Below are 57671 nucleotides of genomic sequence, written 5' to 3'. Positions count from 1 at the left end.
AGTGGAAGGCTTCCTTTCCACCACGCAAAATCACGGCATTTCCTGATTTGAAACACAGACTAGCTGCGTCAGTGGTGACATTAGGGCGGGCTTCGTAGATGATGCCGATGACCCCTAAAGGCACTCGTTGTTGACCAATCAAAAGATCGTCAGCATTGCGCCACATTTTATCCACGGCACCGATTGGGTCGGGCAATTGGGCGACTTCTCGGATGCCGTTAGCCATCTCGGTGATCCGTTGTTCTGTCAGCAACAGACGATCTAGCATCGTCTGGCTGGTTCCTTTGGCTTTTGCGGCGGCTAGATCTTGTTGATTAGCAGCTAAAATCGTCTCGGCAGCTTTTTCTAAAGCATCGGCCATCGCTGCCAGTAGGTGGTTTTTTTCGCTGGCACTCAGCAAGCTTAATGTCTGGGCGCTTGCTTGAGCTTGTTGACCGATCGTTTGCAAGTTGCTCATTGCTCATCCTCCGTTCGTTGATAAAAGTGGGTGCCGACAGGTTCCCCTGCGAGCAAGTCAAAAATAATTTTCGGCTGCTTGCCGTTAGCCAGCAGCATGTGACTGTTCAAGTCTAAGATACGTTGGGCGGCTTTTAGTTTACTGGTCATACCGCCGGTTCCATAAGGACTGCCTTTTCCCGTAGCTTGTTCTAAAAGTTCTGGGGTGATTTCATTGATCTCGGAATACAAGACGGCATCAGGATCATTCAGCGGATTGGCGGAATAAAAGCCGTCGATATCAGAAAGCATGATCAAAAGCTCGGCTTTCGTCAACTGAGCGACGATCGCTGACAGTTGGTCATTGTCGCCGAATTTGGTGAGATGATCCAATTCATCCACTGCTACCGTGTCGTTTTCATTAATGATCGGGATGATCCCCATCGTAAGTAATTGCTCTAAGGTGTTGCTAACGTTTTGACGGCTTTGGGGAAATTCGATGATGTCTCTGGTCAGTAGGATCTGTGCAGTCTGCTGGCTATAGCTTTGAAAACGCTGGTTGTAGATCGTCATCAGTTCCGATTGGCCAACGGCGGCCACGGCTTGCTGCTGCGGGATCTCCACGGGTCGTTCTTTCAAATTCAACTTGTTCATGCCAACACCGATCGCACCAGAAGAAACTAAGATGATTTCTTTGCCTTGGTTTTGCAAAGCTGCTAAGACAAAGGCTAATTCATCGATGCCAGCTAGATTGATGGCACCATTGGGATAAATCAACGAGCTGGTGCCGATTTTTACAACGATTCGGTTTTTGTTTGAAAGATCTGCGCGCATATGCCACCGCCTATTTTTTGATATTTTTTCTATTGTACTCGCAAACGGGCGTTTCGTCATGTCCTTTTTTCTTTTTGGTCTATTTTTAAACGAAGAAATTGTAAAGACTTTTCGATAATTGTGTTTTCCATGAAGAAAATAGTTCTTCCTATGCTAAAATAGCTATATGTTTTATTATTGGAGGAACCCATGAAATTACGAGGATTTGAAATTATTACAGCATATAAAGAAAAAAGCATCACCTTGCCTCAACGTGCCACCCATCATGCGGCTGGTTACGACTTTGAAGCAGCGGAAGAAATCGTGGTGCCAAGCATTTGGAAAGCGGGCGTGATCGACGGGGTCAAAGCGCTTTTTGCGAAAGAGACCGCAAAACAGTTGAAGCCAACCTTGATTCCCACGGGGATCAAAGCCTATATGGGGGAAGACGAGTATTTGCAGCTGACAAATCGTTCCAGCAATCCTTTGAAACGTTTCTTAGTCTTGACGAATGGTGTCGGCGTCATCGACAGCGATTACTATGACAATCCAGATAATGAAGGGCATATCATGTTTCAGTTTACCAATTTCGGCCCCACAGATGTCGTCATTAAAAAAGGCGAACGGATCGGCCAAGGAATTTTCTTGCCGTTCTTAAAAGCTGATCAAGATACAACCACTGCCAGCCGAACCGGCGGCTTTGGCTCCTCGAATCAGTAAATCCTGCCTGGGGGTCTGTTTGATAGAAGTAGTGGAGGAGATCAATGGCAAAAAAAGCAAAAAGTCAATTTGTCTGTCAAAATTGTGGGTATAGTTCCCCTAAATATTTAGGGAAATGCCCCAATTGCGGCAGCTGGAATTCAATGGTGGAAGAAGTGATCCAAGAAACCGCCGATCGTCGAGTACGTACGACATTGACGGGGCAAAAGATGCAGCCGACGAAAATCGCCGATGTCGTACCGAAAAAAGAACCGCGGGTCCAAACGAAACTCGCTGAGTTGAATCGCGTCTTAGGCGGCGGCGTGGTCCCAGGCTCCTTGATTTTGATCGGTGGGGATCCAGGGATCGGAAAATCGACGCTGCTCTTGCAAGTTTCTCAGCAATTAGCAGCGATCGGCGGGACGGTTTTGTATGTGTCAGGAGAAGAAAGTGCCGAGCAGATCAAAATGCGGGCGCAGCGCTTAGGCGCCATCGACACAGAATTTTATCTCTATGGGGAAACGGACATGTCAGAGATCAGTAAAGCGATCGAAAACATCCGCCCAGATTATGTGATCATCGATTCGATCCAAACCATGACCCAACCGGATATCACCAGCGTGGCAGGCAGTGTCAGCCAAGTGCGAGAAACGACCGCAGAATTGCTGAAAATCGCCAAGACCAATGGCATCGCCATCTTTATCGTTGGCCATGTGACGAAGGAAGGCTCGATCGCAGGACCACGGATGTTGGAGCATATGGTGGATACCGTCTTGTATTTCGAAGGCGAAAAGCACCACAGCTTTCGAATTTTGCGGGCCGTAAAAAACCGCTTTGGGTCCACCAATGAGATCGGGATTTTTGAAATGGAAGAAGGCGGGTTGAAAGAAGTCGCCAATCCGTCACAAGTCTTTTTGGAAGAACGCTTAGAAGGCGCAACTGGATCGGCGATCGTAGTGGCAATGGAAGGCAGTCGGCCAATCTTGGTGGAGATCCAAGCACTGGTCACGCCAACGATGTTCGGCAATGCCAAACGCACGACGACGGGGCTAGACTTCAACCGCGTCTCGCTAATCATGGCGGTTTTAGAAAAACGGGCAGGCTTGCTGCTGCAAAATCAAGATGCCTACTTAAAAGCAGCCGGCGGGGTCAAATTAAATGAACCCGCGATCGATCTAGCGATCGCTGTTAGTATCGCGTCTAGCTACAAAGAAAAAGGCACCAGCCCGACGGAGTGTTTTATCGGTGAAATTGGCTTGACGGGTGAGATTCGCCGAGTCAACGCGATCGAGCAACGGGTCAAAGAGGTGCAAAAACTAGGTTTTACGAAAGTTTATTTGCCTAAAAATAATCTGACTGGCTGGCAGCCGCCCAAAGGCATCGAAGTCGAAGGCGTGTCTACCTTAGCCGAAACCTTGCGGAAAGTCTTCCGTTAAAGTGGAGTCAATGCAAGAGCAAGGGGCAATCGCCTCTCCTCTTGCCCTGACGCTGCTGGTTCATTTGGTTGAACCAACCGACCGACAGCCGCTGACTGGCGGAAGGAGCCTGTCTGGCAGCACGGATTTTTGAACAAAAGAAACTTACTGGAGTATGGAGGAACATGTATGCAGAAACGAGTCATTACCGCACTAATGGTACTTGCCGGAGCAAGTCTGGGGATCTCACTGATGCCTATCGCATGGCAAGCCATTGGGCAAACCCAAAATGAATGGCTGAATAATAACATCACTAATAGTTTGCTTGGAGCCCTTATTTTCTTTTTATTATCTTTACTATTAGCGAAATATATTGCAGCCGGTATTCGCAAAATTGAAGAAAAACTAAGTGAATTGAGCTTAACGTATCTCTTGTTTGGCGCAATTGGTTCGATCATCGGTCTGATGATCGGTGTGATCGTGTCGATTCCTTTTTACAATTGGGATATTCCTTTTATCAACGGGATCGCCCCAATCTTAGTGATGGTCCTGTTAGGGTATCTCGGTTTTCAGATCGGGACGACACGGATCGATGAATGGAAAAAAGTCTTTGCCCCGAAAAACAAAAAGGCAGAGCCCCAAGAGCAAGATGAACAGCAGATGCTGGAAAGAAAGATCGCGGACCACTTCCACAAATACAAAATTTTGGATACCAGCGTGATCATTGATGGTCGGATCTATGACATTGCTAAAACAGGCTTTTTAGAAGGCGTCTTGCTGATCCCGAATTTTGTCTTGTACGAATTGCAATACATCGCAGATTCTGGCGATAGTTTGAAACGGGTTCGGGGCCGCCGCGGCTTGGATATTTTGAATGCTTTGCAAAAAGAAGAAGGCATCGCAGTTGAGATGTATGAAGGCGATTTTGAAGACATTTCCGAAGTTGATAGCAAGCTGATCAAGTTAGCGAAGATGCTGGATGGTGTCGTCGTGACCAATGATTACAATCTAAACAAAGTTTCTGAATTTCAAAATGTGCCTGTCTTGAATATCAATGCGTTAGCCAATGCGGTCAAACCAGTGGTGATTCCAGGAGAAAGCATGCACGTCTTAGTGGTGAAAGCTGGCACGGAGCGCCAGCAAGGGGTCGCTTATCTAGATGACGGGACGATGGTCGTGGTGGAAGATGGCCAGCATTACATGAATGAACACATCGAAGTGATCGTCACCAGCGCCTTGCAAACGGCAGCTGGGCGGATGATTTTTGCCAAACCAGCCCATTCTGGTCGCGGCATCGACAACAAAGAAGGATCGAAATCAGAGAAATAATCCTAGGCAGCTGGCGTAAAATATGCCAGCTGCCTTTACTAATTGGGTTATTGATTGTACAATTCAACTTGAGGGTTCTGTTTTTTACGCGGGTCTTTCCCACTAAACTGAACAATAAGCCCCAAGCAGCTTGGCTGGCTTGGAAATCAGATGAAGGAAGAGGAAAACAATGACAAAAGTACGTGTACGTTACGCGCCAAGTCCAACAGGACATTTACACATCGGGAATGCTCGGACGGCTTTATTCAATTATTTGTTTGCTCGTCACAATGACGGTGAATTTATTATCCGAATCGAAGACACCGATCAAAAAAGAAACATTGAAGATGGTGAAAAAAGCCAGCTTGAAAACTTGCAATGGTTAGGAATGGATTGGGACGAATCACCTGAAAATCCAGGAGAATACGGTCCGTATCGTCAATCAGAACGCGGCGATATCTACCAACCACTGATCGATCAATTGCTTGCAAGCAATCGTGCGTATAAGTGTTATTGTACGGAAGAAGAACTGGAAGCCGAACGTGAAGGCCAAAGAGCTCGTGGCGAAATGCCCCATTATGCAGGGAAATGTGCCAACTTAACACCAGAAGAGCAAGCCGAAAAAGAAGCACAAGGCTTGAAACCAGTGATTCGTTTCCGTGTCTCTCGCAATACTGAATACAAATTCCACGACATGGTCAAAGGCGAGATCGTTTTTGAATCAGATAATGTCGGTGGCGATTTTGTCATCCAAAAACGTGACGGTATGCCGACTTACAACTTTGCAGTAGCAGTCGATGACCATCATATGAAAATCACCCATGTGCTGCGTGGAGATGACCACATCGCCAACACACCAAAACAGTTGATGATCTATGAAGCATTTGGCTGGCAAGCACCAGAATTCGGGCATATGACGTTGATCATCAATAGCGAAACCGGGAAAAAATTAAGCAAACGGGACGAATCGATTCTCCAATTCATCGAGCAATACCGTGAGTTGGGTTATCTACCAGACGCTATGTTCAACTTCATTGCACTTTTAGGCTGGTCACCAGTAGGGGAAGAAGAAATCTTCTCTCAAGAAGAATTGATCAAAATCTTTGATCCTGAACGGTTGAGCAAATCACCAGCTGCCTTCGATGCCAAGAAGTTGGAATGGGTCAATAACCAATACATGAAACAAATGGATCTGGATGAATTGACGGCAATGTGCGTCCCTTACTTGGTAAAAGCCGGTCGCATCGAAGAAACATTGACCGAAGAAAAAGCTGCCTGGTTGAAAAAAATCGTTTCCCTGTATCAACCGCAAATGAGTTTTGCGGCACAAATCGTCGACCTTTCGGAATTGTTCTTCGAAGAACACCCTGAATTAGATGATGCAGCCAAAGAAGTCTTAGCAGGAGAAACTGTACCGACGGTTTTGACAGCCTTTAAAGAAAAATTACAGGCGATGCCAGTCGTTGAGGCTGCGGCAGTCAAAGCAGCCATCAAAGAGATCCAAAAAGAAACAGGCATCAAAGGCAAGAATTTATTCATGCCGATCCGCGTGGCGGTCTCAGGCCAAACCCACGGACCAGAACTACCAGATACCGTTGAATTATTAGGGAAAGAAAAAGCCCTTGATCATTTGAATAACGTGTTATAAACACAGCGAATAGACGAAGTACTAGCCGATTTTTTTCAGAGAGACCACGGAAGGTGAGAGTGGTCAAAAAAGGCTAGGAAATGCACCTAGGAGTGGCTTTGGCGCAAGTCAAAGACGAAGCAGCGGACGTTACCCGCTTGAAGGCAGTGCCGAACTGCGAACAAAAGTGGGACCACGCAAAAAAGCGTCTTTTGAATAAGGAAACTTATTTGAAAGACGCTTTTTTCGTATCAAGAAGTTTGGATAAAGTAGGTGAGAAGATGACTTGGTTCAAAAAAGCAATTGCGGCAACAAAAAAACATGATCCATCGGTACGATCAACGTTGGAGATCATCATCACATACCCAGGATTTCATGCCTTGTTTTGGCATCGTTGGTCGCATTTTTTGTTTCAGCATCGCTGGTATTTTTTGGCAAAACTGACGGCCCAGTTTTGGCGTTTCTTGACTGGGATCGAGATTCATCCTGGTGCGCAGATCGGCCAAGGGGTCTTTATCGATCATGGGATGGGCGTCGTGATCGGGGAAACGGCGATCATTGAAGATGATGTCGTCTTGTTTCACGGGGTCACCTTAGGGGGAACCGGTAAAGAGCGGGGCAAGCGTCATCCCACGGTCAAAACCGGTGCGTTTCTCTCAGCCCATGCGCAGATCTTAGGCCCTGTCACGATCGGTGAGCGTGCAAAGATCGGCGCCAATGCAGTGGTTTTGAAGGATATCCCCGCAGAAGCAACTGCTGTCGGAATCCCAGCAAAGATCGTTCGAATCAAAGGAAAGAAGGTTACCCACGATGATTAAAATCTATAATACGCTGACACGAGAAAAAGAAGTGTTTCAGCCATTAGAAGAAAAAAAAGTAAAAATGTATGTTTGCGGACCCACCGTCTATAACTACATCCATATCGGGAATGGCCGCAGTACTGTGTCGTTTGATACCGTGCGCCGTTATTTTGAATACCGCGGCTATACAGTGGACTATTTGATGAATTTTACCGATGTCGATGATAAAATCATTCGTGCGGCAAAAGAATTAGGCACGACGGCCCCAGAAGTGGCAGAGCGTTTTATCAACGCCTTCAATGAAGATACCGCAGCGCTGAACGTCAAACCTGCTACGATGAATCCTCGTGTGATGGATCATATCGAAGACATCATTGCCTTTATTGCTGCTCTTGTAGAAAAAGGCTATGCCTATCCAGTCAATGGCGATGTTTATTACCGTACCCGTAAATTTGCTCACTATGGGCAATTAAGCGACCAATCCATCGATGAGCTGGAAGTCGGCGCAAGCCAGCGGACCGGTGAAGAACAAAAAATCAAGGAAGATCCGTTGGATTTTGCTTTGTGGAAAGCGGCAAAAGGCGATGAGATCGCTTGGGAATCTCCTTGGGGAGCCGGTCGTCCTGGCTGGCATATCGAATGCTCGGTGATGGCGACCAAACACCTAGGCGAGACCATCGATATTCATGGAGGCGGACAAGACTTGACCTTCCCGCATCATGAAAATGAGATCGCCCAAAGCGAGGCGAAAACTGGCAAGACCTTTGCCAACTATTGGATGCATAACGGCTATGTGACGATCGGTGAAGACGAAGAAAAAATGAGTAAGTCACTGGGCAACTTCGTCACGGTGCATGAGATGGTCAAAAAAGTTGATCCGCAGGTGCTGCGTTTCTTTTTGGCAACGACCCAATATCGCCGACCAATCAAATACAGTGAGACTACCTTGCATGAAGCACAAACCAACCTGCAAAAATTGCGGACGACCTATGAAAATGCCAAATTCCGCTTGAATAGCAGTCATTATCAAGCCAGCGATGAGGAAATCCATGCAGCGGTTCTGGAAGAATTTGAAGAACGTTTCGTCAAAGAAATGGACGACGATTTCAATGCGGCTAACGGGATCACTGTGGTCTATGAATTGGCGAAGTGGCTGAACTTAGCTAGCGAAGACCCAGAAACAGATTTGGCTTTATTAGCGGCTGGATTAGCCAAATTCAGCGAATGGCTGACGATTTTCGGGATTTATTTTGTATCCGAAGAATTGCTGGATGAAGAAATCGAACAGCTGATCAATGAACGGATCGCCGCCCGCAAAGCCAAAGATTTTGCCCGCAGCGACCAAATCCGTGATGAGTTGAAAGAACAAGGGATCATCTTAGAAGATACCCCGCAAGGAACCCGATGGAGACGAGAAGCATGAGAGATTATAAACAATTGAATGGTTTGGCATTGGCCTATGTGGGGGATGCGGTCTATGAAGTCTATATTCGCGATTATTTAGTCGCCCAAGGCCAAACCCGCCCGAACCAACTGCACCATATGGCGACCCACTATGTGTCGGCCAAAGCCCAAGCGGCATTGATCCAAAAGATGTTGGATGAAGAGATCCTGACCGAAGAAGAACATGATTTTTACCGCCGCGGCCGTAATAGTAAAAGCCATACGGGTGCCAAAAATGCCGATGTCACGACGTATCGTATCGCTACTGGCTTTGAATCGCTGATCGGGTATTTGCACCTCACGCAGCAAAAAGAACGCTTAAACGAGCTAATAGACTGGTGTATAAAGAAAGTAGGAGAAGAAGATGCGAGAAAAACCGCAAAGAAAGCGTCCAAATAAAAAAACAGCTGGCCGATCAGAAGCCAGACAAGAAAATAGACCGGATCGCCGCAAAGAAGCCGCTGGAGAAGCCATCGAAGATAATTTTGTCTTCGGCTATCATGCGGTTGCTGAAGCCTTGAAAGAAGGGCGAGGCAACAAGCTGTTTCTTTCCGAAGAAGCACGGGGAGAAAAAATTGATCGTTTGAAAGAAATGGCGCGGGAACAGGCAGTTCCGGTCAAATGGGTGCCAAAACAAAAGCTGGATACGATGAGTGACCAAGGGGTCCATCAAGGCATGATCTTGGCGATCACCCCTTATCAGTATTTGACCTTGGATGAATTGTTGGCCCAAACGAAAGAACAGCCGCTGTATCTGATTTTAGATAATCTAGAAGATCCCCATAATTTCGGCTCCATCATGCGAACCGCTGATGCCAGCGGCGTAGACGGGATCATCATTCCAAAACACCGTGCGGTGGGGATCACGCCGATCGTGGTGAAAACGTCGACCGGCGCAGTGGAACATATCCCTGTGGCCCGCGTGACCAACTTGACCCAAGCAGTCCAGCAGCTGAAAAAAGCTGGTTTTTGGATCTTCGGTACTGATATGAGTGGCAGTGATTACCGCACATGGAATGCCAAAGGGGCGGTCGGTTTGATCATCGGCAACGAAGGTCGCGGCATGGGGGAAGGTTTGAAAAAAGAAGTGGATCAAATGCTGACGATCCCAATGACCGGGCACGTGCAGAGCTTAAATGCCAGTGTGGCGGCAGGTTTGTTGATGTATCAGGCCTTTACTAGCCGAAATGGGGCGTCCCAATGAAAACCCCTTTGCTGATCGTTGATGGCTACAATATGATTGGCGCTTGGCCGGAGCTGGTTCTTTTGAAAAATCAGGACCGTTTAGAAGATGCCCGAGAAGCCTTACTGAATCGGCTGTCGAATTATGCAAAATATGAAGGGTTGAAAATCATCGTTGTTTTTGATGCTCAACTGGTGCCTGGTGTGACCCAAAGTTACACCAAATATCAGCTGGAAGTTATTTTTACCGAAGAAGGAGAGACCGCCGACAGCTACATCGAACGAATCGCTGGTGAATTAAACAATCGATTGACGCAAGTCACCGTCGCTACCAGCGATTTAGCCGAACAGTGGGTGATCTTCTCTCAAGGTGCTTTGCGAACTTCGGCACGGGAATTGTACAAAAGCGTGGAAAAAACGGAAAAAGACATCCACGAGCATCAAACCGACTTGCGATTTGAAAATTTCCGACGCAATTCCCCTTGGTCACCTGAACAATTAGCCGAACTTGAAAAGAAATTGCAAGACCTTAGTTAGGGACAAAGTTGGTCTGGTAAATTAGAAGATGTCCCAGCCATTTATGATACGCTCCTTTTGTAGCAAATGAAGCAAAAACAAAAGGAGTGATCTCGATGCGCACAAAGGAAAGACAAGTATCGCACCGTTCAGATAGATTTGAAGAGTTGTTCAGAAAATATCGACCGATCGTTGAGATTTTGCATAAAAAATATTATCTGCGGGATTATGACTTAGACGATTGGCTGCAAGAAGGCAGGATCGTTTTTAATAAGTGTCTAAAGACTTACGATAAGGACAAAGGAACGACCATCGGTATCTTGTTTAAGCGTTCCTTTGAGAACCGTATCTGCAGCCTGTTGCGGGCGCAGCATGCCCAAAAACGCAAAGCCCAAGTCGATGCCTGCTCGCTGGAAGAAAAGCTTTTACAAGAAGGCAATCGGTTTTTGACCGATCATAATCGCTGTGCGGAAACTGCAGAGACCTACTTGTTCGTTAATGAATCGTTGGCAGAGTATCCGAAAAGTTTATCGTCTTTAGAACGAATGGTTATAATGAATTATTTAAAAGGATTAGAACTTGATCAGATTGCCGCTCAAGAAAAGCTGCCTTATGAAAAAATAAAAAGCGCTTTCAGTCGCGGTCGGACAAAGTTGATAGCGCTTATCAAGGGTGTTTAACAAAAATCTTATTGAAAGTAGAATTATTTTATGGTAAACTTGAAATTTTCTGCTTTTCGTGGTATGATGATGCTCGAGGTGAATGCGATGCCAACAACTTTAGCTACGATCAAGAAAGATTTAGAAGGCCGTATCGGTAGTGAGATTATGCTAGTTGCTCAGACTGGACGTAAGCGTCAAACTGAACGTCGCGGCGTTTTGACAGAAACTTATCCTTCAGTTTTTGTTGTAGATTTGGATCCAAATGAGAATTCATTCGAGCGGGTTTCTTATAGTTATTCAGATATTTTAACTAGAACTGTTGAGATTGAATTTTTATCAGAAGCTGTTTGAAACAAGAAGAGTTGACACTTTGTTGACTCTTTTTTGGTTCAATAAGATAAGGAGTGATGGGATGGCGTTTTTTCTAAAAGAGTTAGGGGAAATGACTGGGGTGGAGTTTTATCAGCTTGCCCGTTTGCGTACAGCGGTTTTTGTGGTGGAACAAGCGTGTGCGTATCAAGAGATCGATGCGATCGATGCACAAGCCAAACATTTATGGGCCCTTGATGAGGAAGGGCAGATCGTTTCGTATGCCCGTATTTTCCAGCAGGAACAAACGGTGCATTTTGGTCGGGTCATTGTGGCACCAGCATACCGGGGGCAAAAAGAAGGCCATCGTCTGATCAAAGAAGTTTTGCATCGCATTGAGCAGTGTTATCCAGCTTTGCCTATTGAGATCGAAGCACAAGCCCACTTAGAAAAATTCTACGGCCAGTATGGCTTTAAAACCATTACACCGCCTTTTTATGAAGACGGGATCCTGCATGTCGGGATGAAAAAAGAAGCAAGCACAGCGACTCTCTAGCGAGGTTCGCGTGCTTGCTTCTTTTAGCGCTATGATTGATGGATCGGATGAATCCGAATCGCTTCTTTCGACCTTATTGACTAAGAGCCGTTTTTTTATCGGATCGTATCGTCCAATGATGTTGGACGTGGATCAACAGTGTTGGCAGGAGGCGTTTGCGCTTTTAGAAGGTCACGAATCTCTTCTAAATAATCCTCTGCAGTGACTTCTGGTACTTCTTCTTCCTCAGGTTGTTGTTTCAGATTGCGTAGTTTGTTGACTGCTTTGACAATCAAGAACAAGACAAATGCGGTAATCAAGAACGTAATAATGGCAGTAATTACGCGGCCGAAATCAAAGACCACATTTTTGGCTGGTTCAAAGACCAAGCCAGAAAAGGCATCTGCATTACCAAAGAGTGATAAGATCCATGAAACCAATGGTGTCAGCAATCCTTCAACTAAACTAGTGACGATTGCGGTGAAGGCACTCCCGATCACGACCCCGATCGCCAAGTCAATGACGTTTCCTCGTAAAATAAATTCTTTAAATTCTTTAATCATCCTGTATCCTCCCTTCTAAATCTTACTGACAGTATAGCGAAAAACGCGGGATTTATAAAAAAAAACGCTCGCTGCAACAGGTTTGATCAGCGAGCCGAGGAGAAAGTTTGTCAGCTATGCTATAATTGAAGAGATAATTTTGCTTCTAGAAGGGGTGTCACATGTCTATTGAATTAAAAAAAGGTGTTCGGTTAACGGTGCTACCGACCAAAAAGTATAAAACGATCCGTTTTTTCGTTCGGTTTACTGCACCATTGCAGGCTGAAATGACCGCCAAACGGACCTTATTGACCAGTTTATTAGAAACGACTAGTTTGGCTTATCCGACACAGACCGCATTTAGCAGTCAGCTGGCAGAGCTTTACGGTGCCAGCTTTGGTATGAATGTCAACAAACGGGGCAATCTGCATCAAATCAATGCAGCGATGTCCTTTGTCAACGGGAAGTACGTGTCAGATGAAGCAGTATTGCCGCAAGCAGCCGCTTTTTTAGCAGAAGTTTTGTTCCATCCGAATGCCCACGAGGAGCAATTTGAAGAAAAGAACTTCACCATCGAAAAGCACAACTTGATCGCCTATATGAACAGCGTGGCCGAAGATAAGCAAGCATTGGCTTCTTTAGGACTGCAAGAGTTGTATTTTGAAAAGGATCAGAATCAGAAGTATCCAAGCTTTGGCCGTCCCCAAGACTTAGAAGCTGTGACCTCAAAAGAGCTTTACCAAACCTATCGCTCAATGATGGACAATGATCAAATCGATATTTTCGTGATCGGCGATGTGGTTGAAGCAGAAGTTGCAGCGCTCTTCCAAAACATGGCCTTTACCGATCGGCCAGACCAAGCAATGCCGGTCTTTTATCAGCAAGCGGCGGAAAACATCATTCGCGAGAAAATCTTGCGAGAACCAATCATCCAAGCCAAATTGAACTTAGGCTATCATACTGGCGTGTATTATGACCAAGCCGAGCGGATCGCTTTTATGGTCTTCAACGGGTTGTTTGGCGGATTCCCTCATTCAAAACTGTTTATGAATGTTCGAGAGAAAGAAAGTTTGGCGTACTATGCTTCCAGCAGTATCGATACGTTTCGTGGGTACTTGTCGGTCCAAACGGGGATCGATGGCAAAAACCGCGACAAGGTCTTCAAATTGATCGAACAGCAGCTGCAAAGCTTGCAGCGTGGCGAAGTCACCGCGGAAGAACTGGCACAAACAAAAGCGATGTTGAAAAACCAGTACTTGCTTTCATTGGATAACCCACAAGCACTGATCGAAACAGCCTATCTGAATCAGTGGGTACCGAATACGAAAATGACGGAAGACGAATTTATGCAGAAATTGGCACAAGTGACCGTGGCAGATGTCCAAGCATTGGCTCAAAACGTGTCCTTGCAAGCTGTATTCTTCCTGGATAAGGAGACGACCCATGAATAAAAAAGTCTATCAGCAAATCAATGAGACCCTTTATGAAGAAGTATTGGCAAACGGCTTGAAAGTTTATTTGCTGCCAAAAGCCGATTTCCACAAAACTTACGGACTTTTCAGTACGAACTATGGCTCTGTCGATAATCATTTTGGGTTTTCACCCGAAGCATTGCATCGAGTCCCTGATGGCATTGCCCATTTTCTAGAGCACAAACTGTTTGAAAAAGAAGACGGCGATGTCTTTCAAACCTTTGGTCAGCAGGGGGCTTCTGCCAATGCCTTTACCAGTTTCACGAAAACCAGCTACCTTTTTTCGGCAACCGATCAAATCAAGCTGAACCTTGAAACGTTGATCGATTTCGTTCAAGCCCCGTATTTCACAGAAGAAACCGTCGAAAAAGAAAAAGGGATCATTGGTCAAGAAATCCAAATGTATGATGACGATCCGAACTGGCAGCAGTTTTTTGGCATCATCAAAAATCTGTATCCGAAGCACCCCTTGCATATCGATATCGCTGGTACGGTGGAAAGCATTGCGCAGATCACCGCAGAAGACTTGTATCTTTGCTACAATACCTTCTATCACCCAAGCAACATGACGCTTTTTGTGGTAGGCAATATCGATCCTGAAGAAACGATGGCGTGGATTCGGACCAATCAAGCGGCCAAGACCTTTCCAGAAACGCAGGCGATCATTCGCCAGTTTCCTGAAGAAACCTTTGCCGATATTCAAGCAGAATCAAGTCTTACCATGCCAGTGACACGTGCCAAAGGTGTATTAGGGATCAAAGGAGACTTGAACAAACTGCCGAAATCAGGAAGAGAGCTCTTGCGCTTCAAAAATGCGTTGAATCTTTTCTGCCAATTGGTGTTAGGCAATACTTCCGCCAATTATTTGCGTTTGTATGATCAAGGCATCATCGACGACACATTTGGGTTTGAAGTGAACTTGGATCGCGGCTTTTACTTTGCCGACTTCTCGGGGGATTCTGAAGAGCCAGAAAAAATGTTGGCAGAGATCGAAGCGATCGTAATGAATTTCCCGCAAGATCCAGAGATCAATGAAGAAAACTTGACGTTATTGAAGAAGAAAATGCTAGGGAAATATTTCCAATCACTGAACTCACTGGAGTTTATCGCAAACCAGTTTACCCAAAGTTTATTTGGTGAAACGACGCTCTTTGATCTGCCAGAAGTGATCCAATCGATCACTTTGGAAGATGTCCAGCAAGCGGCTCGTTCCTTTATCGACCCCAAAGCGTTTAGTCGTTTTTACATGTATCCAACAGAAAAAGCCTAAGCGAAGGCTGGTTTTGTCAAACAGCTGTCATCTAAGCGACACTGACTGATTCAAGGAGGAACGCCCAACAGAACAAGGGCTGGCCAACTCCTGAGTCATTCAGTGTTTTCTTTTTGCGTCAAAAGGTGGTTTTTTCTTGCAATTTGATGCCAATTTGGCGAAAAGTATTAAAATTTGTTTGCGAGTTGTGGTTAGGCTATCCTCAGACTTTTTCTTTTATGGTATTCTTTAATTATTGAAGCAAAATCTTTTTTTGTTTTTTTACAAAAAATCACGGAAAAAATGTTATATTTAGTAGACGGCGCGCCCAGATGGCAATCTGCGTGACGGAGTTTTTTTTATTGACGTATACAGGGAACCCCTGTTTTAAAATGATAGAGCAGCTTTGCTGACCTTACGACAAGCAGCGAAGCGATTTTAGGGCTTTTTTTAAAGATGAATAAAAGACTGGAGTAGATGATCGAGTGGCCAACGAAACAACGATTGGAGCAAAATTACGGCAAGCCCGTTTAGATAAAAACATTTCATTGATTGAATTACAACAAATGACAAAGATCCAAAAACGCTATTTAGAAGCAATTGAAGCGGAGCGTTTTGATCAATTGCCAGGCACTTTTTATGTCCGCGCGTTTATTCGCCAATATGCAGCAGCGGTTGGAGAAGACGGCGACAAATTGGTGGCCGTTTTTGATGGCAAAGATACGTTAGACGCCCCCTTACCAAAAAGACCGCAGCCTGAAACCGTCAGCGGCTCACGAAAAGCACAGCACGTAGAAGAAAAAAGCGGCTCATTTGTCGTCCGCTATTTGCCGATGATTCTATTAGGCCTGGTTGCCATTACGATCGTGAGTATCGTGGGCTACATGGCTTGGCAAGACCGTAATACAACACCGATGATCCAAGGGAGTTCTTCTCTCGTGGTAGAAAATTCAGCGTCTACCGCTTCCACCACGACAAGTACGGAAGAAACCAGTACTTCGAGTGAAGCGACGGAGTCCTCAAGTACGACGGAATCCAGCGAAGCGAAAATGACGATGACGGCTAGCGATTCCACGCAATCCTCGATCACGATCACGATGAAAGATGCGGAAAACCCTATTGAATTGGCATTTACTGGGCTAGATGCTTCTTGTTGGGTCGGTGTACAAGTTGACAACGCTTATGTGTACCAATACACTGTTCAAGCGGGAGAAACGCAATCGATGACGCTGCCAGAAGGCGCCACGAATGCGACCTTGACCCTGGGCGCAAGTCAAAATATCTCCATCACTGCCAATGGTCAGGAAGTGGACTTTTCTGACCCGCAATTTGAATTGTTACAAAAGACAGTCCGCCTCGTGATTGAATACCAAGACGATGCGGCATAAATCTGACAAATGCGCCTTATTGAGGTATCATTAGCTAAAAAGTTATCTGTTGCATCCGACCATTGAAAAGCAGAAGTAGTGGCATGATTTGCCGTTATTTCGTACAATAGTCGGCAGAGAGGAGTCTATTTCGTGAATTTACCCAATCAATTAACTGTATTACGGATCATTATGATCCCCATCTTTATTTTGGTCTTGGTTTTGCCAATCGATCTTGGCACGCTGACCGTTGGTACGACACAATTAGAAAACACGCACCTTATTGCAGCGATCCTTTTTGCGGCAGCCAGCATTACAGACTGGCTAGATGGCAAGATCGCTCGTTCCAGAGGCCTTGTTACCAACTTCGGGAAGTTTGCTGACCCGTTAGCAGATAAAATGCTCGTCATGACGGCTTTTATCATGCTGGTTGAATTAGACAAAGCCCCAGGCTGGGTAGTTTCGATCATCGTTTGCCGCGAGTTGGCAGTGACAGGTTTACGCTTGTTGTTAGTGGAACAAAGCGGGGAAGTCATGGCTGCTGCGTGGCCAGGGAAAATCAAAACCGCGACACAAATGGTTGCGATCATTTTCTTGTTCTTGAACAACATTCCCTTTTCAATGATCGGTTTGCCTATCGATCAAATCATGTTGTATCTATGTTTGATCTTCACGATCTATTCCGGGGTCGATTATTTCATAAAAAATACGAATGTTTTTAAAGATTCTATGTAAAATTTCTAGATCTAGATAAAGAAGCGATAAAAACAAGGATACAAGTCACGAAAGTTCAGAAGTTTTCTGGACTTTTTTTGTCAATATGAAAGACTTTTACGTATCTGATAAATGAAGGAGTAAACGAATGAAAGCAGAAATTATTGCAGTCGGGACCGAATTACTTTTAGGACAGGTGGTGAATACGAACGCGACCTTCTTGTCAGAAGAACTGGCAAGTCTTGGGATCGATGTTTTTTATCATAGTGTTGTCGGGGACAACCCCAATCGCTTAGAAGAATTGCTGACGATCGCCGACAAACGCAGCGACTTGATCGTATTGTGCGGCGGCTTAGGGCCCACCGACGATGACTTGACGAAACAAGTCACTGCCCGTCATGTGGGACAAGAGTTAGTCAGAGATGAACCAGGTTATCACCAATTGAAAGCCTTCTTTGAAAACAGTCAACGGAGGATGACGGAAAACAATTTGCGGCAGACCCTCGTTTTTAAGGACGGTGTGTCTTTGCCAAATCCCAATGGACTAGCGATCGGGATCTTTTATCAGACAGCCGCTACCAGTTATTTGCTGCTGCCAGGACCACCAAGTGAACTACAGGCGATGTTTCTTACCCACGCAAAACCACTTCTGTTAGAGCAGTTTCCCCAAGAAGAGGTCTTGCTGTCTCGCGTTTTGCGCTATTACGAGATCGGGGAATCGGCATTGGTCACAGAATTGGCCGATTTGATCGAGAATCAAGTCAATCCTACCATCGCTCCTTATGCCAAACCCAATGAGGTCACGCTGCGTCTGACGGTCAAAACTGCAGACGAGGCGCAAGGGATCAAACAATTGGATGCGTTAGAAGAAACCGTCCAAGCACGGGTCGGTGCGTATTTCTATGGGTATGGGGAACAAAATTCGCTGGCAGAAACAGTCGTCGGGCTACTGATCGAGAAAAAGAAAACCGTCACCGCAGCGGAAAGTTTGACCGCTGGTTTGTTCCAAGCGACCCTAGGAGGGATTCCTGGCGTCTCTGAGGTGTTTCCCGGTGGGTTCGTGACATATTCTGCTGCAACAAAAAGCAAGCTCTTAGGCATCGATCCAGGGCTTTTGGAAAGCTATGGGACTGTTAGTCAGGAATGTGCAGAAGCAATGGCCGTCTATGCCCGCAAACAAGCCGAGACTGATTATGCGGTGGCGTTTACTGGTGTTGCTGGTCCAGACGAGTTAGAAGGTCAGCCTAAAGGCACCGTTTGGATCGCCTTAGCTTCTGACAAAGGCGTCTCGAGCCAGCTGTATCACTTCAACCGCGACCGCGCCTATATTCGGCATAGTGCCGTCATGGCGGGCTTAAATCAAATACGTAAGGAATTATTAAATTAATGCGAATGTTTGTTCGTTTTTTCTTGCAATTTCCCGTCAGAAGGACTATTATTATCTTATGAACGACACACGAAAGTGATGAATATAAGGAGGATTATCCGTTTGGCAGATGATCGTAAAGCAGCCTTAGATGCTGCACTAAAGAAGATTGAAAAGAACTATGGTAAAGGTGCCATCATGAAGCTTGGCGAAAAAGTTGATCAACAAATTTCAACGATCCCAAGTGGTTCATTGGCCTTGGATGTTGCATTAGGTGTAGGTGGTTACCCACGAGGACGGATCGTAGAAGTTTACGGCCCAGAAAGTTCTGGTAAAACGACAGTTGCTTTACATGCCATTGCGGAAGTCCAAAAAAATGGCGGAACAGCAGCATTTATCGATGCCGAACATGCGTTAGATCCTCAGTATGCGCAAAAATTAGGTGTAAATATCGATGATCTTTTGTTATCACAACCAGATACAGGGGAACAAGGATTAGAGATCGCTGACGCCTTAGTTTCAAGTGGTGCGGTTGATATCGTAGTTATTGACTCGGTAGCAGCTTTAGTCCCACGAGCGGAGATCGATGGTGAAATGGGTGATACCCACGTTGGTTTGCAAGCTCGTTTGATGTCACAAGCATTACGGAAACTTTCTGGTTCCATCAACAAAACGAAAACGATCGCGATCTTTATCAACCAAATTCGCGAAAAAGTTGGGATCATGTTTGGGAATCCAGAAACGACACCTGGTGGACGTGCGTTGAAATTCTATTCAACCATCCGTTTGGAAGTACGTCGTGCTGAGCAATTGAAATCCGGTACAGATATCATCGGGAACCGCACGAAGATCAAAGTAGTCAAAAACAAAGTAGCGCCACCATTTAAAGTAGCGGAAGTCGACATGATGTATGGTCTAGGTATTTCACAAGAAGGTGAATTATTGGATATGGCCGTGGAACAAGACATCGTTGATAAAAGCGGTGCGTGGTATGCCTATAAAGGGGATCGCATCGGTCAAGGTCGTGAAAACGCCAAAAACTATATGCGTGAACACCAAGAAATGATGCTAGAAGTTTCTGCTCGCGTCCGCGATGCTTACGGGATTGGAACAGGAGAGACCGTAACCCTCGAGGAAGCGCAAGAAGAATTACCATTAGACGAATAAGTCTTGAAAAGCCAAACAACGAGGTTGTTTGGCTTTTTTGTGGCTTTTTGCTAGATTCATCTATTGTTGAAAAAACATCCGTAAAAAGGAAGGGTTGCGAAAGTTTACTTTATTATTTAAAGTTGACACTCTTGTGTTCAAACATTAGAATAAACGTATGTGGATTTCCACATAAGAAGTAGCGAATTGATAATTTTGTTATCCTTTGTTAATCAAAATTACAAAATATTTAAAAAGATAGTATGGAGGTGGATTCATTGGAACTACTTTACATTCTCCTCGCTATCATCGGTTTAATTGTCGGTCTTGGATTAGGAGTTTATGTGACGAAATCTCGTCATGAGAAAGAAATCAACGGCGCCCAAAATTCTGCAGCTGGAATTATCGAAAGCGCTAAGAAAGAAGCAGAAACTCTTAAAAAAGAAGCATTGTTAGAAGCTAAGGAAGAAAATCAGAAGTATCGGTCAGAGATTGAAAGTGAGTTGAAAGAAAGCAAACTTGATTTAAAATCACAAGAAAATCGTTTACTCCAAAGAGAACAAGTACTTGATCGTAAGGACGATTCTTTGGAAAAACGAGAACGCTCACTTGAAGATAAAGAAGGCAGACTTAGTGAGAAACAACAATTAATTGACGAGCGAGAAAAAGAAGTAGAAAACTTAATCGATGGACAACAGAAAGAATTAGAGCGCATCGCCGCGCTGTCTAGAGATGAAGCAAAAGAGTTGATCATGAAATCAACGGAAGAGGAATTGAACCATGAATTAACGATCATGGTCAAAGAATCTGAACAGCGTGCGAAGGAAGAAGCAGATCGAAAAGCAAAAAATCTCTTGTCCCTAGCAATCCAACGTTGTGCCGCAGACCAAGTGTCTGAAACCACGGTATCGGTCGTATCATTACCAAATGATGAGATGAAAGGTCGAATCATCGGAAGAGAAGGTCGGAACATTCGGACCCTTGAAACATTGACAGGGATCGATTTGATCATCGATGACACGCCAGAAGCAGTCGTCTTATCAGGATTTGATCCGATTCGCCGTGAAATTGCTCGTATGACCCTTGAAAAACTGATTCAAGACGGCCGGATCCATCCAGCTCGAATTGAAGAAATGGTCGAAAAATCTCGGAAAGAAATGGATGAGCATATTCGTGAATATGGGGAACAAGCAGCCTTTGAAGTCGGTGCTCACACCCTTCATCCAGACTTGATCAAGATTTTAGGTCGTTTGCGTTTCCGTACCAGCTACGGACAAAACGTCTTGAACCACTCGATCGAAGTCGCAAAACTAACCGGTGTTCTTGCCGCAGAATTAGGCGAAGATATTCAGTTAGCCAAACGTGCCGGACTCTTGCATGATATCGGGAAAGCCCTTGACCATGAAATCGAAGGCTCTCACGTTGAGATCGGGGCTGAGTTAGCTGCCAAATACAAAGAAAATGGTGTGGTGATCAATGCGATCGCTTCTCACCATGGAGATGTTGAAGCAACATCGGTTATCTCTGTTTTAGTTGCAGCCGCAGATGCCTTGTCAGCAGCCCGTCCAGGTGCCCGCAGCGAATCATTGGAAAATTATATTCGCCGCTTGCAAAACCTAGAAAATATCGCCAACGGCTTCAAAGGGGTCGATTCCAGTTTTGCAGTCCAAGCCGGACGTGAAGTCCGTGTAATGGTCAAACCAGAAGAGATTTCTGATTTGGATGCTGTACGATTGGTTCGCGACATCCGCAAGAAGATCGAAGACGATTTGGATTACCCAGGTCATATCAAAGTAACCGTTATTCGCGAGACCCGCGCAACGGATTACGCCAAATAGCAAGCAAAAGCAGTATCCTCTCAGAGGATACTGCTTTTTTGTGTAGCTGATTGTCAATAAGGACGGCTGAGTTGTGCAAAATCGACTCTATTTCATCAGTCCCATAAATGATCGTGCCTTTTTTATTCGTCGGCAACAGAACAACGAACAAGCAAAAGGATGGCTCGATAGCGACAGAGGCGAAAAATGGGAGGATCGATCCAGTATTATCGATTGGGGGGCTATTGAAAAACAAAACAGACCCAGACTTCTCGGGGAAGTCCAGGTCTGTTTCATGTGTTTCACGTCTATACGTCCATCAAATCTTGCGTCGGCGGGCAAAGTCCACAAAGCGGAATTTATCCAGTCGGTGGATCGATTCGGTGTATTCAAAACAGCGCGTGTCTTCTAGATACACGAGGCTGCGAACCGTAACGACATGCTGATCTTCAGGACGCAGATCCATTAGATCCCGCAATTCTTTGTTGACGGGGTCAACAGTGATTTCTTTTTGTGCATAAGCGATCTCAAGGCCAAGATCATTTTCAAAGTAATCAAAAATCGATACTTTCGCTCGGTTTTCTGGCAACTCTTCGATGATAGAAGCATCAAGGTAATCTTTATCCAAAATCACCACTTCTCCATCAATTCTCCGCTGACGGATCAGTTTCCATGCCTCAGAAGCAACAGGCCAACCAGTGGTCTCGTGCAGCTTTGGCGAAACGGCGATCTTGCGGATCTCGACAACCTTTGTTTCACTAGGAATGCGTTGGGTATCTTGCAGCTCTCGAAAACTCGTCAAGCCAGAAATCGGGAAATCAAAGCGATTCAAGTCTAAAACGATCGAACCTTTCCCTTGTTTCTTTTGGATATAACCAGCATCCCGCAATAAATTCAATGCCTTACGGACAGTCTCGCGGGAGACACCATAAGTTTTGATCAATTGGTTTTCGCTAGGCAGCAAAGAATGCGGAGGGTATTCGTTTGCTAGAATTTTTTGTTCTAAATCTAAAAATATTTCTTTGAACTTGTTCATCGGATTGCCCCCTCTTTGGCTATTATAGCGAGGCCAATTTGGAAATGCAATCGACTATTTCGCCAAAAGTTCGTCAATGTTTAGGTCCGTCAATTTTTCAACGATCACATCTGCACCGTGTAATTCTTCTCCTGAATAAACGCCTACCGCATACATACCAGCAGCTTTGATGCCGTCGATCCCTGCTTGAGCATCTTCAAAGCCAACTGCTTCTGCCGGTTCAATGCCTAGTGCCAGCGCTGCTTGGATAAAGATTTCTGGATCTGGTTTGCCTTTTTTCAAGGTTGCTGGGTCAACGATCGTATCAAAGTCTTGCATGACCCCAAGTTTGTCCAAAATAAACGGTGCATTTTTGGATGCCGAAGCGATCGCACAAGGAATGTTTTTTGCTTTGGCTTCATCAAGGAATGTCTTCACCCCTGGCAATAGATCATCAGGAGTCAAGCTTTGTAATAATTGTACATAGTGGGTATTTTTCTTCGTCGCTAACGCTTCTTTTTCGACTTCTGTGTAGGCGTCATTTTTGTTGCCTAGGGTTAAGATTCGCTCTAAAGAATCCATGCGGCTGATGCCTTTTAACTGCTCGTTGAACTTCAAATCGATCTCGATCCCGATCTCAGAAGCTAATTCTTTCCATGCAATGTAGTGGTATTTGGCCGTATCCGTGATAACGCCGTCTAAATCAAAAACAAATCCTTTTTTCATGTGTAACACTCCTTTTAATAAGTAATCGTTGCTTCTTTCTTTGCTTCTAGAGAAACTTGTTGCCCATTCACTAAGATCGTGACTGGCTGATCAGCGGTAATCGTCAATGTTTCATGTGTAACATTCATTGCAAAGCGGGTGCCGCGAACTTCTAGCTGGAAGGCTAAGCTGTCCCAGGCTTTTGGCAAGTTTGGTGTGATTTGAAGCTGCTCTTCTCGAATATCGATCCCAGCAAAAGTGGTTAACGGAATAAACAACGTAGCGGCCATGACACCGGCGTGAATGCCTTCTGCTGTAGTCCCGCCTTGGATATCACGGTAATCAGAAGAGAGGGCTTCTTGGTATAACGACCAAGCCAATTCCTGATCATCCACCATTGCCGCTAACTGGGCATGAACGATCCGTGACAAAGTCGAGCCGTGGGAGGTGCGAGCTAAATAATAATGCAGATTTTTTTCAATATAGTCTGTTGGTAGTTGGTAAGAAAGATCCGCCAAAATCTGATTGACTTGCTCTTTTGAGAAATTGTAGAAAATCATCAAACTATCGGCTTGTTTCGCGACTTTGTAGCTGTCAGCACTCTTGCCTTCAGCGTTCAAGATGCGGTCCATCCGATAGATGTTGCCATATTTCTCTTTGTAGTGAGCCCAATCCAGATCTTCCAGCTGGAAGTACCCTTCAAATTGTGCAATGATGCCTTCTGGATCGATCTCTAAGCCCAGCTTGGTACGAATATCTGCCATAGCAGCAATATCTGCAGGGGTTAAAGCCGTTTTCTCTAATACCGCTTGGAAGCTCTCTGCTGAAAGTTGTTGTTGAAGGTTCTCGATCTCTTCAAACAACCATACTACCATCATATTGGTATAGGCGTTGTTTTTCAAGCCGCCTTGTTCACTATTTGGGTAGCTTTCATGAAATTCATCTGGTCCCATGACTTTATCGATAAAGTAACGTTGAGTAGCATCATCCCAGGTGGCAGCACTTTGCCAGAAATGAGCGACTTCTAACATCAATTCTAACCCATATTGTTCCATGAAGACTCGATCTTGCGTGTTGTGCCAGTATTGCCAAATGTTATAAGCGATCGCTAAGGAGACATGTCGTTGCAAGCGACTGTGATCTTCTTTCCATTCGCCGCTGATAGGGTTCAAATGCAGTTCTTGGGATTGCTCACTGCCATCCAAGCCTGATTGCCATGGGAACATGGCGCCTTGGTAGCCAGCTTTTTGAGCATCTTTTTTGGCAGCAGCTAAGCGGCGGTAGCGATACAGCAAAATTTCTTTGGCGGTGTCAGGAAAATGTAGAATGTAAAACGGTAAGATAAACAGTTCATCCCAGAAAATATGACCGCGATAGGCTTCACCATGTAGGCCACGAGCAGTGATACTGGCATCTAAGGATTTCTGATAAGCATTCGGTGCTGCGGAGACCAGCAGATGATACGTATGCAGATTCAGCATTTTTTGCGACATCAAGTCACCAGTGACTTCGATGGTCGCTTTTGCCCATAATTCAGCCCAGGCTTGTTTTGAGGCGGTATACATCGTCACAAAATCAGGTAATGCTAAGGAAGAAAACGTAAATGCCGGTTGTGGCTCTTCTTGGCGATAAGCGGCAACAGTGACTGATTTTTCGACCCGATAAGTTTGTCCCTCCGTCACCTCCAGGGTTACTTGCTGACGGACGAGCTGGTCGTTTGTTTCAGCTTGCAGCTCAGCCAATGGTAGGTCCTGTGAAAACAGTTCAGAGGATTGGACAACGGTAATCTGTGATTGGTTAGTGGTGACCACTAAATGCGCTTTGTTTTGTTCAGCTGCTGTCTCTTTCACGGTCAAATGCTGGTTAGTTAAACTACGGTAACGAGCGACGTTATAGTTATAGACCGATCCGTCGGCTTCACTGACGAAGGTAACGGCGCCAGAAAAGTTCAGCGGGGTAAACTGATAGACCAAGCTGTATTGGTGAACGTCTTGCATATTGGCGATTTTCTTCGTTTCGATTCGCAGACGCTTTTGTTTTTTGGTTTCAATTTCTGCCACTGATTGGAACAAGCCGGTCTTCAGATCCAATGTCCGTTTAAAGGAAAGGAGCTGATTGTTGGCGATATCGATCACTTCATCATCGATCTTTACGTACATTTTTTGCAGATTCGGTGCATTGACGAAGTCTTCATTGCTGATGGTATGACCAGAAACATCCGATTCCACCGTATTGTAAAGACTTGCTAAATACAGTCCTGGATAGTTCGCTTCACAAATGGTCATCTCAGGCGTTGTGCCTCGCAGCCCTAAATAGCCGTTACCGACGGTTAAAAGTGACTCCACCGAGTATTCATCTTTACCAGGGGTGTAGCCATAGTATTCGAGGCGCCAAGGAATTTCAGTACTTTTTTCTTCATACTGTTCTTTCGTAGTGCAAACAAAGGGACGATTCAATTTTTCTGTCAACCATTGGTCCAGTGAAAAAGTCCCTTCTTCATTCGTAAACACCAGCGATTCAGAGACGATCCCGCCACCTTCCATTTGCTGCAGCTGCGCGGTCAGTGCGGCAACGCGTTCACTGTCAGTCCCAGAAAACGGATAGGTCGTACCCGTTTGATCCGTTAACAGCCATTGTTCCTTAGACAATATAATCGTATTCACAGTAGTTATCCTCCTTTAAACTTGTCTATACATGCAAAATGATTATAACGTAAATTGTAAGCTATTTCAATTTATCTATCCTGTTTTTTTATTCTTTTTTGTCAAATAAACAGTAAATAAAGTTGTTGGCAATATTATTTTATATTAATGAAACATTTTAAAAAACGTTTATTTATCAAGGTTTTTATATGGTACCTTTGCTATTTGCTTGTATTGTTTATAGAAAAAGTGAAAAAAATTGGTTTGAAACGCTTGCAATATCAAAATTATCAAGTTATGATTAGTGCGTAATCAAAACATATATATACAAGTGGAGATGAAAGGGGTTTATTAATTATGGGAAAGTATCGTGATGATGCTGAGAAGCTGTTGGAATATGTTGGCGGCAAAGAAAATATCGCCGCAGTAACACATTGCGCGACACGGATGCGTTTTGTTTTGAACGATCAGTCAAAAGCAAACGAAAAGGCAATTGAAGAAATTCCAAGTGTCAAAGGAATGTTTACCAATGCGGGACAATTCCAAGTCATTATCGGCAATGATGTCTCAACGTTTTACAATGATTTTACCGATGTATCAGGAATAGAAGGTGTTTCTAAAGAACAAAGTAAAGCGATTGCAAAAAACAATCAAAATATCGTGCAACGAGCGATCGCTACGTTAGCTGAGATCTTTACCCCGTTATTACCAGCGATTATTGTCGGTGGTTTGATGCTAGGGCTGAGAAATTTCTTAGAAGGTGTACCGCTAGAAGCTCTAGGTGGACAAACCATTACACAAGCTTCTACTTTTTGGAACGGTGTCAACGGCTTTTTATGGCTGCCCTGTGAAGCCATCTTTCACTTTCTACCAGTAGGGATTACTTGGAGTATTACACGTAAGATGGGAACCACGCAAATATTAGGGATTGTTTTAGGGATTACATTGGTTTCACCGCAATTATTAAATGCTTATTCAGTAAGTTCAACTTCTGCTGCAGAAATTGCTCAAAATTATACGTGGGACTTCGGGTTCTTCACTATTGATAAAATTGGGTATCAAGCACAAGTGATCCCAGCAATGCTGGCAGGTTTCTTATTGGTTTATCTTGAAAGATTCTTCCGGAAATGGATTCCAGAAGCGGTTTCAATGATCTTCGTTCCATTGTTCTCATTGCTGCCAACTATTTTAGCAGCCCACATGGTGTTAGGTCCAATCGGTTGGCAAATCGGATCAGGCATTTCTTGGGTCGTAAATGCTGGCTTGACCTCACCATTAAACTGGTTATTTGGTTTCATTTTCGGTGGCTTGTATGCGCCTTTGGTTATTACCGGATTGCATCATACAACGCTAGCGATCGACTCTCAATTAGTAGCGGATTTTGGGACAACCAACCTTTGGCCAATGATCATGCTGTCAAATATTGCGCAAGGTACGGCAGTATTGGCGATTTGGTTCCTTCACCGTGGCAATAAAAAAGAAGAACAAGTCTCTGTTCCAGCAACGATTTCTGCTTACATGGGGGTTACTGAACCAGCGATGTTCGGGATCAATTTGAAATATGTTTACCCATTTGTCGCAGCAATGGTAGGTTCTGCCTTTGGTGGAATGCTGATCACTGCAACGAATACCCGTGCATTAGGTATTGGTGTAGGGGGACTGCCTGGCTTCTTATCATTTAAAATTGAAAACTATCCAATGGTCTTCATCTCAATGGCGGTGACGATTGCCATCACGTTTGTTTGCACCATCATCTTTAGAAAAGTTACCTTCTTAAATAAATTAGAACCGCAATTGGCTGCTGATACAGCTGCAGCAGCGGTTGTTGCACCAACGACGGCTGCACCGACAACTGCAGCCCCAGAAGCAGCACAAGTTTCAGAAGAAACCCTTTATGCTCCAGCTGATGGGAAAGTAGTTGCCATCACTGAAGTTTCTGATCCTGTCTTTTCTCAAAAAATGATGGGTGACGGCTTTGCTGTTCAGCCAACGAATGGAACGATTTATGCTCCTGTTGCAGGTACGATCTCTAGCATTTTTGAAACAAAGCATGCAATTGGGATTTTAACGCCTGGTGGCGCGGAAGTTCTTGTTCATATGGGCTTAGATACTGTGGAATTAAAAGGTGCGCCATTTGAGGTCCTTGTTTCTGAAGGTGACACGGTCACACCAGAAACGAAGATTGCAGTGATGGATCTAGATGCAGTGACCGCAGCTGGCAAACAGACAGATGTTTTAACAGTCATCACGAATGCCGAAAAAGTGCGTCAGCTTTCATTGACGACCACAGGCACAGTGACAGCCAAAACAGCGGTTGGTTCCGCTGAATTAAACTAAAAAAATAATCCGTTTCCGAGAGCGCCCTTTGACTAAGAAGGGGGATCGGAAGCGGATTTTTTTATGGCCGCCCTCAAGGGAGAGCGGCTTTTTTCTTGGTTTTCAATGGGTAAAGCCGCAGTTAGCTGACGGCTTTTTTGTCGGTGCTTTTGCGGAAGTAGTTGATCGTTAATAGGAAAGTCAGTAAGACTAAGGCCCACAAAAAGAATAAGGCGATTTGAGAGCCGATGACCGTCCCTTGGGTGTAATCGGTCGCCGCATTTTGTGCCAAATTGATAATGGTCGCCACCACAGCCGTCGCCACTGCACCAGAAAATTGCTGCAGCGTATTAAAGATCGCATTACCGTCCGCGTACAACGCAGGAGTCAGCTTGTTTAAGCCGGTGGTCATCATATTGCTGTAGGCTAAGCCGATCCCGATCATGTAAAAGACATGTCCAGCAACTAGGCTCCAAATGAAAGGCGAACGCAAAACGAGGGCTAAGGCAAGCCAACCGATGGCAATCAACGTCAAACCAGACAGGATCGGTTTTTTCGGTCCAACTTTATCCAGCAACCGACCAGAGATCGGCGCAAGGATCGCCCCGATCGCCGCCCCAGGAAGCATAACTAATCCTGCAGTAAAGGCATCTTTTCCCAAGACGAGTTGGACAAAGTTCGGCAAGACAAAGGAAATGCCCAGTAAAAGGAACTGACAAACAAGAAAGCCAAACAGAAACAAACTGAAGCTACGGTTTTTCAAAACAGCCAAACGAATCAAAGGGTTCGGGCCTTTTGAGCGTTGATAAAACAAGCCAGCACCAATGAAACCGAAAAGCAGCGGCAGTAGACTCGCTAAGGTGCCTACTTGATTCAAGAACAATAAGAAGCCGCTGAACATCAAGACGATTCCTAATACACTCAGTAAATCCAGGGAAGTGTCTTTTGCCCCAGCCGTTTTAGGGATCGAGTAAAGGCCGAGTACTAGGGAGATCAGCAAGACTGGGATCAAGAAAAGAAAGATCGCATTCCAAGACCAATGGGCGGTCAATAAGCCCCCATATGTCGGTCCGATCGCTGGAGCGATGGAAGTGGTCAAATTCCCTAAGCCGATTGCCGCTCCCCGTTTTTCAAAGGGGGAGTAAGTCAAAATGATGTGGAACATCAAAGGCAGTGCGATCCCTGTGCTGGCACCTTGGAAAAAGCGGCCAATCAGCAAAATGGCAAACGTCGGCGATAAAAAGTCGATCACCAAGCCAACAAGGAAAAAGGCGTTGGCAGCTAGAAACAAGGTTCTCAATGAGAAGCGTTTCAAAAGGTAGGTCGATATTGGGACAATGATGGAGATGACCAGTAAGTAGATGGTCGTCACCCATTGAACATCGGATGTTGAAAGCGTAAATTGATCGATCAATGTCGGAAACGTTACATTCATGGCTGTTTCAATCAGCACACCTGCAAATGACATCAATCCGGTTGCGAGGATCGCCCCCACGAGTTTTTTGTTGTTTTCCATATTCTCACCTCTAAAAATTCGCAAAAAAAGAGACCGTTTCTATTCTCATAGAAACCGCCTCTCTCTCGACAAGCGAACCCGCTTGTTATCTGTACGATTTAATCTATCGCTATTCTACTGACTTCATAAGAAAGTGTCAAGAGAAGTGGATAAAAAAATAGCAAAAAACTTTTTTGAAAGTTTTCAAACTTTTACTTACACGAAAAATTTTCTTCTGCTAGAATAGTCGAGTACGAAAAAGAGAAAGGAAGTTGTTACATGCCCATCAATAAAAAAGAAAGTTTGATCTATACGACACTTATGTGTATTTTCATGGTGTATTTTATGAGTGTTTATAACCTCATGTTTCAAGTCGGTGTTTCGGCATTGGCATTCCAATTGGCGTGGAATGAATTGCCATTAGCCCTTTGTGTCGCCTTTATTTTGGATTGGTTCATTGTTTCTGGTCCGGCAAAAGGTTTGGCGTTTCGATTTTTGGACCATCAATCAGCTACTTGGAAAAAAATCGGTTTGATTTCTTCATTGATGATCGCCGGCATGGTAATCTGTATGTCACTCTTTGGTGCGTTGATGCACCCAAACCCTGATCACTCGGTGTTCGTCAATTGGCTAAGCAACATTGGGAAAAATGTGATCGTCGCATTGCCGTTGCAATTGTTCATTGCAGGTCCAATCGTTCGCCGGGTGTTTCGCGCCTTGTTTCCTATTGGCACTGTGCAAGAACAGCCAGTACTAGGGGAATAATCGATCATTAGAAAAAACGTACTGCAGACAGGTTCTGCCAAGGTTAGCTAAAACAGCTAGCTTGGCGATACCTGGACTTGCGGCACGTTTTTTGCTTTTATAGACAGCAAAAAAACCCATAGGATGGTATGGGTTTTTCTGGTTACCCTATGAAATAGGATACAGGATGTACTTATATAGTAATATGGTTCCGTCAAAAAGAGAAGTTCAATTTTTTCACCGATACATGAAATTAATGCAAATCGATTGTTTTTATGACCAAAAAATCAACTTATAATTATTTTCCGTCTGTTATTCCGTATAGAAACCAACGAGTTGATACCAGCGACGATGCTCAATATGGTAGGCATCAGGTGAATAGCCTGACATTGAAAAACCGATAAAGGTGATGACCAGTCCGATAATAATAAACAACAGACTGAGAAAAACGAAAAAGCGCTTATTGATTTTGATCATAGGACTGCCTTCTTTCGATAGTTTTGAACAAATGATTTCGGCCAAATGACAAGGGAGTGGGTAAGACGTGAAAAAGGTCGGCTCATACTATAAGTGGCGATCAGGCAAAGCAGCCCTAAACCAAATAAGAAAACCCCCACACCTAACTGACTTAAAAAGAGATAGAAACCATCCGCCATCAGCATGGGACTTAAGACAACGCTAGCAATCCCACCGATAAACGTAGTGACACCAATCATGCCAGTGGTGAAAGGCACACACCAGATGATTATTAAAAAGCTTAGGATCAGCAAAGCGGCACTTAACAATAAGCTGCCCCACAATGGAAAGCCTAGCACTAAGATCAAGAGCAAAAAGGGATGAAAGCGGCGGGGAATCTCTACCACGACCTCTTCTGTTTCTGTGACTGTTTGGATCAGTTCTTTTGGGGAGCCAAGGCGTGCCACGGCTTCTTCTTCAGTGTATCCTTCTTCCATCAAATCTTCGATCATCTCGTCATAATAGTTGATCAGCTGATGAATCTCGCTAGGTCTGACTTTTTCAGATAATTCCGCAGCCAATGCCTTGATAAAATCAACTCTGTTCATCTAATGTTCCTCCTTTAATAAATCGCTGGATCAATGTCAATTGGGGCCAGTCGTTGGTTAAAAAATCGTCGATCCGCTGTTTTCCGATTTTGGTCAAGCGGTAATATTTTCGGGTCCGTCCTTGATGGCTTTTATTATAAGTCTCAACCGCTCGGCTGGCTTCTAAGCGCTTCAAGATAGGATAGAGCGTTGATTCTGAGATTGGCAGTAAAGGAGATATGTTTTTGACTAATTCATAGCCATAAGAGTCACCATGCTGCAAATAAGCCAAAACACAAATTTCCAATAATCCTTTTTTTAATTGGGCATCCAAAGGCTCTCCTCCTGTTCATACTCATACTATACATTACATAGTATCATTCCACAAGCAGCACCAGTCAAAATCAGCCTTAAGTCTGAGCACCATAAGACAACAAGAGTTTCTTTGATAAAATGGTCAAAAATAAAAAATAAAATTAAGAAAATCGGCGGAAAGTATAGGTTAACGTGCTCTTTTTTGTTAAAGTAGAAGTATAAAGATTACTTTCAGTAAGAAAATGGGCGTTGGTTGTGCTTCTAAAAGCTGCAAGTAGTCAAAGTGAATGAGACGAACATCAGCAAGAATTGGTGACGTCCAGAAAGGAAGGGGTATTATGAGAAAAGCAACGATTACGAAAAAATATTTGATCAATTGCTTAAAAAAATATCTGGTGGAATATCTTTATCGACCAATCACTGTCCGCGACATTGCTAAATATGCACGAACATCGACCCAACCGATCTATTTAAATTTTTCAAACATGCAAAATTATAAACAGGCGATGGTTGATGATGTGTTTCGCGACATTCATGAAACAAAAAAAGAGTCAGAAGAGACACTCGATTCCTTATACAGCTTTTGGCAGGACTATTACGTATTTGCCAGCCGCAATCGTAACCTCTTTTTCGCACTTTTTTTTAATGATATTGGCTGCGGTCCATACATAAAAGAGCGTTCTTTTGCTTATTTTCAAGAAGCAATTGCTGAATCAGCTGTTTTTCAATGTGCGCATAAAAGCGATCTGAGAAAATATCATGAAGAAGCCTTGATCTTTTTTAGTGGGTTGGTATTGCTGTTTATTCGTGAAGGGTGCAGTGACAGCAAGAATGATTTTATGAAAGATACCATTGAGTATTGGGAACGAATGCTAAAGGAACCAAAAAGCGCGCCACGTGATCGGGGACCGCAAGCATTGTTAGAGGCTGGTGCGTTTGCTGTAGAAGAATAGGTACTTGAAATCAAGCATTAAAATAAATATCTGAATATTTCGACACCAAAAAACCGTTAGTGATCAAACATTCTTCACTAACGGTTTTTTTTGAGGAGGCAAGTCTTGCGGTATGAGTAGAACAATTGTGGTTTTTTCACCTTTTACTGATTGAATCGCTAAGGAAGCTTGCGTGCCATAGTATAATGCTAGCCGCTGGCGTACATTGTTGATACCATAATGTTGATCAGAAGGTTGCTCCAGTTGTTTTAGCTGTTCAGGATCAATCCCAGGACCATTGTCTTGAATCTCAAACCGCAGCCATTGTCCTTCTTTGAGGCAGCGGATCGTCAATACACCTCTGCGGTCATCTTCAATATGATCCAGCCCATGAAAGACGGCATTTTCGACAAACGGCTGCAAGAGTAGATTGATCATCGGATATTCATCGATATTTGAGTCAATTTCGAGGACTAAATCAAAGGAATGGTGATGCATTTTTTGCTGAATTTTAGCATAGGTGATCGTCAAATCGAGTTCTTTGCTGACGGATAACCGATTGGATCCTTGGTTTAGGCTGAGACGGTAGAATCGAGACAGCAGCTGAGCCATCTCACGGATTTCGTGGTTGCCGTTTAGTGTGGCAGTATTGCTGATCAATGCTAAGGAATTATAAAAGAAATGCGGATTGATCTGGGCTTGCAGAGCCCGCAATTCGTATTCTTTTTGTTTCAGTTCGGCTTCATATACTTCATTGATCAACTCAGCGATTTTATCTAGCATTTTTTGAAAATTGGTGTATAACTGTCCAACTTCATCTTCTGAAGAATAACTATGCTCGATTTTGAATTGATCCATTGATAAAGAAGCCATTTGCTGGGCCAAAGAATTGATCGGCTGTACCACTGTTTTTGCTAGCCACCAGCTAGATAAAACCAAGATCACTAATACAAAACCAAAGATAATGAGTGCCGCACCAACTAGATACAGTAGACTGCTGAAAAATGACTGTGCGGTTTTAACAAAAACGATTTGCCAATGATTATCCAGCAGTACAGGGGCTTCTTCAATAACTGCGCTTCCAACCAACCACTGTTTTTGAGTACGCTGCTGCTTCGTCAAATAATCAATGCGGTAAAGCGTCTGCCCGGTCTCTGACTGAATCGTCAAATCGTAAGGTTCCTCAGTGACTGCATCAAGATTCGTGAACAATGCTGCTCGGTCGATGGTTAAAACGATGTAGTTTAAGGAATCTGCGGTATGGCCTTTTAAAAAAAGGTTGGTATAAAAAGAAAGTTCCTCCCGTTCTTTGTCAAAATACGTGCGAATTTCAGTCGAGGGTTTTTCTTTTAGAAAAGGCAGCGCCGTGTCAGCAGTGATTTTTTTGACATATTGCCCATGATCATAAAGATCGATCGTGGTGTATAGCGTGATGCCTTTAATATCTGCTTGCGGAAAACGAACACTGTGAAACAAAGGCACGATCGTATTTTGAAAGAGATTGTATTGATCAAAGTTTGAGAAGCGTTGACTAGAAAGTTCTTGCGTCAAGGCGGTATTGTTGGCTAAGAAAAGCAGGCTGTCCCGATAGGTATGAATCTTGCTTTCTAACTGATAGCTGATACTTTTGAGATTATCGGAGTAAGCACTTTTTTCCTGCTGTTGGATAAAGGCTCGGATGATAGATACCCCGACAAAGGTCAAAACGATCAGAGGAACAATGCTTGAAAGAATTGAAATAAGGGCGATCTTTTTTTGAAAACGAAAATTTTTAAAACAATCGTGGACTTTTCTTAACAAGAGGGACCTCTCTTTCTATAGGCATCCGGCGTCATTCCGACAATTTCTCGGAACGTTTTGCAAAAATAGGAATAATGATTAAAGCCAACTTGTTTGGAGATAGTTCGAATGCTGCAGTTCGAGTTCTTTAAACGCTTCTGAGCCTGTTTGATACGGTAAGACTTGATGTATTTGGTGATACCCATGCCTTCAGAAGTACTGAATAATTCGCTTAGGTAGTTAGGATTGATATTGACTTCCTTTGCTAACCGCTCCAAGCTCAACTCTTGGTGAAAATGAGCGAATATATAGGATTTTACTTGGCGCACATAGTCATTTGACTGACTCCCGTTGATTTGAAGCAATGCATCATGAATATAATGGAAGAGAGCATCAAAAATATCCGCAATTAGTTGCAGACTTGGCGCTTCCAGTATTTTTCCAATCTGATTAGCGCCATACTCCGCATCAAAAGTGATCGTGCACTGATCGATGATTGTTTGATAAAAGGTCGCAAAATAAAATTTGGCATTGGTTGGTTCCTCACGTCCATTTGTTTCAAAGCAGTCGAAAACTGTTTTCACAAGCGCGTGTGCTTTTTTACTTTCGTATTGATTCACATACAAAACGGTTTTTTCAAAAAGAGCTTTCTTGACGATGTAGTGATCTCCCGGAAGTAGCTGGCAGATTTTCCCTTTGTTTTGCTGATAAAAAGACCGCTGACTGCTCTTCAGTAAGTCATGATAGGTGCCGTACACTCCTGAATGGTGGGGAACTGGTCCGCTGTCAAAAAGTGTTATTTTTTGCTGAAACTGCTCGGAAAAATAGGTAGTCAAGTTGTTTTTTCGCTCCTCGATTTCCCTTTTTGACAAAGGTTCGTTAAAAAAGAGCAGTTGTGCTGGAGCTAAAAACAAACTGAACATTTCAGGAAATGCAGCAGATAGCGAAGGGACAAAATCCGGCGCATTCCAAGAATCCAGCGGCCAAGTAACGAGAAAAAAAGAGGGATGAGTCTTAAAAAAACCTTGTGCAACCGATTGCTCTTCCTTCGGTAGTGAATGCCAAGGATAGCCATAAAAAAGTTTACTCAAAATCTCTTTCAAATAATGGGTTTGTGCGATTGTTTTTGTGTAAGAGCGCTGCTTTTGTTGATCGATAAAAAGAATGATTTTATTTATTTGTTCATAAAAATCATCAGGGTCGATTGGTTTTAAGAGGTAGTCAACCGCTTGTAACTGTATGGCTTTTTTTACATAATGAAAATCTTCAAAGCCGCTGATAAACATCACAGGAATTTCAGGAACTGCTTCTTTGATTCTCGCTACGAGGGCATGTCCATCCATAAAGGGCATCTTTACGTCGGTAATTATCAAGTCAAAGGGCTGTTTCTGAAAAAGTTGCCAGGCTTCGCGGCCATTTTTGGCTTCTTCGATCCGCCATTCTTTTTCATGCTGACTCAAGAAGTATTTGATCACTTCTCTTTGATCGTAGCTGTCATCAGCAAGCAGCAGTCGGTACATGGTTTTCGCCGTCCTTTCGTATAGAGAAAATTACACAGTCGCTTCTTCTTTCTATAGTAAGCGATAAACAAAAAAAGCAACAGAACAAATTTGTAAACGTTTTATTTTCTGGAAATCGTGCTATAAATCTGAAAAAAGTGCTATATTTTCTATGGAAGCGATTGCGTATAATAAGGATATCAAAAAAGTTTGAGGAGGAAAACAATGAAATTCAGGCGGGGAACAGCAATTTTAACAGCCATGGCTTCAGCACTTATTATGACAGGATGCAGTTCAGAAGAAGCAAAGACCAATGAAAATGGGGATACCGTGATTACGATCGGACGCCAAACCGCACCGAACTCAAAACTGCCGGAGGGGGACTCTTACAGCAACAACGCGTATACTCGATTGATTCAAGAACGCTTGGGCATCGAACTGGAGAGTGCCTTTGAAGCCCACGGGGAAGATTACGATCGGCAAGTATCGCTAGCGATCGCTTCAGGGGAACTACCGGATACAATGATCGTCGGATCAAGAGATGAATTGGAAGAATTAGTTAACAATGATTTAGTGGAAGACTTGACCGAAGTATTTGAGGAGCATGCCGACGATTTTCTAAAAGACATCTATGATTCGTTTGATGGGATTCAGTTAGAAGCAGCTACGTTTGATGATCGCTTGATGGCGATCCCATCTACTAGCGATGACTTCGGGCCCAATCTTGTCTGGTTGCGCCAGGACTGGCTAGATGAGCTGGGTATTGAACTGGATAAAGATGGCAATCGCTCAATTACATTGGATGAGTTGAAGGAAACAGCGATTGCTTTTCAAGAAAATGATTTAGCCAACACCGGAAAAGCGGTTGGTTTGCCATTGGCCTTCTGGTTGTCCTCGCCAAATCATGGCGGCACGGCATATACAGGGACAGCCATTATGAATGCGTTTGGAGCCTACCCAAAATCGTATCTCCAAGATGAGAATGGACAGATGTTTTATGGATCCAATACGCCAGAAATGAAAGAAGCACTAACGCTGCTGAAGGAATGGCAAGATGAAGGGTTCATGGATCCGCAATTTGGTACCCGGACGTATGACGATATCCATGCCATGATGGTTAATGGAGAAACGGGCATCGCTTTTGGTCCTTGGCACATGCCTGACTGGGGGTTAGTACAAGCTAAACAAAATGATCCGAATGCTGAATTTGTTCCTTATGCCCTTGAAAATGCTAACGGCGATGGCGGGGTCAATGCCGTGGCTAACCGCGGCACTGGGCAATACATCGTGGTGCGCAAAGGTTTTTCTGAGCCGGAAAAAATCATGGAGATGATCAATCTGATTTATGGTGAAGTTGCCAACTCGGAAGATATTGAAGCCGAGTTTCCGGAAATTTATGACTATGCGAAAGTGGATGTCGATGGGACGGTTCGTCCATGGAATGTTGTTTTCTTAAAAGCCTATAGTGAGATTGATGATGCAGTAGAAGCTTCCAAGGCGGCGGTTGGCGAAACATCTATCGAGGATATCTCCAACTTCTTCATCAAAGAAAACGCCGAAAAAATCAAGCAATATCTGGATAGCCCTGAAGAAACTGATCCGGTGGACTGGACCCGCTATGCCTCCCGCTATTTAGCCGTCAATAATGTGATGGGCGGTATCAGAGAGCAAGGACGCTTGAATGAAGTGAAACCACCGCGTTTTGATTCGATCAAAGCCAATGAACGAAACGGCGCACAAGTAGGGAAACTGGAGGAAGAGACCTTCATTAAGTTTATCACTGGAGAAGAACCCCTGGAAAACTTCGACAACTATGTTGAAACCTGGAATAGCCAAGGTGGGACAGCCATACTTGAAGAAATGCAAGAAGTAGTAGATCAGCGAGCAGATAATTAAGCGGCCACTCCAGCGGTTCTGACACTCGTCTTTCGAACAAAGAAAAGCAAGGTTGTATGCAGGAAAACCGACTGCAGGTGCCTTTTCTTTGTTCGAATTTTTTCATCAAGCGGCTGGTGAGGCAAAAAATTTATGGAGGAGTAAGTAAATGGAACTTTCTGTTGAAAAAGAAAGCAAAAAAGAAAAGAAAAAGTGGTTTTCTCGAGATCAGCTTTTCTTTCTAGGGATGATTTTACCAGGCATAATTTTTATTTTGATTTTTTCTTATGGTCCTATGTTTGGGTTGTTGATGGCATTTCAAGATTATGTGCCAGCGAAAGGTGTATTTGGTTCTGAATTTGTGGGATTCGAGCACTTTCGCTATTTGTTCAGTTTACCGGATATTTTCTTAGTAACTAAAAACACGATTTTCATCGCTTTCTGGAAAATTGTCTTTAATACGATCGTACCGATTCTTTTTGCGATTCTATTAAATGAAGTACGTGTAAAGTGGATGAAACGCTCCATTCAGACCATCGTATATTTGCCCCATTTTCTTTCATGGGTCATATTGGCTTCAGTAGTGGTCAATTTATTCAGTCTTGATGGAACGGTGAATCAGATTTTACAAAACTTTGGTGTAGAACCATTAAACTTTTTGGGTAGTAATCAGCTGTTTCCTCGTTTGCTGATCGGGACCGATGTTTGGAAAAGTTTTGGTTACAGTTCAATCGTGTACCTTGCTGCCATTACCTCGATTGATCCAGGGTTATATGAAGCAGCCACGATGGATGGTGCTTCTTGGTCAAAAAAAGTCTGGCACGTAACCCTGCCTGGGATGATGCCTTTTATTTTGCTGATGACGATTTTGTCGCTGCCTAATATCTTAAATGCCGGCTTCGACCAAATTTATAACCTGTATTCTCCGGTTGTGTATCAAAGCGGTGATATTATCGATACCTATGTCTACCGAATCGGTCTGATCGGTAGAGACTACAGCTTAGGGACTGCCGTTGGTCTGGTCAAATCGGTGATCGGTCTATTCTTGATTTGGTCTTCCAACAAAATTGCGGAGAAGAAGACTGACAGAGTGATGTTTTAAGGAAAGGAAAAAAGAGATGAAAGAAAAATTTAGTATACGGCATGCAGTAATTTATTTGATCGTCATTGTTTTAGCTCTTTCTTGTTTAGTACCGATGTTGAATGTCGTGGCACTTTCTTTAAGCAGCAGCAGTGCGGTCGCGGCAAATGCTGTGGGGCTATGGCCAGTGGATCTGACCTTAGCAGCTTATGAGCGCATCATGAGCGATCAGCAATTTTGGCGTTCCTTTGGGATCTCGGTCATTCGTGTGATCGTTTCGCTGCTGTTGAACCTCTTGATGATCGTAACGATGGCTTACCCGCTGTCTAAATCAAAAAAAGTATTTCGAACGAGAAAATTATTCATGGGCGTGATGGTTTTTGCTATGCTCTTCAGCGGCGGCATGATCCCAACGTATTTAGTCGTTCGCAATCTAGGGTTATTGAATACGATTTGGTCCCTGATTTTACCTAGTGCAGTCCCTATCGGCAGTGTGATCTTGGTGATGAATTTCTTTCGGGGAATCCCCAAATCATTGGAAGAATCTGCTCGGATCGATGGTGCCAACCCACTGCAGATTTTGGGACGAATCTATATCCCAATGTCATTGCCTTGTTTGGCAACAGTTTCTCTATTCAGTATTGTCGGCAGTTGGAATGATTTTTTCAGTGGACTGATCTATATGACCAAGACTGAAAACTATCCTTTAATGACCTATATCCAAACACTATCAGTCAACATTGCTGAAACAATGCAACAAGCCGGAAATTTGACTTCCGAGCAGCTACAAAGTCTACTAGCGGTCTCTGATCGAAACTTGAATGCAGCGAAGATCGTGGTGGCAGTGGTGCCGTTATTGATTATTTATCCGCTTCTACAAAAATATTTCGTTCAAGGAATCGTTGTCGGATCAGTAAAGGAGTAAACCCACATGATACACTTTTTTCATTCAGAAAACTTCTTCGCACGAATCGCTTGGAAATTCAGCCAGTTGCTCCTATTGAATGTACTGCTCTTGTTTTTTAGTTTGCCGCTCTTCACGATCGGCGCAGCCATCACTGCGGGTTCTAAAGTGGCGACTGATCTGATAGAAGGAAAAGCACCGACTGTTGTTCAGCAGTTTTGGTCGGTCTTTTGCCAAAGCTTTCGAAAGAGCACTCTCATCTGGCTTAGTCTACTTTTTTCTTTGTGGCTTTTGACTGCTGATTGGTTGTATTATTTCCAACTAAAAGGGACTCCTGATCTTTTTACCGTAGGCTTAGTAATTTGTACGTTCATGTGGCTTCAGTTTTTCCAAGTTTCGTTTTTCTTACTCGCACGTTACGATAGCGAAATCAAAACGATCCTTTTGAACAGCATCAAAGTCGCCGCAAAGCACCCTTTTAAAATACTTAGTCTTCATCTTCTGACTGCAGCCCCTATTGTCATCATGCTTCTTTCACCCTATGTGCTGGTTTTCAGCATGTACATTGCCTGCTTTTTTGGTCTTAGCTGTTTTTTGTATGTACGCTGTCAGTTATTGTTGGCAATTTTCAAGAAATATGAGAAGGTAGAAATAGCAGAAAAGTAACTGGGTTTTATAGTTAGCAACGTTGAATGGAGGAATTTTGATGGGACAAAACACGCAGTATGGAGAAAAAAAGATTGCGATCGATCGCAGGATCGGTTTTTTAGAAGAACATACGTATCACGGGAATGATCTTGGTGTGACTTTTCAAGGACAGCAAACCACGTTCAAATGCTGGTCACCAGAGGCAGAGGCTGTTTCAGTATTGATTTATCAAAGCGGTGTCGCTGGGACTGACGATCGCCTGCTGACACTGCCAATGGTCCAAGAAGACAACTGTTGGCAAGTCACGACGGAAGAAACCGTCAAAGAGCTGTTTTATACGTTTGAATTTCAACGAGACGGTCAAAAAGTCGAAGCGGTGGATCTTTATGCCAAGGCAGTAGGGATCAACGGGAACCGTGGGGCCATCATTGATTTAAAGGAAACAGATCCTGAAGGCTGGCAGGAGACTCACGGCGTCGGTCAGCAATCGATCACAGATGCCTATATTTGGGAATTGCATGTCGAAGATTTCAGTGGCGCCGAAAACAGCGGGATTTCACCAGAAAATCGCGGGAAATATTTAGCCTTTACTGAAAAAAAGACCCATCTGGTGGGGGATGAAAGTCAACCAACTGGCATGGCTTATTTAAAAGAGCTGGGGATCAATTATGTTCATCTGCTGCCGATCTTCGATTTTGACAATGATGAAACTTCGTCTGCCTACAACTGGGGCTATGATCCGAAAAATTACAATGTCCCTGAAGGACGATACGCTTCTGATCCTAGTGATCCCAAGGCGCGGATTCGTGAATGCAAGCAAATGATCCAATCGCTGCATGAAGAAGCCATCGGCGTTGTAATGGATGTGGTCTTCAATCACACTGCGATCACAGAAGAATCATGGTTTAATTTGACGGTGCCTGATTATTACTACCGCCAAGATGATGCGGGGAATTTTGCGGACGGTTCTGCTTGCGGCAATGAAGTGGCTTCTGAACGGAAAATGATGCGCAAATTTATCATTGATTCAGTTTTATATTGGGCGCAAGAATACAAAATCGACGGCTTTCGTTTTGATTTGATGGGCTTGATCGATGTGGAAACCATGAACCAGTTGCGGCAACGCCTAGATGATGCCGGCTTCAGCCATGTGATTTTATACGGCGAGCCATGGGATGCCGGCAGCAATCAAATTATTCAGCCGAATATCCCAGCGAACAAAAGCAATGTTTGGGCACTGTCAGAAGGCGTTGCGGTTTTTAGCAATGATTTAAGAGACAGTATCAAAGGCGATGTCTTTGAAGAAACAGACGGCGCGTTTATTCAAGGAATGAATGGTCAACCGCAAGTCAAGCAAACCTTTTATGCAGCAAATTTGGCAACGGCGATTCAAGGAAATACGAAAGTTGCTGGGCAAGAAGGCGCCGAGCGTTGGGCAAAATCGCCCCGCCAAGTGATCGCCTATGCGTCAGTCCATGATAATTTGACCTTATGGGACAAACTGGTGGCAACCATGCAAGCTTCAGCGAAGGAAAGAAATTATGATTTTGATCGTGAGCTTTTAGCCCGTAACAAACTAGCAGCAGCCATTTTGTTTACTAGCCAAGGAGCCGTGCTGACTCAAGCTGGGGAAGAATTTGGCCGTACCAAAGAAGGCGATGAAAACTCCTTCCGTTCGCCACTGACAGTCAATCAGCTGGATTGGGCACGTGCCAAAACCTTCAAAGAATTGCGCGAGCTGTATCGGGGCTTGTGGGCATTGCGGCAGTCCTATGCACCATTGAGAGATGCCACGACCCAAACGGCTGAAAGCATGGTCTTTTATGAGACAAAGGATGAAAATCGCTTGGCGTATCAAGTACCCAATCGTGACAAACAGCATCCATGGCGTTCCTTGTTCGTTTTACTCAACAGCACGGAAGAAAGCTGGTCCTTTGACTTACCGACGACAACAGAAAATGCCACATGGCACCTCGTTGCTGACCCCAAAGGAGCTGGGATCGCTTCTCGCGGCGTAGCAGCGCCAAGGATAACCATCGACCCATTGTCCTTCTGCATTTTGGCGGAACAAAGTAACTAATCAAAGTAGAAGCTAAAACAAACTAAAAATTTTAGTTTGTTTTAGCTTTTTTGGTAGTAAAAAAACAATTCTTTTGCTATACTTTTAACAGAATGAGAAGCAGAAAGCGGTGAGCAAATGAAAGTTGTGATCTCTGATATTGCCCGAAAAGCTGGCGTTTCCAGCGGAACAGTCTCTAATGCGATCAACAATCGTAAGGGGATCAGTGAACAAAAACGGCAAGCGATCTTGAAGATCGCTCGTGAGATGGGGTATTTTGATCAGCGAGAAATTAAAAAAACGGAAAGCCAAAAAATCAAATTTGTCGTAATGAACAAACAAGGAAATGTCGTAGGGGATACGCCTTTCTTTTCTGAATTGATCCGAGGAATCGAAATGGAGTGCAGTGCGTTAGGCTATGAACTGGTCATTTCCCATATCACACTGGCACCAGAAGAAGACCCGATTGAAAAGATCCGTCCAGAATTAGCAGATGGTTTGCTATTGTTAGGAACGGAATTGGAAAAACAAGATTTAGCAGTCTTTCGCCATTTGGAAGTACCGTTAGTGATTTTAGATACGGTGTTTAATTCGCAGGACTTTGATTTTGTCGCCATCAATAATCGTGACAGTGCCTATGAGATCGTTGAAAAGATGATCGAAAAAGGCCACCGTGACATCGGCATCATCAATTCAACCTTTCAAATCAACAACTTTCGGGAACGCAAGCAAGGGTTCATCCAAGCGATCCAAGAGCATGATCTGATCCATTATGAAGAGACGGAAGCCTTAGTAGAACCCACCTTGGAAGGCTCCTATCAAGACATGAAGGTCTATTTGGAATCCTTGCGTGCCGATCAGCGACCGTTGCCAAGCGCTTTTTTTGCGGTCAATGACAATATCGCCATCGGTGCCATGAAAGCCATTCGCGAAGTGTTTCCCGATCATCCGTTGACCATTGTTGGGTTCGATGATATTCCTTTGGCGGAATTTTGCAACCCACCACTGACCACCGTCAAAGTAGATAAAGTGTACCTTGGTCGCCAAGCCGTGCGACGCTTGATCGAGAAAATCACGAGTGAAGATGAAAACCATCTGAAAATGCTGGTCGCCACGACGATCGTCGAACGCGAAAGCATCAATTAAGAATAAAAATAATATGAAAAATAAGAAGAAGGACAAAACGTTTAGCAAGCGTTTTGCCCTTTTTTAGTTATTTAACAAAAATATTTATCTAAAACTATTGCAAAATATTTAGCTTGTGCTATATTTAAGGTGTAAAAAGTAAGGGATTACATTTTGAGGAAGTGAATAGATGACACAGATCGGTCTTTTTTGTGCCACTGGGCTCTCCAGTGCACTGCTCGTCAAAGCGCTCAAAGAACAACTAGCGGATGATCAGCATTACCAAGTCAATTCCGCGCCTTTTTCAGAAATATTTATGGTGGGGAATGACTATGATTTTTTGATTTTAGCTCCTCAAACCCGCTTCAATCAAGCGAAAGTCGCAACAGCCTTTCCTGATAAAAAAATCGTTTTACTGACGGATGAGGAATTTCTGAGCAAAAATGTAGCACGAATCGTCGAAGAAATAAAAATTTAGCTAAATATACTAAAACGCAAAGGGTGGTTTTATGGATAAAGTAACCATCGGGTTCGCCCCGACTAGAAGAAATTTGTTTAGTGAAGAAGCAGCCATTGAGTACGCCAATCTGACACGACAAAAAATGGACGAACTTGCCATTGATTATGTAGATATTTTAGATATCAACGAAGACGGCTTACTATACGATGATGAAGGGGTTGAAAAAATCGCCGAAAAATTCAAAGCAGCGAAGATCGACGGTCTTTTTCTAGCCAATGAAAACTTTGGTACGGAATATGCCTGTGCTCGTTTAGCCAAAAAACTAGATGTCCCCGTCTTACTGTGGGGACCTAAAGATGAGACGCCAGCCGCCGACGGTTCACGTTTGCGGGATACGCAATGCGGTCTTTTCGCTATTGGGAAAGTCTTGCGCCGTTTCAAGGTACCTTTCACCTATGTCAAAAATTCTGATATTGATTCACCAGAATTTGCCCGCGGCTTGCAAGACTTTATCAAAGTCTGCAATGTCGTCAAGACCTTCAAACAAACACGAATCTTGCAAGTTGGCCCACGCCCCTTTGATTTTTGGACCGTGATCTGCAACGAAGGCGAACTATTGGAGCGTTTCAATATTTCGCTATCACCAGTACCGATCCAAGAAGTGGTGCAAGAAATCAAGAAAGTCAAAGAACAGCAGCCAGATAAATTGCAAGCAGTCATTGATTATTTCGAAACCAATACGGAAGTCCAAATTTCGGCGAAAGATTTGGAGATGGTGGCAGCCCTCAAAGTGGCTTTGCAAAACTTATGTGAAAGCTACGGCTGCAATGCAGGAGTCATCCAGTGTTGGACGGCCTTACAAGACGAAATCGGTATTTTACCGTATGCCTCCTTGTCGCTGTTACAAGAAGAAGGTATGCCTTTTGTCTGTGAGACGGATGTCCATGGGGCGATCTCGGAACTGTTGGTCGAAGCCGCTTCGTTGGGGGAACACCGAGCAATCTTTGCGGATGTCAACTGCCGCCATCCAGAAAATGAGAATGGCGAATTGCTGCAGCACTTAGGAGTTTTTGCTTATTCCACCGCAGAGACCAAACCGATCTTGCCGCAACGACATTTTGTTTTTGACTATCCAGGATCAGTCGCTTTTCGGGCAATCAAAGACGAGTATACGCTGTGTCGCTTTGATGGGGACAACGGCGAGTACTCACTGCTGATGGGTACTGGTAAAGGGATCGATGGACCATACAATCAAGGGACCTATCTCTATCTGGAATTTGCAAATTTGAATCGCTTGGAATTCAAACTCGTTGAAGGCCCTTATATTCATCATGTTGCGGCGGTCAGAAAAAATGTGGTGCCGATCTTGTATGAAGCGTGCAAATACATCGGCGTGCAGCCAGATTTTTATGATCCAATCGAAGAAGACGTCAAAGCATACTTGAGAGGGGATCAATCATGGAAATAAACGAGCTGGAGATGAAGGCTTTAACGATTCGAAAATCCGTGTTAGAGCTGATCTATCAAGCAAAAACGGGTCATACTGGTTCGGATCTTTCTTGTACCGATATTTTAGTGGCCTTGTATTATCGGATAATGAATGTCGATGCGAAAGACCCCCAAAAGCAAGATCGTGACCAGTATATCCAAAGTAAAGGACATGCGGCAGAAGTACTATGGGCCGTTTTAGCGGACAAAGGTTTTTTGCCGAAAGAAGAATTAGCCACCTTTTCGCAATTTGGTTCACGACTGATCGGTCATCCAAACAATAAAGTAGCTGGTGTTGAGATGAATACTGGTTCGCTAGGCCACGGCTTACCCGTCGCAGTAGGGATCGCCTTGGCAGGCAAACTGGATCACCGCACGTATCAAACCTATACGTTGTTGGGAGATGGCGAATTAGCAGAAGGCTCGGTATGGGAAGGAGCCATGGCAGCTGCCAACTACCAGCTGGACAATTTGACCGCCATCATTGATCGCAACGGCTTGCAGATCACTGGAGCCTCGGAAGATGTGATGGCAGTGGAGCCGCTAGATGAAAAATGGCGTGCCTTTGGTTGGGATGTGCATATCGTTGATGGCAATGATATGGCTGCCTTGGTGGCTGCATTAGAAAAACCGCATCAGCCCAATCAACCGAAGCTGATCATTGCCAAAACCATCAAAGGCAAAGGTTATTCCGCAGCCGAAAATCAAGCGCAATGGCATCATAAAGTGCCAACGGCAGAAGAGCTTGCACAAGCTATTGCCGAACTTGATCAGCAAATGGAGGTTTTGACTCATGGGAAAAAATAATATTGCCAATCGCCAAGCAATGTGCGACGTATTGATTGAAGAAGGAAAAAAGAATCCTGCGATCACGGTGTTGACCAGTGATTCTCGTGGTTCCGCTTCGTTAGCACCTTTTGCCAAGGAATTACCGACACAATTGGTGGAAGTAGGGATCGCAGAGCAAAACATCGTCAGTATTGCGGCCGGCTTAGCCCATATGGGCAAACGCCCTTTCGTTGCCTCCCCTGCTTGTTTTCTCAGCATGCGCAGTATCGAGCAGATCAAAGTCGATGTCGCGTATTCGAATAAGAATGTCAAACTCGTAGGCATCAGCGGCGGTGTCAGTTATGGGGCATTAGGCATGAGTCATCATTCCTTGCAAGACATCGCAGTGGCACGAGCGATCCCTAATTTGCAAGTGCTGTTGCCAGCAGATCGCTTTGAAACGATCCAAATGTTTAAAGCCTTAGCGGCATCAAATGAACCAGCCTATATCCGTCTCGGTCGCAATCCTGTTGAAGATTGTTATGATTCTGCAGATTATCCTTTTGAGATCGGCAAAGCCATTGAGCTGAGAAGCGGCCAAGATGTCGCATTGATCGCCACCGGCGAAACCGTGCGCCAAGCGTTGGATGCTGCGGATCTATTGGAAAAACAAGGCATCACTGCTACCGTTTTAAATGTTCATTCCTTGAAGCCCTTTGATTCAGAAACGGTCAAACGAGTGGCGAAAGAAACAGGCACCGTGATCACTGTGGAAGAACACAGCCGATACAACGGCTTAGGAGCTGCCGTGGCGGAAACGCTGGCAGAAGAAACGGACATTCGACAAAAAATCATTGCTTTTCCGGATGAAGCCTTGATTACTGGTTCTTCGTCAGAACTGTTTGCCCATTATGGCTTAGACGGTGCCTCCATAGCGAAAACAGCGGTTGCGTTTCTAGGAGCTTAAGATGGACAAGACCTATCAGCTGGTTTTAGATCAGAGTACATCCGGTACCAAGCTCTTACTATTTCAAGAAGGGAAAATCCTGCAACGTTACGATAAAAAACACCGCCAAATTTATCCAAAAGTCGGGTGGGTCGAACATGATCCGCTTGAGATTTGGCAAAATGTCCAAGAATTGCTGGCACAAGTGTTTCAAGAACAAGCGATCACTGCAGATCAAATCGTTTCCTTGTCATTGACCAATCAGCGAGAAACGATCGTTGCTTGGGACCGATTGACTGGCAATCCCTTGTACAATGCGATCGTGTGGCAATGCAACCGCAGCGCCGCGATTTGTGAAGAATTGACGGCACAAGGCTGGGAAAGGACGATCAATCAAAATACCGGTTTACGCTTAGACCCGTATTTTTCTGGCACCAAAGTGAAATGGCTGGCACAAGAATTATCGGCCATCAAGGAAAAGTCGGGAACTGGCGAGTTGGCGATCGGTACGATGGACAGCTGGCTGTTGTGGAATTTAACGCAAGGGAAGGTATTTGCGACAGAAGCCAGCAACGCGTGCCGAACATTGTTTTACAATATTGAAGAGGGCCGTTGGGATGCAGAACTCGTCAAACTTTTTGGCATCCATTTAGCAGACTTGCCAGCGATCAAACCTGCTGATACGGTTTTCGGTAACTATCACGGAATCCCTATCAAAGGAATCTTAGCCGATTCACAAGCGGCATTATTCGGGGAAGGTTGTCAAAGCCTTGGGGATGTAAAAATCACGATGGGTACCGGTTGTTCGATCATGATGCAAGTGCAGCAGGAGCAGACGTTGCGGGATCGCCGCATTTTGACGACGGTCGGCTGGCAAACTAGCCAGGAAACAGCGTTTGCGCTAGAAGGCATCATCCGTTCCTGTGGTGACGCCATCAACTGGTTCAGTGAGCAAGTGGCTCCGCTGCCAGATGTAGCTGAGATTTGTCAAGAAGTGCTGACCAATGACAGTCAAGAAGACATCTATTTTATCCCAGCATTGCAAGGAATGGGTGCCCCTTTTTGGGATAATACGATGACTGCCAGCTTTGTCGGCATGAAACGCAAGACGACGACTCATGAGCTGTTGAAAGCCGTTTTAGAAAGCATCATTTTTCAAATCAAAGCAGTGATCGATGTGATGGAAGAAGTCGCTGAACGACTGATCAATCAGGTAATGATCGATGGCGGTGTTTCGAAAAACCGCGCCTTGATGAGCTTATTAGCGACTTTGATCAATAAACCCGTCATCGTCAGCGAAGTCGAAGAATTTTCAGCCATCGGCACAATGCTTGTTGCCAATCCAACCATGAATGAACCAGCTATTCAGCAAACCACGATCGTTCCGCAAGCCGAACAGGCCGTGATCCGTTTGAAATATGAAAAATGGAAACGGTTCATTGAGAAATCAGCTGCTTTTAGTGAAGGATAAAGGAGGAACTATATGGAGACCCAACGAATCCAATTGAATCAAACGGCTTACGTGGATACCTATTTATTGCACCAATCCAAAGAGTACAATGTCGGCAAGAAACGACCGCTAGTGATCGTCTGTCCAGGCGGCGGCTACGCATTTACCAGTGATCGAGAGGCGGAAGTCATTGCCTTGAAATTCAATAGTATCGGGCTAAATAGTGTTGTTTTATGGTACACCACCGGTGACCAAGTGAAAAACGTTCCCCACAATGCCTTGATGGAAGCTGCCCAAACCGTCAAAACCATTCGTGCGCATGCTCAAGAATGGTTGGTGGATGAGGAGCAAATCATCGTTTGCGGTTTTTCAGCAGGCGGACATCTAGCGTTGCAGTTAGCGACGCGCTGGCACGATGCTGAGCTGGCAGAAGCGTTGGGCGTTAGCAGTGACTTACTGAAAGTGAATTTGGCGATCGCCGGCTACCCATTGGTTTATCAAGAGCATGCCTTCCCAATCGATGAGCTAGGCTTTGCTGCTAGTCTGATCGAAACACCTTTAACTGCCAACGAACGCTTTTTTGGGAGTAAACAACCGACGGAAGAAGCCATTCAATCCATGAACATTTTGCATCATGTCGATCAGTGGACACCTCCGATGTTTCTCTGGCATACGACGGAAGACGTCTTAGTCGATGTGGCGCACTCGTTGAAGCTGGCGGTCAAATTAAGAGAAGCAGAAATTCCATTTGAACTGCATATTTTTGAAAAAGGCGAACACGGACTGGCATTAGCGGATCGAACAACGGCACGCAAGCCAAGTCACCACAATGCCCATGTCGCTAAATGGTTTGAGCTGTGCGAAGGCTGGCTCAGTAGTTATATTGATTAAAAAACCGTCGGTGCAAAACTTGTGCCGATGAAAGGAGAGCACCACTGTGAAAATCACCGTAAGCCAAAACAAACGCACCTTATTGCGAGACGGACAGCATTTCTTTTATTTAGCCGATACTTGCTGGAGTGCCTTTACTAGTATTCAAGAAAATGACTGGATCACTTACTTAGACAAACGCAAAGAGCAGGGCTTCAATACCCTTCAAATCAATGTGTTACCGCAATGGGATCGCAGCCGTGGTCAATTTGACTGCTTGCCGTTTCCTCTTGATGCGGGCGTCTTTGATTTTACTGTTTGGGAGGATGCCTATTTCGAACGGGCTCAGCGTCTTTGTAAAATTGCCGACGAGAAAGGCTTTACTTTAGCGTTGGTCGTCTTGTGGTCAAACTATGTCGCAGGCACGTGGGCTAGCCAGTTGGACAAAGAACGCAACGTGTTGCCGGAGGATTGCCGCCAGGCCTACTATCAAAAAGTGATTGCGACTTTTGATGCCTTCCATCCGATCTACTTTATTGGTGGCGATACGGATTTCCCAACACAGCCAACCATCGATACGTATCTAGAAGCCTTTGCTTTCTTTGAAAAGCATTCGCCCAATACTCTGAAAACGATTCATATCAAGGGACGTTTTGAAGAGATTCCCGCAACGATCGTCGAACATTTGGACTTATTTTTATACCAATCAGGTCATAACAGCGCCTTTTTGAATATGCCTTATTATTTGGCAGAGCGTTTTTATCAAAGACAACCGCAGCTGCCGATCATCAACTCAGAACCTTGCTATGAACAAATGGGCTATGCCCGTCACGTATACGGCCGATTTGGTCAAAAGGATGTCCGCAAAGCGGCATGGCAATCACTGTTAGCCGGCGGCGCGGCTGGGATCACGTACGGTGCCCACGGCATCTGGAGTTGGCAAACCCCGACGGCGACTTTTGCGGAAGAAATCGGGGAAGCGTTTGATCGTCCGATGGTTTGGCCAGAAGCTTTATCTTTTCCTGGGGCAGATGACTATGGCTTTATCAAGCAATTATTCGAATTATTAAATATTCAGGAGCTTGTGCCTTGCCAAGAGCGCTTGATCGATGCAGATGAACAGATTCGTATGGCAGCCATCGCAGGAACGAAGGATGCGTTGCTTTACTTGCCAAGCAATACAACAGTTCGTCTGCAAGGAGATCTTTCTACAGCGACCGTCACATTGATCGATTTGAATACCAATCGTTTCTTGAAACCAAAACTGACAGTTACCGATGGTATCACTGTTTTCCATCCCCACAATTGTCATGAAGATGTATTGTTTGTCATCCAAATAAAGGAGTGAAAAGAAAATGGATAAGTATATGGATAAGGTGTTAGTATTTGCAGATAAAATCTCCAACAATCGGTATTTAAAGGCAATTTCAAACGGGTTGATGGCGACGCTGCCGATCAACATTATTGGTTCGATCGCCTTATTGTTAGCAGTTTTGCCGATTCAAGGATGGACAGACTTTATCAATTCGATCAATATTGGCGGCTATTTTTCCGTCGGTTACAGTATGACCGTCGGGGTTATCTCAGTGTACGCTTCCTTTCTGGTCGGCCACCGTTTAGCGTCAGAATTTAAGCAAACGGCGGTTCCTGCCGGCATCGTTTCACTGTTTGCCTTTTTGATGATGACGCCAATGGTTACCTTAGAGGAAACAACGACCCTCGACATGAGCAAACTCGGCGCTCAAGGCTTGTTTACCGCTATGATCTGTGGCTTAGTCTTTGCTCGTTTGTACTGCTTTATTTTAGAAAAAAATATCGCCATCAAAATGCCAGCAGGCGTGCCGCAATTTGTGACGGATACCTTCGCCGGTTTGATTCCAGCAATTATTTCTGGGTTTACCGCGATCGTCATTAGCTGGGCATTCAGTTTTACTTCTTATGGCTCATTCTCAGATTTCATCTATCAAATCTTGGCAATGCCGCTGCAAAGCTTGTCTTCTAGTGTAGGTTCGTTGTTATTTATTGTACTGATCCAAATGGTGCTATGGTTCTTCGGTATCCATGGTTCGTTGGTGGTGGGTAGCTTTGTCACCGCTTTGTACTTACCAATGGATGTGGAAAATATGGATGCTTTAGCTAGCGGCGTTGCGCGTTCCGAGCTGCCGAATATTTTGAGCAAGTCGTTTTATGATTTGTTTGCTGGTATTGGTGGGGCAGGAGGAACATTGTCATTGATTATCGTTATTTTGCTGTTGGCGAAATCAAAACAATCACGGACAGTCGCTAACCTGAGTGCCGTTCCTGGATTGTTCACCATTAATGAGCCGGTGATTTTTGGCTTACCGCTGATTTTGAATCCAATCATGGCGATTCCGTTCATATTAACACCATTGGTTCAAGTGCTTGTAGCATACCTAGCGATCTGGAGTGGGATCGTCCCACGACTTAGTGGCGTACAAGTTCCCTTTGGCACACCGATTTTTCTAAATGGGTTTCTAGCTGGAGGCTGGCAGGTCGCAGTTCTACAAGTCGTTTGCGTTTTGGCAGGCTGCTTGCTGTACATTCCTTTTGTCAAAATATTAGATAAAGGAAAATTAAAAACAGAAGCAGAAGCAGCGCAAGCAGAGGTTCAAACTGAAAGTATCGATCCAGCTGGAGAGACCGTCTGACTTCAGGGGAACAATGCGTAAAAGGCAGGACCTTGTTCTTCTTCAACAAGGGACAAGGTGAGTTTTTGCACACTTGATTTCTTAAGACGGTGAATCCAGTCAATGAGCGGCCATTCCCGAAAGCAGATAGGCTCTGATTGATCTACTTAATAATCGAATGGTTCGGGGAAACGCCGATGATCCCAATGCAAATGTGACACAAATAGATTTTCTGATTTTTGATTTTACTCAGTGTGGGTCTTTTTAAAAAAAGACCAGCTGCTCCCCCACAATTGCTATCAAGACGTTTTGTTTCTCGGACACAGATCAAAAAGGAGTGTATTATATGACTTTCGCAGAGAAGTTCACCGAAAAAGGCCAGTACTACGCAAGTAAGATTCAGCAAAATAAGTATATGCAAGCAATCTCTAATGGATTGATGTCGCTATTGCCGATCATGATCATCGGCGCATTCAGTACACTGTTGTCTTCCATGCAAATCGAAGTCTATCAATCAATGATTGCCCCGTTTCGCGATATTATCGCCTTACCGGCACAATTTACGACAAATGCATTAGCTATTTATGCCGCTTTTTCCATCGCTTACAAATTGGCAGGCTTATATGGAAAAGAAGGCTTGATCCCTGGGTTTGTTTCCTTGTTTTCCTTTTTAGTCTTAACACCAATCAGTGTTTTTGAAGATGGGGAGCTTGTGATCAATGCCTTGACCTTTGACTGGCTAGGGGCTAGAGGGTTGTTTGCGGCGATGATCGTGGGTGTCTTAACTGCCCGTTTGTATGTGTTTTTTGTCGATAAAAACTTGGTTATCACGATGCCGGAGGGTGTACCACCAACGATTGCCAAAACATTTTCGGGACTGGTTCCAGCAGTGTTAGTAGCAGTCTTATTTACGATAACAGCCGGTTTGTGGAAGATGACGGAATTCGGTAGTTTCCATCAATTTGTATACACGATTCTACAAATTCCACTGCAAAGTCTCGGAGGTTCGATTTGGTCGATTTGTATCGCCTTATTGATCATGCAGTTGTTGTGGGTCTTTGGGATTCACGGAGCAATCGTTGTATTAGCGGTTATTCGTCCAATAATGACTGCTCTGGATCTTGAGAATTTGGCTGCTTATCAAGCAGGAGAACCGATGCCTAACTTAGTGACTGGTTCTTTTTGGAGTATTTATGCTAATTTTTCCGCCATGCTTGGTCTAGTAGTAGTTTTACTCTTTTTATCAAAGAGTAAACAATTCAAAATTATCGGGAAGCTGGGAGCACCAGGAGCACTTTTCGGGATTCATGAACCGCTGATCTTCGGATTACCGATCGTAATGAACCCGATTCTGGCGATTCCCTACATTTTAAGCCCAGTTGTTTGCGTGGTGATTGGCTATATCTTAACCATCACGAATATTTTACCAATTCCTATCGGGATGCAAGTGCCTTTTGGTGCCCCGATCGTTCTCTCAGGTATTCTGCAAGGAAGTTGGAAACTCGGGGTAGCTCAGTTACTGATGATTCCTTTGTGTGCCTTGATCTATTACCCATTTGTCCGCATTTTGGATAAGAAAAATGCCGAACAAGAATTGGCGCAAGAAACGCAAGAAAAAGCAGCAGAACAAAGCATGGATCGAGTGATTTCTTGATGGTTGAAGATCAAAGGGAGTTGCTTAAACGTATAGAAAGGATCAACAGTAATTGTTAGGAAATTGTTTAATGGCTACTCATAAAAAACTCTTTAAAAGAAGCTAATTTGACAGGATTTACTGGTTAAATTTCTCCTTTTTTCAAAAGATCGCTGGTTAAAAGAAACCGATTTTATGATGACAAGCCAACGAGTTAGTGCTATAGTTAAAGAAAGAAAACCCACGTGGATTGTTACTGACTCGATCAGGCAAGACCTAAATAAGAAAGCGCTCTTCTCGTTTTAGCAGCGGCTCTTATTTAGGTTTTTTGTTTTTTATCGGGGATTTTTCAGTAACCAGCTAGGTAGGTTTATCAAAAGAAAACAAAAGGAGAACGAGCAAATGGCAAAATTTCCAGAAAATTTCTTATGGGGCGGCGCGACCGCAGCGAATCAATTAGAAGGGGCGTTCGATCGCGATGGCAAAGGCTTGTCAGTGGCGGATGCAATGCCTGGCGGCAAACAGCGTTTAGCGATTTTAGGCAGTGATACGTTTGATTGGACGATCGATGAGGACAAATACACCTACCCAAATCATCGCGGGATCGACCATTATGACCGTTTCAAAGAAGACATTGCGTTGTTTGCAGAAATGGGCTTCAAGAGCTATCGTTTTTCCATCGCATGGACACGTATCTTTCCAAAAGGCGATGAAACGACACCAAACGAAGCTGGACTGGCATTTTACGATGCGCTGATCGATGAATGTTTGAAATACGGGATCGAGCCAGTGGTTACGATCTCTCACTATGAAATGCCCTTGCATTTAGCCAAAGAATACGGTGGCTGGAAAAATCGAGCATTGATCGATTTCTATGAACGTTTTGCAAAAGTTGTCTTGGAACGGTTCCACAGCAAAGTCAAATACTGGATGACCTTCAATGAGATCAACTCTGCTTTCCATTTCTCCGCATTGAGTCAAGGAATGGTCAACAGCACGGGTGCCAGCGACTTTACAAACGTGATCCAAGCGTGGCACAATCAATTTGTTGCCAGCAGTAAAGCAGTCAAAATCGGCCATGAATTAAACCCAGAGTTACAGATCGGTTGTATGATCATTTATGCAACGACTTACAGCATTGATGCGAACCCAGTCAACCAAGTGGCGACGATGATCCATAATCAAGCCTTCAACTACTACTGTGCCGACGTGCAAGTACGTGGAAAATACCCATCCTTTACGGATCGTTTGTACAAAGAACACGGCGTCAATAAAGAGGATCTTGAGATTACCGAAGAAGACTTAGCCTTGATCGCTGAACATACTGTTGACTATGTTGGCTTCAGCTACTACATGTCTTCTGCCGTGGATATCACCACAGAAGAAGCCGATGAAGTGCAAGGAAACTTGTTGGGCGGCGTCCGCAATCCATTCTTAGAAGCAAGTGAATGGGGCTGGCAAATCGATCCAGAAGGGCTGCGCATCGCGTTGAATGAATTGTATGATCGTTATCAAAAACCGTTGTTTATCGTGGAAAACGGCTTAGGAGCCATTGATACCTTTAACGAAGAAGGTAAGATCGAAGATGACTATCGTATCGATTACTTGCGCCGCCACATTGAAGCAATGGGGGAAGCGATCGCTGATGGCGTAGACTTGATCGGTTACACGCCATGGGGCTGTATCGACCTTGTCAGTGCTTCAACAGGCGAAATGAGCAAACGCTATGGCTTTATTTATGTTGACTTTGATGACGAAGGCAACGGCACGATGGATCGTTCCAAGAAAAAATCCTTCGATTGGTACAAACAAGTCATTGCAACAAACGGAGAAGAGTTGGCCTAAGTGTTTCGTTAGACTCACGGATGACACAGGATCCGTTATAAAAGAAAACCGATCAACGGTGCTGCTATATAGGCGCATCGTTGATCGGTTTTTTTGATATTTGGTTTTAACGGGTACGTTCATAGCTGTCTCGTAACAAAGATTGGAGTTGTTTTTCTGATACAGAGCCATCTAGTAATGCGGTGAGCCAATGGTTTTTATTCATGTGATAAGCGGGTAAATAGCCGCGACTTTGATTGATGATCGAAACCATTTCGGGCGCTGCTTTGACATCTAAAATTTCGATCATTTCCGTTCCTTCCAAGCCTAATTTTTGCTTTTCTACAGTCATCAGCAAGCCAAACCATTTACCGCTTTTACGGTGCCGCAAGACTTGGTACTCGGGAAACTTTGCAAATGGATGGTCGATCTGAACATCATTGAAGGTCTGAGCGAAGGCGATCAGCCGGTTTTTAAGATCCATGGGTATCCCTGCCTTTTTATAATAGAAAACTACTTATATTATACCACTGATTCCTTTTACCTAGCGTAACCGTTTCTGATAAAGCATTCGTGCCAAGAACCAGCTCACCACTACGATACCGCCACACCAGCTAAAGGCACTGATCAAGGTGGTATCTTTTAAGTTTAACAAAAGCCCGCGCAAAGAATGGATGATCGGCGACATTGGTTGGTATTCAGCAAAAATGGCTAATGGGCGCGGCATGGTTTCCGTAGGGACGAAACCAGAGCTTAAGTAGGGAAAAAGGGTGATCAAGACAGTAAACAAGGTCGCTGTCTCGGGGCTTTTGGCGATGAGACCAACCAGAACGGATACCCAAGTAAAAGCAAAGGTGAAGCAAAAGATCAATAGGAAAGCGAGTCCCCAGCCAGCAACTGTGGCTTGAGGGCGAAAACCGATGACCATGGCAACGATCAACACGACCAAGGTGCTGATCAAGCTCCGAAGGGTCGCGGCGAAGACATGGCCGTTTAAAAAGGCTGAGTTAGAGATGTTCAAGGTCATCAGCCGTTCCACCATGCCGGATTTCAAATCTTCCGTCACCGTTACCCCAACGGAGGAGGCGCTTTGGGCGATACATTGGACGAGAACACCAGGAACGACAAAATCGACATAAGAGGTATCGCCGACGTTCATGGCTCCCCCAAAAACATAGACGAAGAGGATCATTAAAATCGCTGGGGTCAAAATCCCACTTAGCAAAGTCTCCATACTGCGAATCGATAGCAAGAGATTGCGTTTGAATAAGGTGTTGGTTTCTATAATTGCTTTCATTGGTTTCCTCCTTGGACAAGTGTTAGAAAAATATCTTCTAACGAAGCATTCTTTTGATTAAAACTAGTGATGGTGATCGGTAGTTGATTGAGTTCCTGCAACAGCGTGAAGGAATGCTGGAAGTCTTGACTGACGGGAAATGCCAGAGAGAGACTGGACTCATTGACTTGCAGCGGAAAATCAGACAGATGCTGTCGCACGGTCTGCAAGTGTTCTTTCGTCAATACGCTGATTTCCATCGTTTGTGAAGGATGCAGTGCTTTGACTTCCGTTGGTGTTCCTTGCAAGATGATTTTCCCTTCATGCAAGATGGCGACTTGGTCTGCTAAAAATTCAGCTTCTTCTAGGTATTGGGTCGTCAGAAAAATCGTTCGTCCTTGTGCGGCGATCTCTTTGATCATGTGCCATGTGGCTAAGCGGTTTTGTGGGTCTAAGCCGGTCGTCGGTTCATCCAAAAAGAGCAGGTCAGGTTCGCCGATAAAACTCATGGCGATGTCTAAGCGTCGTCGCATGCCACCAGAATAATTTTTGACTAGTCGGTTGCTGGCATCCACCAAATCAAAACGCTCTAACAACTGTTGGACGATAAACTGTTTGTTTTTGACATGGCGCAAGGCAGCAATCATCAGCAAGTTTTCTCGACCGGTCAGTTCTTGATCGACGGCGGAAAATTGCCCCGTCAGACTGATTTTC

Annotated in this window: 54 protein-coding genes and 1 other annotated feature (2 of these 55 running past the window's edge); of the genes, 39 read left to right on the top strand and 15 right to left on the bottom strand. The window is 44.4% G+C overall.

Going from position 1 to position 57671, the window contains the following annotated elements; translation table 11 throughout:
* Both P0G38_RS17120 and proB read right to left on the bottom strand, forming a co-directional pair.
* A protein-coding gene (locus P0G38_RS17120) for a glutamate-5-semialdehyde dehydrogenase (protein WP_074934341.1) crosses the window boundary here: on the bottom strand, window positions 1-457 show its 5' portion. It extends 788 nt beyond the left edge of the window; 457 of the gene's 1245 nt are visible here — the first part of the coding sequence; the start codon lies at window positions 455-457; the stop codon falls past the left edge of the window.
* Window positions 454-1269: a glutamate 5-kinase gene (gene proB / locus P0G38_RS17115; RefSeq protein WP_008376761.1), complete on the bottom strand. Its 816-nt coding sequence runs from the start codon at window positions 1267-1269 to the stop codon at window positions 454-456. The genes P0G38_RS17120 and proB overlap by 4 nt, the downstream gene beginning before the upstream one ends.
* A 189-nt stretch (window positions 1270-1458) precedes the next feature.
* Here proB and P0G38_RS17110 point away from each other — a divergent pair, with 189 nt between their 5' ends.
* From P0G38_RS17110 to P0G38_RS17050, 13 genes are all read left to right on the top strand, one after another.
* A complete protein-coding gene (locus P0G38_RS17110) occupies window positions 1459-1968 on the top strand; it encodes a dCTP deaminase/dUTPase family protein (protein ID WP_010748479.1) in 510 nt (169 codons plus the stop codon).
* 44 nt (window positions 1969-2012) lie between these two features.
* A complete protein-coding gene (radA, locus tag P0G38_RS17105; RefSeq protein WP_005226394.1) occupies window positions 2013-3383 on the top strand; it encodes a DNA repair protein RadA in 1371 nt (456 codons plus the stop codon).
* A 1-nt stretch (window position 3384) separates the two neighbouring features.
* A complete protein-coding gene (locus P0G38_RS17100) occupies window positions 3385-3516 on the top strand; it encodes a hypothetical protein (protein WP_254907659.1) in 132 nt (43 codons plus the stop codon).
* A gap of 35 nt (window positions 3517-3551) precedes the next feature.
* Window positions 3552-4691, top strand: coding sequence for a PIN/TRAM domain-containing protein (locus tag P0G38_RS17095; RefSeq protein WP_005226396.1), 1140 nt, complete (start codon window positions 3552-3554; stop codon window positions 4689-4691).
* Between the two features lie 169 nt (window positions 4692-4860).
* On the top strand, window positions 4861-6318 hold the full coding sequence (gltX, locus tag P0G38_RS17090; protein WP_016608945.1) for a glutamate--tRNA ligase: 1458 nt from the start codon (window positions 4861-4863) through the stop codon (window positions 6316-6318).
* Window positions 6315-6513, top strand: a binding site (T-box leader). (Overlaps the previous gene by 4 nt.)
* Window positions 6514-6578: 65 nt before the next feature.
* A complete protein-coding gene (gene epsC / locus P0G38_RS17085; protein WP_026008130.1) occupies window positions 6579-7115 on the top strand; it encodes a serine O-acetyltransferase EpsC in 537 nt (178 codons plus the stop codon).
* On the top strand, window positions 7108-8520 hold the full coding sequence (cysS, locus tag P0G38_RS17080) for a cysteine--tRNA ligase (protein WP_016608947.1): 1413 nt from the start codon (window positions 7108-7110) through the stop codon (window positions 8518-8520). The genes epsC and cysS overlap by 8 nt, the downstream gene beginning before the upstream one ends.
* Window positions 8517-8939, top strand: a complete 423-nt coding sequence (locus P0G38_RS17075; RefSeq protein ID WP_275853451.1) for a Mini-ribonuclease 3 — start codon at window positions 8517-8519, stop codon at window positions 8937-8939. Before cysS ends, P0G38_RS17075 begins: the two co-directional genes overlap by 4 nt.
* Window positions 8905-9744: a 23S rRNA (guanosine(2251)-2'-O)-methyltransferase RlmB gene (rlmB, locus tag P0G38_RS17070; RefSeq protein WP_081116706.1), complete on the top strand. Its 840-nt coding sequence runs from the start codon at window positions 8905-8907 to the stop codon at window positions 9742-9744. The genes P0G38_RS17075 and rlmB overlap by 35 nt, the downstream gene beginning before the upstream one ends.
* Window positions 9741-10259 carry an NYN domain-containing protein gene (locus tag P0G38_RS17065; RefSeq protein WP_010748486.1) on the top strand — a complete coding sequence of 173 codons (519 nt, stop codon included), beginning with the start codon at window positions 9741-9743 and terminating at the stop codon, window positions 10257-10259. Before rlmB ends, P0G38_RS17065 begins: the two co-directional genes overlap by 4 nt.
* Window positions 10260-10354: 95 nt before the next feature.
* Window positions 10355-10918, top strand: a complete 564-nt coding sequence (locus tag P0G38_RS17060; protein ID WP_015508689.1) for a sigma-70 family RNA polymerase sigma factor — start codon at window positions 10355-10357, stop codon at window positions 10916-10918.
* 87 nt (window positions 10919-11005) lie between these two features.
* The gene (locus P0G38_RS17055) at window positions 11006-11251 is read left to right on the top strand and encodes a Veg family protein (protein WP_005226417.1); all 246 of its coding nucleotides are present in this window, start codon (window positions 11006-11008) and stop codon (window positions 11249-11251) included.
* A gap of 61 nt (window positions 11252-11312) precedes the next feature.
* Complete coding sequence (locus P0G38_RS17050) at window positions 11313-11765, top strand: GNAT family N-acetyltransferase (RefSeq protein ID WP_010748489.1); 453 nt, start codon at window positions 11313-11315, stop codon at window positions 11763-11765.
* A 95-nt stretch (window positions 11766-11860) separates the two neighbouring features.
* Here P0G38_RS17050 and mscL read toward each other — a convergent pair whose 3' ends face one another.
* A complete protein-coding gene (gene mscL, locus P0G38_RS17045) occupies window positions 11861-12307 on the bottom strand; it encodes a large conductance mechanosensitive channel protein MscL (protein ID WP_005226421.1) in 447 nt (148 codons plus the stop codon).
* Between the two features lie 161 nt (window positions 12308-12468).
* Here mscL and yfmF point away from each other — a divergent pair, with 161 nt between their 5' ends.
* From yfmF to rny, 7 genes are all read left to right on the top strand, one after another.
* Window positions 12469-13737, top strand: a complete 1269-nt coding sequence (gene yfmF, locus P0G38_RS17040; protein WP_275853447.1) for an EF-P 5-aminopentanol modification-associated protein YfmF — start codon at window positions 12469-12471, stop codon at window positions 13735-13737.
* Window positions 13730-15028 (top strand): EF-P 5-aminopentanol modification-associated protein YfmH, encoded by a 1299-nt coding sequence (gene yfmH, locus P0G38_RS17035; RefSeq protein ID WP_275853445.1) that lies wholly within the window; start codon window positions 13730-13732, stop codon window positions 15026-15028. The genes yfmF and yfmH overlap by 8 nt, the downstream gene beginning before the upstream one ends.
* A gap of 464 nt (window positions 15029-15492) precedes the next feature.
* Complete coding sequence (locus P0G38_RS17030) at window positions 15493-16395, top strand: helix-turn-helix domain-containing protein (RefSeq protein ID WP_275853443.1); 903 nt, start codon at window positions 15493-15495, stop codon at window positions 16393-16395.
* A 132-nt stretch (window positions 16396-16527) separates the two neighbouring features.
* Window positions 16528-17109, top strand: coding sequence for a CDP-diacylglycerol--glycerol-3-phosphate 3-phosphatidyltransferase (pgsA, locus tag P0G38_RS17025; protein ID WP_005226440.1), 582 nt, complete (start codon window positions 16528-16530; stop codon window positions 17107-17109).
* Window positions 17110-17236: 127 nt separating this feature from the next.
* Window positions 17237-18475, top strand: coding sequence for a competence/damage-inducible protein A (locus tag P0G38_RS17020; protein ID WP_275853441.1), 1239 nt, complete (start codon window positions 17237-17239; stop codon window positions 18473-18475).
* Window positions 18476-18577: 102 nt separating this feature from the next.
* On the top strand, window positions 18578-19621 hold the full coding sequence (gene recA / locus P0G38_RS17015) for a recombinase RecA (protein WP_008376737.1): 1044 nt from the start codon (window positions 18578-18580) through the stop codon (window positions 19619-19621).
* Window positions 19622-19863: 242 nt separating this feature from the next.
* The gene (gene rny, locus P0G38_RS17010; RefSeq protein WP_005232891.1) at window positions 19864-21438 is read left to right on the top strand and encodes a ribonuclease Y; all 1575 of its coding nucleotides are present in this window, start codon (window positions 19864-19866) and stop codon (window positions 21436-21438) included.
* Between the two features lie 298 nt (window positions 21439-21736).
* Here the strand turns inward: rny and treR are convergent, their stop codons facing one another.
* From treR to P0G38_RS16995, 3 genes are read right to left on the bottom strand one after another with little or no spacing between them, the layout of a single operon-like run.
* Window positions 21737-22453 (bottom strand): trehalose operon repressor, encoded by a 717-nt coding sequence (gene treR, locus P0G38_RS17005; RefSeq protein ID WP_005226457.1) that lies wholly within the window; start codon window positions 22451-22453, stop codon window positions 21737-21739.
* A 54-nt stretch (window positions 22454-22507) separates the two neighbouring features.
* Complete coding sequence (gene pgmB / locus P0G38_RS17000; protein WP_121260440.1) at window positions 22508-23158, bottom strand: beta-phosphoglucomutase; 651 nt, start codon at window positions 23156-23158, stop codon at window positions 22508-22510.
* A gap of 14 nt (window positions 23159-23172) precedes the next feature.
* Window positions 23173-25800, bottom strand: a complete 2628-nt coding sequence (locus tag P0G38_RS16995; RefSeq protein WP_275853436.1) for a glycoside hydrolase family 65 protein — start codon at window positions 25798-25800, stop codon at window positions 23173-23175.
* A 336-nt stretch (window positions 25801-26136) separates the two neighbouring features.
* On the opposite strand from P0G38_RS16995, the gene treP reads away from it, so the two are divergent.
* The gene (gene treP / locus P0G38_RS16990; protein ID WP_010748496.1) at window positions 26137-28116 is read left to right on the top strand and encodes a PTS system trehalose-specific EIIBC component; all 1980 of its coding nucleotides are present in this window, start codon (window positions 26137-26139) and stop codon (window positions 28114-28116) included.
* Between the two features lie 121 nt (window positions 28117-28237).
* Here treP and P0G38_RS16985 read toward each other — a convergent pair whose 3' ends face one another.
* Window positions 28238-29611, bottom strand: a complete 1374-nt coding sequence (locus P0G38_RS16985) for an MFS transporter (protein ID WP_010748497.1) — start codon at window positions 29609-29611, stop codon at window positions 28238-28240.
* A gap of 258 nt (window positions 29612-29869) precedes the next feature.
* Here P0G38_RS16985 and P0G38_RS16980 point away from each other — a divergent pair, with 258 nt between their 5' ends.
* Window positions 29870-30355 (top strand): DUF2798 domain-containing protein, encoded by a 486-nt coding sequence (locus P0G38_RS16980; protein ID WP_005226468.1) that lies wholly within the window; start codon window positions 29870-29872, stop codon window positions 30353-30355.
* A gap of 291 nt (window positions 30356-30646) precedes the next feature.
* Here the strand turns inward: P0G38_RS16980 and P0G38_RS16975 are convergent, their stop codons facing one another.
* Genes P0G38_RS16975 through P0G38_RS16965 form a run of 3 tightly spaced genes read right to left on the bottom strand, consistent with a single transcriptional unit; the run spans window position 30647 to window position 31711 of the window.
* Complete coding sequence (locus P0G38_RS16975; protein WP_167822213.1) at window positions 30647-30811, bottom strand: hypothetical protein; 165 nt, start codon at window positions 30809-30811, stop codon at window positions 30647-30649.
* The gene (locus P0G38_RS16970) at window positions 30808-31398 is read right to left on the bottom strand and encodes a DUF1700 domain-containing protein (RefSeq protein ID WP_275853431.1); all 591 of its coding nucleotides are present in this window, start codon (window positions 31396-31398) and stop codon (window positions 30808-30810) included. The genes P0G38_RS16975 and P0G38_RS16970 overlap by 4 nt, the downstream gene beginning before the upstream one ends.
* Entirely contained in the window at window positions 31385-31711 is a 327-nt protein-coding gene (locus P0G38_RS16965; RefSeq protein ID WP_005226473.1) for a PadR family transcriptional regulator, read from the bottom strand. Before P0G38_RS16965 ends, P0G38_RS16970 begins: the two co-directional genes overlap by 14 nt.
* Before the next feature lie 319 nt (window positions 31712-32030).
* On the opposite strand from P0G38_RS16965, the gene P0G38_RS16960 reads away from it, so the two are divergent.
* Window positions 32031-32645, top strand: a complete 615-nt coding sequence (locus P0G38_RS16960) for a TetR/AcrR family transcriptional regulator (RefSeq protein WP_275853429.1) — start codon at window positions 32031-32033, stop codon at window positions 32643-32645.
* A 63-nt stretch (window positions 32646-32708) separates the two neighbouring features.
* Here P0G38_RS16960 and P0G38_RS16955 read toward each other — a convergent pair whose 3' ends face one another.
* Window positions 32709-34424 (bottom strand): sensor histidine kinase, encoded by a 1716-nt coding sequence (locus tag P0G38_RS16955; protein WP_015508701.1) that lies wholly within the window; start codon window positions 34422-34424, stop codon window positions 32709-32711.
* Window positions 34418-35923 (bottom strand): response regulator transcription factor, encoded by a 1506-nt coding sequence (locus tag P0G38_RS16950; protein WP_275853427.1) that lies wholly within the window; start codon window positions 35921-35923, stop codon window positions 34418-34420. Before P0G38_RS16950 ends, P0G38_RS16955 begins: the two co-directional genes overlap by 7 nt.
* Before the next feature lie 204 nt (window positions 35924-36127).
* Between P0G38_RS16950 and P0G38_RS16945 the strand changes: the two genes are divergently transcribed.
* The 16 genes from P0G38_RS16945 to P0G38_RS16870 all read left to right on the top strand — a co-directional run bounded on the left by P0G38_RS16945 (window position 36128) and on the right by P0G38_RS16870 (window position 55702).
* Window positions 36128-37798 (top strand): extracellular solute-binding protein, encoded by a 1671-nt coding sequence (locus P0G38_RS16945; RefSeq protein ID WP_275853425.1) that lies wholly within the window; start codon window positions 36128-36130, stop codon window positions 37796-37798.
* A gap of 148 nt (window positions 37799-37946) precedes the next feature.
* The gene (locus P0G38_RS16940; protein ID WP_008376715.1) at window positions 37947-38879 is read left to right on the top strand and encodes an ABC transporter permease; all 933 of its coding nucleotides are present in this window, start codon (window positions 37947-37949) and stop codon (window positions 38877-38879) included.
* Window positions 38880-38895: 16 nt separating this feature from the next.
* Window positions 38896-39783 carry a carbohydrate ABC transporter permease gene (locus P0G38_RS16935; RefSeq protein WP_015508704.1) on the top strand — a complete coding sequence of 296 codons (888 nt, stop codon included), beginning with the start codon at window positions 38896-38898 and terminating at the stop codon, window positions 39781-39783.
* 6 nt (window positions 39784-39789) lie between these two features.
* The gene (locus P0G38_RS16930) at window positions 39790-40428 is read left to right on the top strand and encodes a DUF624 domain-containing protein (RefSeq protein WP_275853422.1); all 639 of its coding nucleotides are present in this window, start codon (window positions 39790-39792) and stop codon (window positions 40426-40428) included.
* Between the two features lie 40 nt (window positions 40429-40468).
* On the top strand, window positions 40469-42490 hold the full coding sequence (gene pulA / locus P0G38_RS16925; protein ID WP_275853421.1) for a type I pullulanase: 2022 nt from the start codon (window positions 40469-40471) through the stop codon (window positions 42488-42490).
* Between the two features lie 117 nt (window positions 42491-42607).
* Complete coding sequence (locus P0G38_RS16920; RefSeq protein WP_016608965.1) at window positions 42608-43615, top strand: LacI family DNA-binding transcriptional regulator; 1008 nt, start codon at window positions 42608-42610, stop codon at window positions 43613-43615.
* Between the two features lie 169 nt (window positions 43616-43784).
* Complete coding sequence (locus tag P0G38_RS16915; protein ID WP_275853418.1) at window positions 43785-44072, top strand: PTS sugar transporter subunit IIB; 288 nt, start codon at window positions 43785-43787, stop codon at window positions 44070-44072.
* A 31-nt stretch (window positions 44073-44103) separates the two neighbouring features.
* Window positions 44104-45522, top strand: a complete 1419-nt coding sequence (locus P0G38_RS16910) for an L-fucose/L-arabinose isomerase family protein (protein WP_275853416.1) — start codon at window positions 44104-44106, stop codon at window positions 45520-45522.
* Complete coding sequence (locus P0G38_RS16905; RefSeq protein WP_005231740.1) at window positions 45513-46349, top strand: transketolase; 837 nt, start codon at window positions 45513-45515, stop codon at window positions 46347-46349. Before P0G38_RS16910 ends, P0G38_RS16905 begins: the two co-directional genes overlap by 10 nt.
* Window positions 46336-47277 (top strand): transketolase family protein, encoded by a 942-nt coding sequence (locus tag P0G38_RS16900; RefSeq protein WP_275853414.1) that lies wholly within the window; start codon window positions 46336-46338, stop codon window positions 47275-47277. The genes P0G38_RS16905 and P0G38_RS16900 overlap by 14 nt, the downstream gene beginning before the upstream one ends.
* Before the next feature lies 1 nt (window position 47278).
* Complete coding sequence (locus tag P0G38_RS16895) at window positions 47279-48727, top strand: FGGY-family carbohydrate kinase (RefSeq protein WP_275853412.1); 1449 nt, start codon at window positions 47279-47281, stop codon at window positions 48725-48727.
* A gap of 12 nt (window positions 48728-48739) precedes the next feature.
* Window positions 48740-49597, top strand: a complete 858-nt coding sequence (locus P0G38_RS16890) for an alpha/beta hydrolase (protein WP_275853410.1) — start codon at window positions 48740-48742, stop codon at window positions 49595-49597.
* Window positions 49598-49643: 46 nt separating this feature from the next.
* Complete coding sequence (locus P0G38_RS16885) at window positions 49644-50924, top strand: glycoside hydrolase family 140 protein (RefSeq protein ID WP_118215749.1); 1281 nt, start codon at window positions 49644-49646, stop codon at window positions 50922-50924.
* A gap of 7 nt (window positions 50925-50931) precedes the next feature.
* Window positions 50932-52245 carry a PTS sugar transporter subunit IIC gene (locus P0G38_RS16880; RefSeq protein ID WP_275853407.1) on the top strand — a complete coding sequence of 438 codons (1314 nt, stop codon included), beginning with the start codon at window positions 50932-50934 and terminating at the stop codon, window positions 52243-52245.
* Window positions 52246-52570: 325 nt separating this feature from the next.
* The gene (locus tag P0G38_RS16875) at window positions 52571-53878 is read left to right on the top strand and encodes a PTS sugar transporter subunit IIC (RefSeq protein WP_123833485.1); all 1308 of its coding nucleotides are present in this window, start codon (window positions 52571-52573) and stop codon (window positions 53876-53878) included.
* A gap of 381 nt (window positions 53879-54259) precedes the next feature.
* Window positions 54260-55702, top strand: coding sequence for a glycoside hydrolase family 1 protein (locus P0G38_RS16870; RefSeq protein WP_005226517.1), 1443 nt, complete (start codon window positions 54260-54262; stop codon window positions 55700-55702).
* 106 nt (window positions 55703-55808) lie between these two features.
* On the opposite strand, the gene P0G38_RS16865 is transcribed toward P0G38_RS16870, so the two are convergent.
* The 3 genes in view from P0G38_RS16865 to P0G38_RS16855 are tightly spaced (at most 60 nt apart) and all read right to left on the bottom strand, a layout consistent with a single transcriptional unit that may run on beyond the window.
* Window positions 55809-56165: an MmcQ/YjbR family DNA-binding protein gene (locus tag P0G38_RS16865; protein ID WP_010748512.1), complete on the bottom strand. Its 357-nt coding sequence runs from the start codon at window positions 56163-56165 to the stop codon at window positions 55809-55811.
* Window positions 56166-56225: 60 nt separating this feature from the next.
* Window positions 56226-56978: an ABC transporter permease gene (locus P0G38_RS16860; protein WP_275853403.1), complete on the bottom strand. Its 753-nt coding sequence runs from the start codon at window positions 56976-56978 to the stop codon at window positions 56226-56228.
* Window positions 56975-57671, bottom strand: the 3' portion of a protein-coding gene (locus tag P0G38_RS16855; protein WP_275853401.1) for an ABC transporter ATP-binding protein. 245 nt of this gene lie beyond the right edge of the window; the window shows 697 of its 942 coding nt (coding positions 246-942); its start codon lies beyond the right edge, outside the window — the gene reads right to left on this strand; it ends in the stop codon at window positions 56975-56977. The genes P0G38_RS16860 and P0G38_RS16855 overlap by 4 nt, the downstream gene beginning before the upstream one ends.

Source organism: Enterococcus casseliflavus (assembly GCF_029215545.1).
Taxonomy (GTDB): domain Bacteria; phylum Bacillota; class Bacilli; order Lactobacillales; family Enterococcaceae; genus Enterococcus_D; species Enterococcus_D casseliflavus.
The sequence above is the reverse complement of the archived record's forward strand: the minus strand, read 5'-3'. Positions and strand labels throughout refer to the sequence as shown.

Excerpts from the sequence above, each read along its gene's own strand:
- proB (WP_008376761.1), bottom strand. The coding sequence starts at position 1,269 with ATGCGCGCAGATCTTTCAAACAAAAACCGAATCGTTGTAAAAATCGGC.
- P0G38_RS17110 (WP_010748479.1), top strand. The coding sequence starts at position 1,459 with ATGAAATTACGAGGATTTGAAATTATTACAGCATATAAAGAAAAAAGC.
- radA (WP_005226394.1), top strand. The coding sequence starts at position 2,013 with ATGGCAAAAAAAGCAAAAAGTCAATTTGTCTGTCAAAATTGTGGGTAT.
- P0G38_RS17095 (WP_005226396.1), top strand. The coding sequence starts at position 3,552 with ATGCAGAAACGAGTCATTACCGCACTAATGGTACTTGCCGGAGCAAGT.
- gltX (WP_016608945.1), top strand. The coding sequence starts at position 4,861 with ATGACAAAAGTACGTGTACGTTACGCGCCAAGTCCAACAGGACATTTA.
- epsC (WP_026008130.1), top strand. The coding sequence starts at position 6,579 with ATGACTTGGTTCAAAAAAGCAATTGCGGCAACAAAAAAACATGATCCA.
- cysS (WP_016608947.1), top strand. The coding sequence starts at position 7,108 with ATGATTAAAATCTATAATACGCTGACACGAGAAAAAGAAGTGTTTCAG.
- P0G38_RS17075 (WP_275853451.1), top strand. The coding sequence starts at position 8,517 with ATGAGAGATTATAAACAATTGAATGGTTTGGCATTGGCCTATGTGGGG.
- rlmB (WP_081116706.1), top strand. The coding sequence starts at position 8,905 with ATGCGAGAAAAACCGCAAAGAAAGCGTCCAAATAAAAAAACAGCTGGC.
- P0G38_RS17065 (WP_010748486.1), top strand. The coding sequence starts at position 9,741 with ATGAAAACCCCTTTGCTGATCGTTGATGGCTACAATATGATTGGCGCT.
- P0G38_RS17060 (WP_015508689.1), top strand. The coding sequence starts at position 10,355 with ATGCGCACAAAGGAAAGACAAGTATCGCACCGTTCAGATAGATTTGAA.
- P0G38_RS17055 (WP_005226417.1), top strand. The coding sequence starts at position 11,006 with ATGCCAACAACTTTAGCTACGATCAAGAAAGATTTAGAAGGCCGTATC.
- P0G38_RS17050 (WP_010748489.1), top strand. The coding sequence starts at position 11,313 with ATGGCGTTTTTTCTAAAAGAGTTAGGGGAAATGACTGGGGTGGAGTTT.
- mscL (WP_005226421.1), bottom strand. The coding sequence starts at position 12,307 with ATGATTAAAGAATTTAAAGAATTTATTTTACGAGGAAACGTCATTGAC.
- yfmF (WP_275853447.1), top strand. The coding sequence starts at position 12,469 with ATGTCTATTGAATTAAAAAAAGGTGTTCGGTTAACGGTGCTACCGACC.
- yfmH (WP_275853445.1), top strand. The coding sequence starts at position 13,730 with ATGAATAAAAAAGTCTATCAGCAAATCAATGAGACCCTTTATGAAGAA.
- P0G38_RS17020 (WP_275853441.1), top strand. The coding sequence starts at position 17,237 with ATGAAAGCAGAAATTATTGCAGTCGGGACCGAATTACTTTTAGGACAG.
- rny (WP_005232891.1), top strand. The coding sequence starts at position 19,864 with ATGGAGGTGGATTCATTGGAACTACTTTACATTCTCCTCGCTATCATC.
- treR (WP_005226457.1), bottom strand. The coding sequence starts at position 22,453 with ATGAACAAGTTCAAAGAAATATTTTTAGATTTAGAACAAAAAATTCTA.
- pgmB (WP_121260440.1), bottom strand. The coding sequence starts at position 23,158 with ATGAAAAAAGGATTTGTTTTTGATTTAGACGGCGTTATCACGGATACG.
- treP (WP_010748496.1), top strand. The coding sequence starts at position 26,137 with ATGGGAAAGTATCGTGATGATGCTGAGAAGCTGTTGGAATATGTTGGC.
- P0G38_RS16985 (WP_010748497.1), bottom strand. The coding sequence starts at position 29,611 with ATGGAAAACAACAAAAAACTCGTGGGGGCGATCCTCGCAACCGGATTG.
- P0G38_RS16980 (WP_005226468.1), top strand. The coding sequence starts at position 29,870 with ATGCCCATCAATAAAAAAGAAAGTTTGATCTATACGACACTTATGTGT.
- P0G38_RS16975 (WP_167822213.1), bottom strand. The coding sequence starts at position 30,811 with ATGATCAAAATCAATAAGCGCTTTTTCGTTTTTCTCAGTCTGTTGTTT.
- P0G38_RS16970 (WP_275853431.1), bottom strand. The coding sequence starts at position 31,398 with ATGAACAGAGTTGATTTTATCAAGGCATTGGCTGCGGAATTATCTGAA.
- P0G38_RS16960 (WP_275853429.1), top strand. The coding sequence starts at position 32,031 with ATGAGAAAAGCAACGATTACGAAAAAATATTTGATCAATTGCTTAAAA.
- P0G38_RS16950 (WP_275853427.1), bottom strand. The coding sequence starts at position 35,923 with ATGTACCGACTGCTGCTTGCTGATGACAGCTACGATCAAAGAGAAGTG.
- P0G38_RS16945 (WP_275853425.1), top strand. The coding sequence starts at position 36,128 with ATGAAATTCAGGCGGGGAACAGCAATTTTAACAGCCATGGCTTCAGCA.
- P0G38_RS16940 (WP_008376715.1), top strand. The coding sequence starts at position 37,947 with ATGGAACTTTCTGTTGAAAAAGAAAGCAAAAAAGAAAAGAAAAAGTGG.
- P0G38_RS16935 (WP_015508704.1), top strand. The coding sequence starts at position 38,896 with ATGAAAGAAAAATTTAGTATACGGCATGCAGTAATTTATTTGATCGTC.
- P0G38_RS16930 (WP_275853422.1), top strand. The coding sequence starts at position 39,790 with ATGATACACTTTTTTCATTCAGAAAACTTCTTCGCACGAATCGCTTGG.
- pulA (WP_275853421.1), top strand. The coding sequence starts at position 40,469 with ATGGGACAAAACACGCAGTATGGAGAAAAAAAGATTGCGATCGATCGC.
- P0G38_RS16920 (WP_016608965.1), top strand. The coding sequence starts at position 42,608 with ATGAAAGTTGTGATCTCTGATATTGCCCGAAAAGCTGGCGTTTCCAGC.
- P0G38_RS16915 (WP_275853418.1), top strand. The coding sequence starts at position 43,785 with ATGACACAGATCGGTCTTTTTTGTGCCACTGGGCTCTCCAGTGCACTG.
- P0G38_RS16910 (WP_275853416.1), top strand. The coding sequence starts at position 44,104 with ATGGATAAAGTAACCATCGGGTTCGCCCCGACTAGAAGAAATTTGTTT.
- P0G38_RS16905 (WP_005231740.1), top strand. The coding sequence starts at position 45,513 with ATGGAAATAAACGAGCTGGAGATGAAGGCTTTAACGATTCGAAAATCC.
- P0G38_RS16900 (WP_275853414.1), top strand. The coding sequence starts at position 46,336 with ATGGGAAAAAATAATATTGCCAATCGCCAAGCAATGTGCGACGTATTG.
- P0G38_RS16895 (WP_275853412.1), top strand. The coding sequence starts at position 47,279 with ATGGACAAGACCTATCAGCTGGTTTTAGATCAGAGTACATCCGGTACC.
- P0G38_RS16890 (WP_275853410.1), top strand. The coding sequence starts at position 48,740 with ATGGAGACCCAACGAATCCAATTGAATCAAACGGCTTACGTGGATACC.
- P0G38_RS16880 (WP_275853407.1), top strand. The coding sequence starts at position 50,932 with ATGGATAAGTATATGGATAAGGTGTTAGTATTTGCAGATAAAATCTCC.
- P0G38_RS16875 (WP_123833485.1), top strand. The coding sequence starts at position 52,571 with ATGACTTTCGCAGAGAAGTTCACCGAAAAAGGCCAGTACTACGCAAGT.
- P0G38_RS16870 (WP_005226517.1), top strand. The coding sequence starts at position 54,260 with ATGGCAAAATTTCCAGAAAATTTCTTATGGGGCGGCGCGACCGCAGCG.
- P0G38_RS16865 (WP_010748512.1), bottom strand. The coding sequence starts at position 56,165 with ATGGATCTTAAAAACCGGCTGATCGCCTTCGCTCAGACCTTCAATGAT.
- P0G38_RS16860 (WP_275853403.1), bottom strand. The coding sequence starts at position 56,978 with ATGAAAGCAATTATAGAAACCAACACCTTATTCAAACGCAATCTCTTG.